This window comes from Rhodococcus sp. IEGM 1302, assembly GCF_030056935.1.
GTDB classification, from domain to species: domain Bacteria; phylum Actinomycetota; class Actinomycetes; order Mycobacteriales; family Mycobacteriaceae; genus Rhodococcus_F; species Rhodococcus_F qingshengii.
On the sequence record NZ_JASHKY010000030.1, the window covers coordinates 1 to 56,358 of the forward strand.

Below are 56,358 nucleotides of genomic sequence, written 5' to 3' on the forward strand. Positions count from 1 at the left end.
TGTTCGAGGAGCTCGAAGATACCGCCGCCGTCGTCGTTGGCGACGACGATGGTGAGGTCGCTCGGCCTCGGCTCACCGGTCCCGATCAGCAGCCCGGAAGCGTCGTGCAGGAATGTCAGGTCGCCCATGAGAGCGACGGTCCGGCCGCCCTCGTACGCCAACGCGGCGCCCACCGCCGCCGAGACGGTGCCGTCGATACCTGCGACGCCGCGATTCGACAGCACCCGTACGGCGGGCTTGGGGTAGCTCACGAGTGCCGCGTCGCGAACAGGGTTGGATGCGCCGAGCAGAAGCTGGTCGCCGTCCGCGAGAGCATCCATCACAGCAGCGGCCACGTGCAGGCCGGTGGCCTTGGGGTGGGCGTCGAGTTGCTTGCGGACGGCAGTTTCGGCGTGTTCGGTCAGCGCGGCGCATCGAGCGATCCAGGCGGGATCGGGAGTCCCGGTGACCACTGCCCTGGTTCCGGTGGCGAGTACGTTGCCGGATACGTCCGGCCAGCGCGGCCCGGTAGTCAGCGCGTAGACGTCGACGCCCGGGTCGGCCAGCACCTTCGAGACCTGACGATGCAACGTCGGGCGGCCGGTGATGATCGCCTGCTTGGGCTTGAGTTGCGAGAGCGCGAGTGGATGCAGTGCGATCCCGTGCATCGGAGCCGTCGGCTCGGCCACCGTCGGCAGGCCGGCCAGCTCAGGCCGAAGCGCACTACCGTGTCCGGAAATGACCACCGTATCTGCGGTGAGATCCAGATCGACGGGAACGTCGAGCGTCGCATTCTGGGTGGTGGTCCAGGCCGCACCGCCGGGACGGCCCTCCGGGACCGGTCCCTGCACGTGCACGTCCGGCACCAGCGGCTCACGAAGTGGAATGTCGAAGTGCACCGGACCCGCGTTTCCGGATCGGGTTCCGCGGGCAGCGGCGAGGACCCGGCAGACCGCCGAGCGCCACTGGCTGTTCTGCGTCGAATCGTCCTCCGCCAGGCCCAGGCTGATGGTTGCGCGGACTTGACTGCCGAAGAGCCCGAGTTGCTCGACGGTCTGGTTGGCGCCGGTGCCGAGCATCTCGTACGGCCGGTTGGCGCTCAGGACCACCAGCGGCACTCGCGCGTAGTTGGCCTCGAGGACAGCGGGTCCGAGATTCGCGACGGCGGTCCCGGAAGTCATCACGATGGGGACCGGTCGTTTCCCGGCGATTGCCAGTCCGAGTGCCAGAAAGCCTGCTGTCCGCTCGTCGATCCGCATGTGCAGACGCAACCGGCCGTCGAGATCGGCAGCCTGGAGGGCAAATGCGAGGGGCGCGTTGCGAGAGCCTGGACACAGCACGACTTCACGCACGCCACCACGAACCAGTTCGTCGACGACGGCTGTGGCTTGTGCAGTGGACGGATTCACGCCTTCAAGAGTGTCAGATGTTCGGGCGCAAGCATGCCCAGGGGCGGGGACAGCGGCATTATGTGTGGGTGCGCACACTCTTCGATCCAGCCGAGCTCGAACCCCGTCGGTTCTATCAGTTACTCACCGCTTCGGTGGTCCCCCGGCCGATTGCCTGGGTGTCCACCCTGTCGGCGGACGGCGTCGGCAATCTGGCTCCGTACAGCTTTTTCACCGTGGCAAGTTCGGCGCCGCCGATCGTGCAGTTCACGTCGGTCGGACGCAAGGACAGTCTGCGCAACATCGAAGCGACCGGCGAATTCGTGATCAACCTGGCGACTGCCAGGCTTGCCGACGTGGTGAACCAGAGTTCCGCCTTCTACGACGCCGAGGCCGACGAGTTTCTCGAGTTGAACATCCGTAGCGAGCCGAGCGAGCGGGTTCGCCCCGTCCGGGTCGCCGACTCCCCGATCGCCATCGAATGCACGCTCCACCAGGTCGTCGAGGTCGGTAATTCATTTGTCGTGATGGGAAATGTGGTCGCGGTCGCAGTACGTCCCGAGGCTGTCGCCGACGACGGCCTACCGGACTTCGCGGCAATCGCACCGATGAGCCGACTTGGCCGAGCGCAGTGGGGTCTTCCTCCCGAAGTCGTCGAAAAGGACAGACCCACCACTCCACAGCGACCGTAAATCAGGTTAGGGTTACCTGATTAGGTACGAGTAACAGATAATCAGGGAGCAACCAGTCATGGCCAAGCGCGCCAAGTTCGTGAAACCGGCCTCACGCAGCATCGTGTCGGCGCAGGTCGTGGCGAACAAACGAATCAGCCCCAGCTTCATCCGGGTGACCATTGCCGGCGAAGAGCTGTCCACCATCGCTCCGATGGGTGCCGATCAGTGGTTCCGCATGTTCATCCCGCAGGTCGGCCAGAGTGAACTCCGGTTGCCGAGCGCGGCCAGCAATCTCTGGTATGCGCAGTACCTGTTGATGTCCAAGGACACGCGGCCCGTCGTGCGCAACTACACGATTCGCGCCTACCGTGCCGCCGGATCCGGTCTCTTCGGCGAGACCACGGAGATCGACATCGACTTCGCTTATCACGGCGACATCGGCCCGGCATCCGCGTGGGCGGACACCGCGTCGGCCGGCGACGAGGTCGCCCTGTTGGACGAAGGCTGCATCTACAACCCCACACCCGAGGCCAAGTGGCAACTGCTCGTCGGCGACGAGAGTGCACTTCCCGCGATCATCGGCATTCTGGAATCCGCACCCGCAGACCTGCGTGCCGAGGTCTTCGTCGAGATTCCGAACATCGAAGACAAGCAAGACATTCCGGAGTTGGCGAACGTCAACGTGCATTGGCTCGTTCGCGAGGACGAACACGCGACGCCGGGTGTTCTGACCCTCGAGATCGTCCGCGCCGCCGAACTGCCCGAGGGGCCGTCGTACACCTTTGTCGCCGGCGAACAGGCACTCACCACCGGGCTGCGTCGGCACCTCGTGAACGACCGGAAGTTCGCCAAAACCGACATCACCTTCACCGGCTTCTGGCGCCACGGACATTCGGCTCACTGACAAACGCACCGAACACGACGAGTGGCCCGGGAGAAACTCCCGGGCCACTCGTCGTTTTACGTTCGCTTATGCAGCGTGCTTCTGGATCACATCGCCCAGACGCGGCAGAGCTGCAGTCACATGCTTCTTCGCCGAACCGCGCAGCTTCGAGTACATCGACTTGACGACGGCCTTGTCGCTACCTTCGATACGCTCGTCCGTCACCTCGAGGAGGGAATCGGCAACCGCGTCACCGCGGGCGCTGATGAAATCGGCGAAGCTGCCTTCACCGGAAGCCGAGAATTCCTGCCAGTACGGCTCGAGCTTTGCCACGAAAGCCGGCAGAAGCGCGGTGACGGCGTCCGGCACGATGGACGGGCTCACCTTCTTGACCGCGCCGTAGCCACCCTTGAGAGCCAGCCCTGAGGCCCCCGACTTATCCGAAACCTCTGCGTCGATCAAGGTCTGCACGTCCGCGACGACCGCGGGAACCCGTGATTCCTCGAGCAGGGTTTCGTTCAGAGCTGCAACCACTTTCGATCCCTTCATTCTTCACTGATGTTCATCAGGTCGCGCCCGAGACTATACGAAATTCGGCTGGTCCCTACTGCCGAGTATCCGATGGCAGCGCCTGGCCCTCTCCAACCACCAGTCGCGCCGGTCCGCGGGCGCGGCCAGCGTCTCGAGCAGAACCGGATCAGGCTCGACGGCACCCACCGACAAAGCACCGTCGACAGCTGCCCCGGTGACCGCGACATCCCGGACGAACAGGCCGCCGGTACCGAGTCCGCAGGCAAACGGAAGGGTGGGCAAGGCTGCCGCGGCCGCCAGTCCCGCGGACATCCCCACAGCCGTGTCCAGAGCGCTCGAGACCACCACCGGCACCCCGTAGTCCGCCAGCTGCGCCGACAGCGCCACCACAGCACGCATTCCGCCCAGCGGCGGCACCTTCACGACGGCGACGTCCGCTCCCCCCGCTCGTACGACGCGCAGCGGGTCCTCGGCACGGCGAATGCTCTCATCGGCAGCGATCCGCACACCGGTCCCCGCGGCGCGGACCCTGACCAGTTCCTCGACGCTTGCACACGGCTGCTCGGCGTATTCGAGTTCACCGTCATCGGTGATCGCTCGCAAGGCCGTGATCGCCTCGTCCACGCTCCACCCGCCGTTGGCGTCGACGCGCACGTTCGGGATGTGCCGACGCACCTCGTTCACCCGGGCGACGTCCTGCGCCAGCGACTGTCCCTTCTCGGCGACCTTGACCTTGGCTGTCCGGGCCCCGGGGAAGCGCTCCAGCAATTCCGGAACGGCAGACGCGTCGATCGCCGGCACGGTCGCGTTGACGGGAACTGCGTCACGAAGCGCAGGCGGCGGACCCAGCCACGCCGCTTCGATACCCGCGAGCAGCCACTGCGACGCCTCGTCGTCGTCGTACTCGACGAACGGGGCGAATTCTCCCCACCCGGCCGGGCCGCGAACGAGCAGGGCCTCACGAGTCGTGATGCCGCGAAAGCGAACTCGCATCGGCAGCGCGAGCACCACGGCGTCCGCGATCAGATCGTCGAACGAGGGGAACATGTCAGGGCTGTCCCGGAAGCAGTTCGATCATGAGCGCCTCACCGTCGGCGAGGAGCTTGCCGTCGAGATCGGTCAGGCGCGCGCTGACAAAAGTCTTGCGACCCTCGACCCGATCCACCTGCCCCTCGATCACCAGTTGTTGATTGAGCGGAGTGATCGCGCGGTAATTGATGTGGAGGTAGCCGGTGCGGGAGATCGGACGGCCACCCGCGTGGACCGTCATCCCGAAGACGTCGTCGAACAGCAAGGGCAGGACACCGCCGTGAGCGGCGCCGTTACCGCCCAGGTGGTAGCGGCGGAAGACGCCGGTACTGCGGACTCCTTCGGTGTCGAACTTCTCGACCATCCACGGGAGCATGAGGAGGCTGCCGCGTCCGGGCAGTTGGATGTTCGAGCCTGCGGGCGACTTGCCTTCCGGGACCTCGTACGGAGTCAACCGATCGGCAAGCTCTTCGGCTTGCGTAGCGATGTCTGCGAGTACGTCGTCGGGAACATTGGTCGAGACGGCAAGGTCCTGCAACCTGCGCATCGCTTCGACGAAGCGGCCGAAGTCCGGACCTGCGGGAGTGTGCCGGAACCGTGGAAATCCGCCCCGCTTCTCACCGTCTGTGACGATCTCCGTGCCGTCTGCGGTTTGTTCGCTCATGACCTGCACGTTAGCGCGCCCGGGAACGTGTTCTACCTCAGGTATCCGTTAGACGCGCGAGCCGTGCCTCTATCGTGGCTCAGGTGACCTTCAACCCGCAGCTCTGGCGCCCTGTCCCCGGATTCGAGAACCTCACCGACATCACCTACCACCGGCATGTCAGCCAAGGCACCGTTCGCGTCGCCTTCGACCGACCGGAAGTGCGTAATGCGTTCCGCCCGCACACCGTCGACGAGTTGTACCGCGCGCTCGATCACGCCCGGATGACCTCCGACGTGGGAGCGGTGCTCCTGACCGGCAACGGACCGAGCGAGAAGGACGGCGGTTGGGCGTTCTGCTCCGGCGGAGACCAGCGCATCCGTGGTCGCAGCGGCTACCAGTACGCCGAAGGTGAAACGGCGGACACCGTCGACAAAGCACGCGCCGGGCGCCTGCACATCCTCGAGGTCCAGCGCTTGATCCGCTTCATGCCGAAGGTCGTGATCTGCCTGGTCAACGGCTGGGCTGCGGGCGGCGGCCACAGCCTGCACGTGGTGTGCGACCTGACGCTCGCCAGCCGCGAGCACGCACGGTTCAAGCAGACCGACGCCGACGTCGGAAGCTTCGACGGCGGCTACGGCAGCGCCTATCTGGCAAAGATGGTGGGCCAGAAGTTCGCTCGCGAGATCTTCTTCCTGGGTGAGACGTACACCGCCGAGGAAATGCATCAGATGGGCGCGGTCAACAAAGTTGTCGACCACGCTGAACTCGAAAACGTCGCGATCGACTGGGCCGGCAAGATCAACGGCAAGTCGCCGCAGGCACAGCGGATGCTCAAGTACGCGTTCAACCTGCAGGACGACGGGTTGGTCGGCCAGCAGCTGTTCGCCGGTGAGGCAACACGTTTGGCGTACATGACCGACGAGGCCGTCGAGGGTCGTGACTCGTTCCTCGAAAAGCGTGATCCCGACTGGTCACCATATCCCTGGTATTTCTGACACAGTAGGTGCGAGAGGGAGGTCGGACGTGGAGATTCTGAGCAGTCGGACGATATTGCGCCCGAGCGAGTACGAACGAACGCTGAGCTTCTACCGAGACACCCTCGGTCTGGCGATCGCTCGTGAATATCCCGGCGGCACAGTCTTCTTCGCCGGCCAAGGTCTGATCGAAGTCGCTGCGCACGGCGGCACCGGCGAGGGCGGCTTTCGCGGCGCGATCTGGCTGCAGGTCCGGGACCTCACTGCCGTTCAGACCGAACTGGTTCTCGCCGGGGTCAAGATCGCGCGCGAGGCAAGACAGGAACCGTGGGGTCTACACGAGATGTGGATCGCCGACCCGGACGGGACACCGATCGTGATGGTGCAGATCCCGGAGGACCATCCCATCCGACGCGATTCCCGGCCACCGTCCGCGTAGTCGAGACACCGCTGTAGCCGAGACACCGCTGTAGCCGAGCAATGACAGATGCCCGCCACGACTTTCGTGGCGGGCATCGTTCGGTTCTTCACAAAGATCAGTTGCGCGTGCTCAACGCCTGCGAGATCTGATCTGTCTGGGCCTGGCCCTCGAGCAGTTGGCGAACCAGCCACAGCCGCAGCACCTTTGCCACCGATGCGGCCAGGAAGAGAGCGGCACCGACCACTGTCAGGGCGAGGAAAACCACGGTGAGGATCTGGTACGACACCAGATCCCGCAGGTCCGAGAGCGTCAGCGAAGAGATGTAGACGACGAAGGCGCCGACCACTCCGACGACCATGAGCACCAGGCCCGCGATGCGCGTCGCCGCGTCGCCGCCTGCCTGCTTCTTGTCCAGCTTCAACTCTGCGATGTTCTTCTTGAATTCCTCACGGCGATCTTCGGCGAGAGTAGTCATCGTCATCCTCCTAGATAACTGGTAGAAAGTTCGTTTTCGATGTCGTGTGGATCGCCGGTCTTGACGACGCGTCCCTGCAACATCAGTGCGGCCGAGGTCGCGATGGGCAGCACCGCTCGCGCGAACTGCTCGGCGACGAGAATGGAAATGCCTTCGGCTGCAAGCGAGCCGACGACGTCGTACATCTGCGAGACGATTCGAGGTGCGAGACCCATCGACAGCTCGTCGAGCAGGAGCACCGTCGGGTGAGTGCCGAGTGCCCGTGACAGCGCCAGCATCTGCTGCTCACCACCGGACATCGATCCGGCCAACTGTCCGCGCCGCTCCCCCAGGATCGGGAACCTGCCGTACGCAACCTCTTCGAGTTCGGCCAGCCCGACGCCCGTTCCGGTGGCGATCCACAGGTTTTCCCGCACAGTGAGGTTGGCGAAGATCCCGCGTCCTTCGGGGATGGAGCAGACCCCCAACCGAGCCAACTCCGAAGGCTCGACTCCGTTCACGACCTGGCCCGCGAGCCGGAACTCGCCGCGGGTGACCGGAAGGACGCCCGAGCAGATCTTGAGCGTCGACGTCTTGCCGCCGCCGTTGGGTCCGAGCAGCGCCACCACGGCGCCCGGTTCCAGAATCAGGTCCACCCCGTGCAGAACTTCGATGGATCCGTAACCGGCGCGGACACCGGACAGTTCGAGCAACGGTTCGGCGCGGTCGGGGCTGCGTATACCCTCGTCGATTTTCGCCTCGCCGATTTTCGCTGAAGTCATACCGCCTCCTCCTCGGTCCCGATGTAGGCCGCGATCACTTCCGGATCCGTCCGGATCTTCTCCGGATCACCCGAGGCGAGGACTGCGCCGTAGTCGAGCACGTGGATGGTCGAGCACACTTTCATCACCAGCGGAATGTCGTGCTCCACCAGACAGATTCCGAGTCCACCCGCAGCAAGTTCGGTGAGCATCTCGGCAAAGACCTCGGTTTCCTGCTCGGTCTGACCCGAGGCCGGTTCGTCGAGCAGAAGCACTCGCGGGTCGGTCATGAGGGCTCGTGCAACTTCGACGACGCGAGCCCGTCCGGTGGGGATGTCCGCGACGTCCTTGTCCGCGACATCCGTGAGCCCGGTCAGCTCCAGCAGGCGATCGGTCTCGCCGTCCACGTCGATCTTGTTGCGGCCGTTCGCCTTGTGGATGTCTCCCGCGACGCGCAGGTTGTCTCGCACCGACAGCGAGACGAACAGTTCGAGCCGCTGGAAGGTACGTGCCAGCCCGCGCCCCGCCCGCTTGTGCGGCGGCAGCTTCGTCACGTCGACGCCACCGAGGAACACCTGACCGGAGGTGGGTTTCTGCAGCCCGGTGATGGTGTTGAAGAGCGTCGTCTTGCCGGCACCGTTCGGTCCGATGAGTCCTGTCACCGTTCCGGGTTGCACGGTGAGCGAAACGTCCTTGACCGCGACGTGTCCACCGAAACGAACGCTCACACCGCGCGTTTCGAGAAGTGGTGTATCAGACATGGACGGTCAACTCCTTCGGCGAGCCACCCTGGTACTGAGGAATCCCCAGTTCGCGGTCGATCTCGTCACGGATCTCGGGGCTGTAAGGGACATCGATCCCGATGTCCTCGGGAACGACTGTCGCTTTGGCGGCCAGTTCCTCCGGAGTGAGAACCGCGCTGGGCATGACCATCTCACCGATCACCGGCAGCATGAACACCACCGCGATCGTGATGGACGCGAACCACCAGTTGCCGAGTACACCGGTCAGAGCGAGGACGTAGGTCAGCAGAACGACTGCGGCGCCGCCGATCAGAACAGGCTTGGCACCGGCGAGCCGTCGGTAGCCCTCGATCACGCTGTGGACCGTTCCGCTGGGGTTCGCGCCGACGCCGATGCCGATCAGTGCCGGGCTGACTGCCGCGATGTTGCCGAAGAGCAGCCACATTCCCTCCAACTCCGGTTGCGCCGAAGCCAGATTGGTGAACGAGACCATGATGACCGCAAACCCGATTCCAGCCATCAGTCCACCGAACAGGGCGCCGGTGACGTATCCGATACCCGCGACGACGGTCAGCATGAGCAGCGAGAGGCTGACCATGATGGCAAAGCTCTCGCCCGAGACGGACCCCATGGCGCTCGACATCAGAATGCCGCCGAGACCGGCGATCCCCGAAGAGATCATGAAGACGCTGAGCTTGAGCCGAACCAGGCTCTGTCCGAGCATGGCCGAACCGGCCGGGCTGTCCTTCATCGCTGCGAGTCGGCGCCCGTAGCCGCTGTTACGCAACGCGATGACGCCGACGCCGAGTATCGAGAACAGCGCGGTCACGGTCATCAGGAACACCGTCTCGTTGCTCAGATCGAGCGGACCGATCTTCAGCGGAGGGAGGGCGATGTTCCCGTCCTTGAACAGCGAGTACTTCATGCCGAACATCTCGTGTTCGGTGGTGTCGCGAAGGACCATGTTGGAGAGGAACACTCCGAAGGCCATGGTTGCCAGCGCGAGATACAGCCCTCTGAGCCGCAGCGCCGGCAGGGCGACGAGGCCACCGATCACGGCGGTGACGAGGACTCCGACGACGATGCCCCACAGGTTGAGGTGCGCAGCCAACCCGGAACCGGAGATCCCGAAGTGGAAGGCCACGATGGTAGCGATAGCGCCGAAAGACACCGGCGCCAAGTTCAATTCACCCGCGTAACCGGTGAGGAGTGTGAGCGAGAGCGCGATGATCGCGAACGTCATTCCGATGGTCAGTGTGGTGACGGCGGAGGTCACCATCAGCAGACGGATCAGGTAGACGATGACGATCAGGGCCACGCCCCAGACGACGGCCTTGCGCACGCTCGGCACGTGGTAACGCTCGCGAGTACGGGTGACCGCTCCACGCAACCGGTCCTGTGGGAGCACGATCAGCACCACGAACAGCGCGATCATCGGCAGGGAGACACGGAAATTCGACGTCCAACTCCAACTCGTCGGGAAGTACGCCAATACGTACGTACCGGCAAGCCCGAGAACCACGGCGCCGACGAACGTGCGCGGAATGCTGCGCAACCGGCCGAACATGGCCGCGGCAAACGCGTCGATCACCAAGAGTGTCAACATGTTCGCCTCGAGTGTGCCGCCACTGATCGGGGTGATCAGGATGCCGGCCAGGACTGCGAGCGTCGAACCCATCGCCCAGGACAGGGCCGCAAGACGCTCCGGATTGTGGCCGTTGAGGCGCAACAGTTCCGGATCGTCGACGACGCCGCGCATCGCGACACCGGCGCGGGTGCGCGTGAACAGGATGCGCAGGCCGACGGCGATGGCGATCGCAACGAGGATGCAGATCAACTCGTGGTAGCGGATGCTCGCGCCGAACACCGTGATCTTGGACTGGTCGCCGAAGAACATCTGCATCGTCCGAGCGGTCTCGGGGTGCCAGAACCAGTGCGAGATCGAGAGCATTCCGAGCAGGATCGAGACCGTCACAACGATTTTGGTGACCTCGGCGGTATCGCGCAGACCCTTCATGATCAGGACGTAGAGGCCGAGGCCCATCAGTGGCCCGACCAGGACGAGTGAAATCAGCAAGGCGACGAAAGTGGGAAGTTCCCAGCCGTAGCGCAACTGCCAGTAGATGAACGCACCGAGCATTGCCTGTGCACCGTGCGCGAAGTTGAAGATGCCTGACGTGTTGTACGTGAGTACCAGCCCGGAGGCGGCGATCGCGTACACCGACCCCAGGACCAGGCCCAGGATCGTGAAAGTGACAAAAGTGTTCATGGCTGAACCCTCGTTAGGGACTCGGGCGGCGGTTGGCGCTCGCCGCCCGAGTCGGAAGAATCAGGACTGCGGCTTGATGACGTTGGCGTTCTGGTACTTCGTCGACACGCGGTCAGCGCCGAGTTCGGTTCCCCAGGTGCTCTTGTCGGTCGCGACGAGGTACTTGGGGTCACACTTGAATTCGCCCGCGGTGGACGGGAACGCCTGCGCGTAGGTACTGCCCTTCAGCGAGGTCATGAGTCCGCAGGTGGCCGGCATGTTCTTGCCGGGATCGGTGACGGCGTGCAATCCGCCGCCGTCCCACTCGTGAATGTTCGAGAGTTCGTTCACCATGCACTGACGCGTCAGATCGCTACCGCACTCGTCCGCGGCGGCCGCCCACAGCAGGAACGACGACGCCGCCTGCATACCGAGGAGCGCGGTCTTGCCACCCTGCTCGGAGACCAGATCCACGTACTTCTTCACTGCGGGCACCTTGTCCGCGTTCTCGAGCATCTGGAAGGTCATGCCCGCGTTGAGGTTGTCGAGCAGTCCGGTGTCCTTGTTCCAATCGGAGACGGTCGCGCCGTACCAGGTGGCTTCACCGAAGAAGATGGGATCGATCCCGACCTGGTCGAGGGCCTTCACGAAGTTCAGCTCCGACGGGCTTGCCGATCGTGACGTCCAGATCCCCTTCGCGCCGCACTCCTTGTACTTCTCGGCGAACGGCACATAGCTCGATTCCCCCTCGTAGTTGAGGGTGACGCCGCAATCCTTGAGCTTGAAACCCGCAGCCTCGGCGATCGAGCGAATCTTCGTGGTGGAGCTGATGATCGTGGGCATCGTGCTGTTGACGACGTCGAAGTCGTTCACCAGATCGGGGTGCATCTCGGCCATCTGGAACCACTGCGAACCGTTCGCGTAGTCGACCGGGAACGGGACACCCTGGAATGTCATCGGTCCGTTGGCTGCGTCGGGTGACACGGTGAAGCCTGGCACGGACACCAGGTTGCACGCGACACGCGTCTGCTCGGCGGTCTGATCCATCGCGAAGCCGTAGCCGACCATCATGAACTGGCTCGCGCACGCTTCCTGCATGACCGAGTTGGCCTGCGTCATCGCGGCGTCGTAGTCGGTTCCGACGACCTTGCGGCCGTTGATGCCGCCCTGATCGTTGCACCAAGAGATGAGCGCGTTCACCGCATCGCTCATTTCCTTGTTCAGCCCAGGAGACTTCACATAACCGCGGTCGTCACCGAACCCGATCTTGATCTCGGTGTCGCTGACGCCTTGATCGGTTGCGCCGGTGGCATCGCCTTCACCGCAGGGCGAATCGAGGGTGCCGAACTTCGCGTCGGATGTGCTCGACGCAAGGTCGGCGCTGACGCCGGGTCCGCCGACAGCGACGGCGTAGGGATCGTCACCACGATTCGATGCGCAGGCTGACGCCAGAACGGCGGTCGCGGCGAGTGCCACGATCAGCTTCGTGGACTTGTTGGGCTTCACGGTCGGAGCTCTCCTTCTCACTGACAGACACCGAGAAACAGGGGTGAAACCCCTGTTCCGGTGCGCTCGGTGCCCGTAGGTAATCAGCGTTTAAAACGGTCCGAATGTGCCTTCCCGGTGAGTGAGACCAAAAAGTGAGGTCCCACACAGGGTTCCGATTTCGTGGCGCTGAACACATCGCGAACGGCAGCGCCGCAGCCCACGCGCGGGGACGTACTCCGCGGAGCCCCTGTTCGCATCCCGTTCGCTGTACTTTTACGCGTTCGATACGCACAATTCACGTTGTGACCGCAGAGCTCGTAATCCTCCTGGTGGTAGTTGTCACCGCCCTCGCGTTCGATTTCACGAATGGTTTTCACGACACCGGTAACGCAATGGCCACCTCCATCGCGACCGGAGCACTCAAGCCCAAAGTTGCGGTCACACTTTCCGCGATCCTGAACCTGGTCGGTGCGTTCCTGTCCGTCGAGGTCGCTGCGACCGTGGCCAAAGGCGTCGTCAACCTCGGCGCGGTCAGTGGGCAGGATCTGCTGCTGATCGTCTTCGCCGGTCTCGTCGGCGGAATCATCTGGAATCTGGCGACCTGGCTGCTCGGATTGCCGTCGAGCTCCTCACACGCACTGTTCGGCGGATTGATCGGCGCCGCAATCGCCTCCATCGGTATGGGCGGCGTCGAGTGGGGTGGAGTTCTGACCAAGGTCGTCGTCCCCGCGATCCTCGCGCCGGTCGTCGCGGCCCTGGTCGCAGGCGTCGGTACCAAGCTCGTGTACCGAATCACCGCATCCGTCAAGGAAGACGAGCGTGAGCGCGGTTTCCGTTTCGGCCAGATCGGCACCGCCTCGCTGATCTCACTTGCGCACGGCACCAATGACGCCCAGAAGACTATGGGCGTCATCTTTTTGGCCCTGGTCGCTCACGGCACCATCACCGCCGAGACCGAGATGCCGTTCTGGGTGAAGTTCACCTGTGCCGTCGCGATCGCTCTCGGCACCTACCTGGGCGGTTGGCGCATCATCCGCACCCTGGGCAAGGGCCTTGTCGAGATCGCCGCGCCGCAGGGTCTGGCAGCCGAAGCGTCGTCCGCCGCCATCATTCTCACGTCGAGCCACCTCGGACTCCCCCTCTCGACCACCCACGTCGCCACCGGATCGATCCTCGGTACCGGCATCGGGCGCAAGGGCGCCGAGGTCCGCTGGGGCGTCGCAGGCCGGATGGCCGCCGCCTGGTTGATCACCTTGCCGTCGGCTGCAGTGGTCGGCGCCATCTGCTGGGCACTCGCGCATCTGATCGGCGGCCTGGCCGGCGTGCTCGTCGTCTTCGCTGCCCTCATCGCGTTCGCGATCTTCATGTACCTGCGTTCGCGTAAGGAACCCGTAGACGCCGCCAACGTGACCGCCGAATGGGACGAGAATCCGGATGCGACGGCTCGCGAGATTCCGACTGCTGATCCCACTCCGTCCACCGAACCCACTCGCAACTCCTGAAAGGGGCGCAAGAGAATGCATCTACTCACCGATACCCTCGATTCGCTCTGGCAGGTAGTGGCAGTCGGACTGCTCTTCGGAGCCGGACTGCCGGCGATCTTCGCCTTCGGCCTCAAGTCGCTGAGTCTGCCGAACGCCGACGGCACCGAAGGACCGTCCACCCTGGGTAAAATGGGTGCGTACCTCTGTTTTGCGGTCGTGCTCGTCACGATCTTCGCCGGAATTCTGTTGTTGATGAAGAACTTCTTGGCCAGCACGTTCGGAATCCACGTCTTCTGAGTGGTCGTCGCGGCGCACCACTGAAACCACCGAAACGAAAATGAGGCCGAGGATTTGAGCAAGTATTCATTGCGCAGCGTGCTCGACTGGCTGCGTGCCGGGTATCCCGAGGGCATCCCGGACAAGGATCATTTTGCGCTGCTCGCCGTTCTCCGTCGTCGTCTGACCGACGAGGAGATCGAGCAGGTCGTTTCGATGTCCATCGAGTCGGCACACGAAGTGCCGGACCGCCACGTCGACTACGACACCATCCGCGCCATCATCGAGGGAATCCTCAACGAGGAGCCGTCCGAGGACGACGTCGATCGTGTCACCGAAAGGCTGCGCGCAGGTGGGTGGCCGGTCATCGAAGACGTGGACACCGACAACGAAGTTCGAGACGTGAGCTGACGTCATGGCCCTTCCGCCCTTCCTCACGTCGATAGTCGGCTGGTTGCGGGCCGGCTATCCCAATGGCGTCCCCGAGCAGGACTACATCCCACTTTTCGCGCTCCTCACTCGCAGACTCTCCGAAACCGAGGTCGACGCCGTCGCCGACGCGTTGATCGAGGACGGCGATCTGCCCATCGAGAAGACCGACATCCAGGTCCTCATCACGAAGATCACCAACGAGATGCCACTCGAAACCGACGTCGACCGCGTACGAAGCCATCTGGCTGCCGGTGGTTGGCCGCTGGCTGGACCGGACGTCCGGTGAACGTTCTTCGCACACTGGCCGTTCCACCGGGTGAGGCGGTCTTCGAGGTACTGCCTGCCATCGCGCAGATCCTGGACGGCGTGCACGACGCCGTGCTTCCCGTCCCGGCGGCCGACGCACGCGAGACGGCCCGACTGAGCGACGCTCTGTACCCCGATCAGCCCATCGACGACGGAATCTCGCTGGTGGTCGCCACGTCGGGGACCACCGGAACCCCGAAGGGCGCGATGCTCACCGCGAGCGCACTGCGAGCCAGCGGCGACGCGACCCATGAACGCCTCGGCGGCACCGGATCCTGGTTGCTGGTTCTCCCCCCGCACCACATCGCCGGGATGCAAGTTCTGTTGCGCAGTGTCCTCGCCGGAACACAACCGGTGATCGTCGACGTCAGTGCGGGTTTCGACCCTGCCGCATTGCCGGGCGCTGTCGCCGCGATGAGCGGACCGCGCCGCTACACCTCGTTGGTGCCGACGCAGTTGGTCAAGGCACTCGGTGATCGCTCCGCGGTCGAGGCTCTGGCTTCGCTCGACGCGGTTCTGCTCGGCGGCGCTGCTACTCCCGCACCGGTACTCGCGCAGGCGACCGAAGCGGGCATCACCGTCGTCCGCACCTACGGGATGAGCGAAACGTCCGGCGGTTGCGTCTACGACGGAATCCCGTTGTCCGGAGCACAGATTCGTATCGACGACGGGCGAGTACTGCTGGGCGGACCGATGCTCGCGTCCGGGTACCGCGGGCTTCCCGACCACCCCGCTTTCGCCGAACCCGGATGGTTCCGGACCGACGACGCCGGAGCTGTGGTCGACGGGGTCCTGCGCATCAGCGGCCGGTTGGACGAGGCAATCTCCACCGGTGGGCTGACCGTCGTACCGCAGGTGGTCGAGGCCGCGCTGGCCGATCACCCCGCCGTTCGCGAGTGCGCGGTGATCGGCATCGAGGACCCGCGGCTGGGGCAGCGGGTGGTGGCCGTCGTCGTACCCGAGGGCGAAGCTCCGACGCTCGACGAACTACGCGCACATGCTCAGCGGACACTCGACGTCACCGCAGCGCCGCGGGAACTCTTCGTCCTGGACGCACTCCCCCTGCGCGGACCGGGCAAGCTCGACCGCGCCGCCCTGGTGGCTCGGTTCAGCTAGCAGCCGCAGCACCGACCTCGCGCGCTGTGCAAGTAACCGCAAGTTCCACGCAAGGTCCATGCAAGATCGGTCTGCCAAGCTTCATCCCATGAACCACACAGCTTCGCCTCTTGCCATCGAGGCCGACGGACTCGTCAAGAAGTTCGGCGAGCACCGCGCGGTCGACGGCGTCAGCCTCACCGTCCCCACCGGCTCGGTGTTCGGCGTCCTCGGGCCGAACGGCGCCGGCAAGACCACCACCGTCCGCATGCTCGCCACTCTCCTTCGCCCCGACGGCGGTGAGGCGCGCATCTTCGGCCACGACGTCAGCCGTGAACCCACCGCGGTCCGATCCCTGATCGGCGTCACCGGTCAGTACGCCTCCGTCGACGAGGATCTGACCGCGACCGAGAACCTCGTGATCTTCTCCCGGTTGCTCGGCCTGAGCCGCCGCGATGCGCGCACCAAGTCCCTGGAACTCCTCGAGGAGTTCGATCTGGTCGAGGCCGCGACCAAACCGCTGAAGAACTTCTCCGGTGGCATGCGTCGACGCCTGGATCTGGCGGCAAGCCTGATCGCGCGCCCGCCGCTGCTGTTTCTCGACGAGCCCACCACCGGCCTCGATCCGCGCACCCGCGCCCAGATGTGGGTGACCATCCGGCGACTCGTCGCCGAGGGTTCGACGGTGTTGCTCACCACGCAGTACCTCGACGAAGCCGATCAACTGGCCGATCGCATCGCGGTGATCGACCGCGGCCGCGTGATCGCCAACGGCACCGCCGACGAACTCAAGGCTTCGGTCGGGATCTCCTCGCTCCAACTCAAGCTCGTCGATCGTGATCGCACCGAGGAGGCTCGCTCGCTCATCGCCGCTGCGCTGAGCGTCGAGGTGGGAGTCACTCCCGAGGTCGGGCGGATCACCGCCCCGCTGAGCGACCCGTCGATCACGGCGGACCTGTTGATCCGTCTGCGTGAGCAAGGTATCGCCGTCGACGAGATCAACGTACAGAAACCCAGCCTGGACGAAGTGTTCCTGACCATCACCGGGCACCAGCCCGAAGACGGTGGACGCAACGACGCCCAGTCCGACAACGACTCCGATCGGAGCGTCGCATGACAACCACCCTCACCAAACCCCGGTCGCCGATAGCCCAGCCGGATGCCGCACCCCGCCGCATCAGCCTGCAGCAGAGCTTCGCGAACACGTTCACGATGGCGTACCGCGGAATTCTCAAGATCAAGCACAACCCCGAGCAACTGTTCGACGTCGTCATCCAGCCGATCATCTTCACGTTGATGTTCACCTACATCTTCGGTGGCGCGATCGCCGGTGACGTGACGGCATATCTGCCGACGATCATCCCCGGCATCCTCGTCCAGACCGTCATCACCGGTTCCATCGTCACGGGCACGCAGCTTCGTGAGGACATGGACAAGGGCGTGTTCGACCGCTTCAAGTCCCTTCCCATCGCTCGTATCGCCCCGCTGTCCGGTGCATTGCTCGCCGACGTCGTGCGCTACGGCATCGCCACGACCATCACGTTCATCGTCGGTTTCGCGATGGGTTACCGCCCCGCAGGCGGCGTGGTCGGCATTCTGTCTGCCGCGATCCTGGTCATGGTGTGCGCCTTCTCCATCAGCTGGATCTTCGCTCTCATGGGCGTGCTGATGAACAAAGCGTCCACGGTGCAGGGTGTTTCGATGCTCGTGCTGTTCCCGCTGACGTTCCTGTCGAATGCGTTCGTCGATCCTGCCACCATGCCGAGTTGGCTTCAGAAGTTCGTGAACGTCAATCCGGTCTCACACCTGGTGACCGCGGTTCGCGAGTTGGCCAACGACGGCCACTTCGGTATCCACGTCGTGTGGTCGCTGGTGGGCGCCGCGGTGATCGTCGCCGTCATGGCACCTTTGACCGTGCGGATGTACATGCGCAAGACATAAGTCCCGCACCATCGTCCAGACCTAATCCAGCACCGGTCCGCGAAGCGCAGCCAACACTGCTTCGCGGACCGCTCTGCGTGAGTAACCCGATACCTTCTCGGTTTCCACAGACCACCTGTCGGCTCCGACCAGACCAACCGCGAAGTCGGAGAGGCGCGCATGATGGAGCGAGACGAAGTCTTGTCTCCCCGGCATTTTCAACGACAAAGCCATCAGTTCGACTCCGCGTTCGATGTTGCCCGTGACAAGATCGAACGACCCGATCGCCGACGCCAACGAACCCGCGAGCGGCAGGTCCGCGTAACCGTTGGGATCGAGCTTGAGAGCACTCGACTCCTTCATCTGCAGAACGCGGCCCGCCACCAGTTCGTGCCGGCCGTGAACTGCGTGAGCGCACACAGCCGCGGCACCGAGCAGAACGACGAAGGGATCACCGAAGATGTTCTCGATCGCAGAACCCAACAGCTCCAGCGCTTCTCGATACCGAGCCAAGCCCTCGTCGATACGGCCGTCCGCGAGATCCGCCTCGGCGATACTCGCTGTGAGCGCCGCGCGCCGTTGATCGGTTTCGATGGCCCCGGTCCCACCCGAATGCGCCAATGCCGGACGTGCACGATCGAGAAGCACCCGACCACCAGCGGTGTCACCGGCCGCGATCATTGCTCCGGCTTGAAAGCAGATGAGCTGCATCGCCTCGTCACGCGCACCGAGGCGTTCCATCGACGCCGCCGCGATCGCGTAGAACTCGATGGCCTCGCCATAGCGGGCGGATTGGCTGTGAACCGACCCGACATGTTGGGCCGCCATCGCCAGACCCCACTCGTCACCGATGCTGGTGGCGTAGTCGAACAGAGTCTCCCCGTCCAGCAACGCACCGCGCAGATCTCCGATGTTCTCCCGCATGTTCGAACGCGCGGACAGCGCCGCCATTCGGGTCTCGGGATCGGAACTGCGAACGCCTTCGGCCACCAACCGCGCAAGTTTGTGGTTGGCGATCCCACTCGTGGTCAGCTTGATCAGAAATGCGAACAACGGACCGAGATCATCGCGCTCACGCAACAGCTTTCGAAGTCGGATCCGCGCACGGGCATGGTTTCGATCGGCCTCTCCGAAGAAGAGATGCATCGCCACCAGGATGAACGTAGCGCCCACCAGTTCTGCATTCACGTCGCGCAGATCGTTGTCCGCGGTCGCCCCGACGATCTTCGACGCCCAGTTCGAGATTTCCGAGTTCGATCCTCGTACGGCCCACAGAATCGCAAGGACGGGGAAGACGTTGGCTACGGTCACCGCGTCGCCGCGTTCCACGGCCCAGCGAAGTACAGCCAGAAGGTTGTCGTGCTCGGCGTCGAGGTCGGCAATCAGACGGAGCTGATCCGTCCGTGCACGCACGACGGCATCCTCGGCGATCGCAATCGCCCAGTCGTCGAGGCGCCGAATCACTTCCGGTCCCTCCCCGGACGCGGCGAGTTGCTCCTCGCCGTATTCACGGACAGTCTCGAGCATGTAGTACCGAAGATCTCCCTGCCCGTCGCTGACGGAAAGAAGTGACTGATTCACCAGCGCTTCGACGGCACTTGCCACATCGGTCAACTCGCCCCACCCGGCAACGGCCTGCGCCGAAGAAAGGGTGAAGCCGGCCGGGAATCGGCACAATCGACGCAACGCAATCTGATCCCCGCTGCCCAACAGATTCCAGCTCCAGTCGATCACCGCGTGCAGGGTGCGATGCCGATCCGGAGACGTCGGATCATCGGAGCGCAACAACGCGAACCTGTCTCGCAGTCTCGAACCGATTTCGTCGACGCTCATGGTGCGGACCCGCGCGGCAGCGAGCTCGATCGCCAGCGGGAGTCCGTCGAGCGTCGTACACAGCTTGACTACCGCGTCGACGTCCAGATGAACAGACGGCCGCACCGCACGGGCTCTCGCCGAGAAGAGTTCGACTGCCGAGCCGGTTCCGTCTTCGATCGCCAACGGCGGCAACGGGTACACCGCCTCGGCACTGATCATGAGCGGAGAACGACTGGTGGTCAGAACCGTCAGCTGACGACCGGCCGCGATCATCTCGGCCGCGATCTCCGAACACGCGCCGATCACGTGCTCACAATTGTCGAGGATGAGCAACATCGGACCGGCGGACAGCGCCTCTTTGAGTCGCTCTCTCGCCGAATGCGTTCGGCCGACGGTCAATTTGCCTGGCGCCAGATCGGATTCGCTGATTCCGAGGGTGCCTCCGATGGCCGCGATGACATCTTCGCTGCTGCGCAACGACGCCAACTCCACGAGGACCACCGAGACGCCCGGCTGGTTCACGGATCCGCGCAGGCCCAATTCGTGTGCGAGACGGGTCTTTCCGGCGCCACCAGGTCCGAGAATGGTGACGACGCGCGAGCGGGCGAGCAAGGATTCGATCTGGTCGATGTCGTTGTCGCGACCGAGCAAGGTGTTGGGGGCAGCGCGCAGACCGATCGCACGGGCGGACCGCGGTGTAGCCGCAGGTGCCCCGAGAAGTTCCGCGTTGAGAGTCACCAGTGCGGGTGACGGATCAGCGCCCAGGCGATTGGCGAGGTGGTTGCGGAACTCCGCGAACACTTCGAGTGCCTCGTTGACTCGGCCTGCTCCGGCGAGCGCACGCATCAACGCCTCGGCCGCTGTGTCGTCGAATGGGCTCGCCAGATGGCGTCCGCGCACCAGGGGAATGGCTGCCGCGTACTCCCCCAATGTGAGCAACGCGTCGATCTGCGCCGTCTCCAGTTCGTCGTACACCCGGCCTGCGTCGAGCGCCAGACGATCTGCAACGTCGCCGACGACGTCACTCCCGGGGGTACCGCGCCACAGGCGCAATGACGCGGTCGTGACGGCGAGCGCTTCGGACGCGTCGGCGCCGACGGTGCGCAGACCACGGGCGGCGTCCGCTGCCCTGGCCAGGTCGACACGCTCCCGAGCGAGAGTGAGCCGGTATCCGGCCGCCGTGACTTCGAGGGCCCCGTCCGGGAGTGCAGATCGCAGGCGCGAGACCTGAGTGTGGAGGGCGTTCATCGGTGAGCGCGGCGGCTCCAGCCCCCAGACGTCGTCGATCAGGCTCTGCGCGGTACGTGGCTCACCCGGATTGCGAGCCAGCGCAACCAGCAGAGTTCGAGCTCGCGGACCCGGCAACGGAACCAGACGACCGCCCACTTTGGTCGAAACGGGTCCGAGCAAGGCAATGTCTGCCAGGTCTTCGCCCGACTGCGCGTACCTGGCGCGCTCACTCACGTCTCGAGTCATGTGCTGATCCACCGCGTTCGATCGTATTGCACAGTGCAAAGATCGTTGTATGGCAACAGCTGCTCAATGGATCGAAGGCGCGAGGCCGCGCACACTCCCGAACGCGATTGCGCCCGTGCTGGTCGGCACCGGAGCCGCGGCGTCCCTGGACCTCGCAGTGTGGTGGAAGGCGCTCCTGGCACTGATCGTCTCCTTGGCCTTGATCGTCGGGGTGAATTTCGCGAACGACTACTCCGACGGAATCCGCGGAACGGACGACGACCGCGTCGGGCCACTGCGCTTGGTCGGATCGAAGTTGGTCAGTCCCGGAGCCGTGAAGGCCGCGGCGATCAGCTGCTTCACCGTTGCCGCGGTAGCCGGGTTCGTTCTGGCGGCGACCACAGCCTGGTGGCTGGTTGCGGTCGGCGTGTTCTGCATCATCGGTGCCTGGTTCTACACCGGCGGCAAGAAGCCGTACGGATACAGCGGGTTCGGCGAGATCGCCGTGTTCATCTTCTTCGGACTGATTGCAGTGCTGGGAACTCAGTTCGTACAGGCCGAACGGGTGGATCTGGCCGGGCTGGCCGGCGCGATCGCCATCGGCTCGTTCTCGAGCGCGGTGCTCGTTGCCAACAATCTTCGAGACATCCCGACCGACACCGAGTCCGGAAAGATCACTCTCGCAGTCCGGCTCGGCGACGCCAAGACCCGCACACTGCACGTGATCCTGCTGGCCGTCCCGTTCGTCGCGACCCTGCTGCTGATCCTGCGCACTCCGTGGGCATTGCTCGGATTGCTGGCGTTGCCACTGGCAATCCGAGCCAACGCCCCACTGCGTTCGGGCGGGCAGGGTATGGCCCTGATCCCCGCGTTGCGCGACACCGGACTCGCCATGCTCGTCTGGGGTGCCGCGACCGCAGTTGCGCTCAGTCTCGCCTGAAAGTCGACGGACTCAACGGTTGTCCGGGACGAACGCGCTGAGCAGGAAGTTCACGATCGAGATGATCAGCGCGCCCCAGACTGCCGTCCAGAAGCCGTCGACCGTCAAGCCGTAGGACGTTCCAGACGAGATCCACGCCGTCAGCATCAGCATGAGGGCGTTGATCACGAGCGTGAACAATCCGAGAGTCAGGATGAGCAGCGGTAGCGAGAGAAGCTGCACTACCGGCTTGATGAACGCGTTGACCACCGTGAAGATCAAAGCGATCACCGCGATCACGAGAACCGTGCCCCAGGTGCCGTTGTCGTGGTTGGCGATCGTGATGCCGGTGACCCACGCCGACGCCAGCCAGATGGCTATGCCGTTGATGATGAGACGTGCCAGAAATGTCATGTCTGAATGCTGGCACATCCCGCCCCGTGCATGCGGAGCCGTGCCGAATCTAGGCGGCGCGATTCATCTTCGCTTCCAAGCGCTCACGGATCACCGACATCGTGACCTGCGTTTCGAGGGCCTGACGGGTAGGCCCGTCGGCGACACGCAGGATGCCGAGCAGGATGTGTTCGGCGCCGATGCGATTGTCCTTGTGCGCGAGCGCTTCACGGAGCGAGAGTTCCAACACCTTCTTGGAGTCCTTCTCGAATCGTGAACGAGGGAACCCGAATCGGCTCTTGCGAGAAGTGTCGACGCCGTCCGGCACAGGAGTCTCGTCCAGCACACCTTCGCCGAAGGACTGCTCGAGACTCTCCCGAACCGCATCGAGATCGATGCCGATCGACTTGAGTATCTCGGCGTCGTCGTCGAAATTGTTGGAGCTACCTTCGTTCGATCCGGCGCCGGCGTGGCGGATCACGTCGAGCGTGACACCAGACTCGGTGAGCACCTCGGTGGCGATGCCCCGATCAGAGGTGATCAGCGCGGTCAGAAGTTCCATCGGCGTGACAGGACCGGAGCCGGCGACAGCATCGACAACGACGCCTCGAGCCTGTGCGGAGAACCTTTCGAACATGGCAATTACCTGCCCTTCTCGCGCAGTGAACGCAGCATCGATTCCGACTGCGCGGACGCGTATTTCTTGTGGACGGCTTGACGGCTGACCTCGAGAGCTTCCGCGATCGCCTGCCAGGACCATCCGTGACGGCGCGCATTGGCGACCTGAATGGCCTCGAGTTTTTCGAGAAGACGACGCAGCGCTCGAACAGCACGCAATCCCTCGGTGGGATCCGGGCTACCGGCGGCAGCAGCGAGAGAGGTTGCTTCGGTCATGATGTCAATTTAGGTTGACAACCGGAATCTGTCAACCAAAATTGACAGGCGCGCCTAGTATCCGGCGACGGCCCCGTTCACTGCCACCTGCAAGTCAGCCTGCACAGTTCGGGCGATATCCATCGGCTTGTCCGGAAGTTCGGTCACCGGCATTCCGACAAAGACACTCGCAGCCTTGACGTCGCCGGCCACCGGACCGTAATTGATGCCGATCGACACCAGGGCCGGTGAGCATCCCAACTTCTCGGCGCGCGCGACGATGTGGCCGATTCCGCTGTTGACGTGCTGCAACCGCGTCGGATCTTCGGTGTTGCACGTCCCTTCCGGGAAAATCGCCAGACAGTCCCCGTTGCCCAGCCGCTCGGCCGCGACGTCCATCATCACTCGGCCGGCATCCGAAACAGCCCGGAGGCCGTAGTTCTTGCTGCGAAAAACCGGGATGCTGCCCATCATGTCGACCTTCTTGCGCTGTGAAGGATCAACGAAGAGTTCGTCTTTGGCGAGGACCCGGGTCCGTCCGATCACTCGACGCAACGGAGTACGCCACGCGGTCGCGGCGAGCGTGAACTGGTCGCTCTCGGTCAGATGATTGACTGCCACGACCAACTGCGTCTTACGTTCCAGGAGAGTCTTCAGCGCAGCTTCCGCACCCGGCGCGTACCTCACTCGCGGGCGGTACTTCAGCGCCAATGCGGCATAAGCGAACTTCGCCACGAATCGGTTCTGCTGATGACTGCGGTAGTACTCGTACACAGCCTCGTAATTGTCGAGTGAAACTTCAGGATTGCCCATGATCCGCCCTCGCTGGAGAAGTGCCCCTTGACCAAACGATACACAACCTACGGTTGCGTAGGTTTGCGTTACAGAAGGCGTAGCGCTGGGAGAAACTCCACTCTCGAGGTAAAACGGTTTCTGTGATCCGCTCGGCCATATCCACCGACCTACCCGCACTGCAACAGATCGAGATCGCCGCGGGCGAACCGTTCCGAGACATCGGGATGGACGCCATCGCAGACGATCCACCGCCGACGCTCGACGAGTTGAACGATTTTCTCGCAGCCGAGCACATCTGGGTTCAGACCGACGCGAACGACGTACCCGTTGCGTACGCGCTCGTCGAGATCGTGGACGGCGGTGCGCATATCGAACAGGTCTCCGTTCACCCCGATCATGCCCGCAAAGGCCTCGGAGCTCAGCTGATCGACGCCGTCACCGAATGGGCGGCGGACCATCACCACGATCTCGTGACTCTGACGACGTTCGTCGACGTTCCGTGGAACGCGCCGTACTACGAGCGACTCGGGTTCGTGCGTCTGGCCGAGAACACGCTCTCTCCCGGCCTGATACGCATCAGAACGGACGAGCAGTCGTCCGGGCTGGACGCCTGGCCGCGGGTGACGATGAGCCGCCCGTCACACGGTCCGGCGCCGGCGATTCAGGAACTGGCCGTCCACGCACCCGAACGGACGAACTCGTCCAGCACTGCCGTCGGACCGAGCAGGTCGATCCCTTCCGACGCCACCCATTCGTCGTTGTAGTACGTCCCCGAGTAACGCTCTCCGCCGTCGCACAGGAGGGTGACGACGCTGCCGCTGCGCCCGGCCGCCATCATTTCGGCAATCAACGCAAAAGCTCCCCACAGGTTCGTCCCCGTCGAGCCGCCCACTTTGCGCCCCAGGGCCGCGCTGGCGTGCCGGGCGGCCGCGATCGAGCCTGCGTCCGGCACCTTGATCATTCGGTCGACCACCTGACCGACAAAAGACGGTTCGACGCGCGGACGGCCGATGCCCTCGATCCGGGAACCTCGAGTACCGACGATCGACGGATCGCTCGCTCGCCACGCGTCGAAAAACACGGAGTGCTCCGGGTCCACCACGCACAGCCCCGTGTCGAATTTCCGGTAACGAAGAAAGCGGCCGATCGTGGCACCGGTTCCGCCCGTCCCGGCTCCGACGACCACCCAGTCGGGAATCGGATGTTCCTCGTGTTCGAGCTGAGTGAAGATCGATTCGGCGATGTTGTTGTTTCCGCGCCAATCCGTCGCGCGCTCGGCGTGGGTGAACTGATCCATGTAGTGACCGTTCAACTCACTCGCGAGCCGATGCGATTCCGAGTAGATCGACGACGGATCGCTCACGAAATGACAACGTCCCCCCTGCGCCTCGATCAACGCGATCTTGGCGGGACTCGTGCTCGCGGGCATCACCGCGACAAAATCCAGGCCCAGCAACTTCGCGAAATACGCCTCGCTGACAGCCGTCGATCCGGACGACGCTTCGATGACAGTGGTCTCTTCGGTAACCCAGCCGTTGCAGATCGCGTAGAGGAAAAGCGACCGTGCGAGTCGATGCTTGAGACTCCCCGTGATGTGGGTCGACTCGTCCTTCAGATAAAGCTGGACGGTCCAGTTACTCGGCAGCGGATAGCGCAGCAGGTGAGTGTCCGCGCTGCGTTGCGCGTCGGCTTCGATCAACCGCACCGCGTTGTCGACCCACTGGCGTGAGGTCCGACGGTCGACGTCGAGCGACCCCGTGGTCACCGCCCGTCTCCGCGCAGCTTGGAGCGAAGATCGTCACGATCGGACCGACGCTGGGCGTCGACCGCCGCAATGCCCGCATTGACACGCTTGCGCAGTTTCGCGAAGAGCAGCAACGACAGCGGCAGCGCGATCAGAACTGCGAACAGCGCCGCGACGATCAAGGGAACGTCCGTGCCGGCGAGCTTTCCGCCACCGATGATGACGGCACCGATCACGACGACAAGCAGCAGCCGAGCGACCGAGTACAGCACCACGTCGCGGGCTAGTTGACCCTTGGTCACCGGCCCGGAAGCCGACTTTGCTTGCCCAGAGTTTGCGGAAGGTTTACTGGCCTTGACCGGCTCAGAAGGAACATTTTCGGGGTTTTCAGACAACTGACTCACCCTCTCAGGTTACCCATTCCGAATACGGGTGGGACCGAGCCCGCTATATCCATTTTGTCCTTTACTTAAACATTACTTTTTCTTGAAAGATCGACTACCCGGCTATATCTGTGCAAACATTGCGCTACCACTCAGAAAACGGTCGAATGTGAGCGAAGGACTTCGAAACAAACTCGACGCAGGTTTTTGGCAACTGGTCGACACACCGGTTCGGAACCAAAGTTCGGAATCACTGCTCGGTTCGGAATCACTGTTCGTCAAACGTTCGACATCAACATGGAGGACCTCACAATGAGCGCACCAACCTTCAATACCGCCGCAGACGCACTCATGACGCCCGGACAGGTAGCGGCATTGTTTCATGTCGATCCCAAGACCGTGACCCGCTGGGCACACGCAGGACGACTGGGCTCGCTTCGCACGCCAGGAGGACATCGTCGATTCCGTGAGACCGAGGTCATGCAGCTTCTGCGCTCGCTGACCACCGAAGCAGACAACAACTGAGCAACTTCAGCTCACTTCGAAGCACTTTGCGGTACCCGACAGATCTTGCAGTACCCGACAGATACAGCACTAGCGCACTGAGCCGAAACGCTTGTCCGCACCACTTCTGGTGAAGCGGGGCGGAGACTGAGTAGGCTCGACTTCAGTTCCCTGAGGAGGTGCGCCGTGTTGTATCTGTTGGCGTTGGTGGGTTTGGTGACATTGATCGTTCTGATGTGGAAGGCATTCGGGCCCGATCCGTCGACGCGCACCCCGGTGAGCGGTGTACGCGGGCCGGATGACGATCCCGAATTCCTGTGGAATGTGAACCAGCAAACACGACGCAAGCGCACGGAAGGTCCGGACGTACCGCCGACTGACGCGTCGACGTAGCGTCCGGGCTCGCCCGGCTATCCGATTACCGCCCCGTCAACGCGAACGGGGAGGCCGGAAAGTCCTGCGCAACCACCGCAGCCAACTCCAGCACCGCTTCCCGAGTACCTGGACGCAGCCGGTCCAGATCGATTTCGGCGCCCTCTTCCAAATGCGGATCGAACGGAATCAGTTTCACCGCTCGACAGCGCTGCTCGAAGTGCTCGACGACCCGCGGCAGATCAACCTTGCCCGTGCGAGGCCGTACCGCGTTGATGACAGCTACGGACGTGGCGACCAGCCTGCTGTAACCGTGAGCGTCGAGCCAATCAAGGGTTGCGGAGGCGCTACGTGCACCGTCGACGGAACCGGAACTGACGACGATCAACGAATCTGCACCTTCGAGAATGGCCTGCATCGCCGAGTGCATCAATCCGGTGCCGCAATCGGTCAGAACTATGCTGTAGAACTTCTCGAGCATGTCGACCGTGCGCGTGTAGTCCCCACCGCTGAAGGCCTCTGAAACTGCTGGATCGCTGTCGGAGGCAAGCACTTCGAGCCGGTGTCGATTTTGCGATGTGTAGCCACGGACGTCGCTGTACTTCTCGATGCTGTTCTCGTCGCGCAGCAGGTTTCGCACTGTTGCCGGAGTTTCGAGCGGGATCTTCTGGCTCAGCGTTCCCCGGTCGGGGTTTGCATCGACAGCGACGACGCGATCGCCGCGGATCGAGCCGAACATCGACCCCAGTGTCGCTGTGGTCGTGGTCTTTCCGACGCCGCCTTTGAGACTGAGCACCGCAACCTTGTAGCAGCCCTGCAGCGGCTGGTTGATCTGGCGCGTCAACTCGACGAGGTGCTGCTCTTTTGCACCGTTTCCGAGGTTCACCGATCGGCCGGACAACGTGTACAGCGCCTTGCGCCAGCCACCCACCGGGGCAGGCCGGACAGGCCGCTTGACGAGGAGCGCAGCCGAGAGATCTTGCGCAGTCATCGGGAGAGCTGACTCGAAGCGACTGTCCGGAGCCGAGGTGAGTCCGGTCTGCGGCATCGGAGCGCGAGTAGGTGGCGCCGTCGGCGGGGCCATCGGCACGGCCTGACCATTTTGGAGGGCGTGGCCGTTCTGCACCGGCGCAGCGCCGGGATGACCGAACTGCCGAATCGCGGGATTGGGCGGATGGACGCCGGGCGAAAAAGGTGCCTGCGGTTGCTGGAGCGGTCTCGCGGATGAATGCGCCGTCGGGCCGGGCTGCAGGTTCTGAACAGGCTGCAGGTTCTGAACAGGCTGCGAATTCTGAACAGGCTGCGGAACGCCAGTTCGTGAATCCGGAAGCGACCCTCCACGATTCGTAGGTTCGTAGGTCTGCATCGGCATCGCAGGCGAGGTCGAGAACTGGCCGTTGATCGGGCCTGGCTGCGCTGCCGGATACTGGATGACCGGAGTCTTGGGACCTGGTACCGGAGCCGCTGGGGTCGTCGTCGGCGGCGGAGCGGCGGGTGCACTGGGCGCCTGGCCGGCGACTTGCTGGAGCGGCCCGGAGTCGACCGGGGCCACGAAGAGACTACGAACGTCGCTGGGAACCGAGTCCGATGACGGCTCGGGCGCGGATGCGCGCGGCTCGCGCCGCGTCGGCTCGGCAGGGCGCACCGGCTCCCACAATCCTGCTCCGGCGTCTTCAATCTTGTCGGCCATCTCGCCGCTCCCCCTCGTCGATCCCACAGCTACCAGACAGCTAGTAATTCGCCAAGCTGCATCGTAACTGTTGCCCGCCCCTGACGTACCTACCGGTAATACCTACAGACCGGTCGGCAGCCACCCACGGTACCTCGAGAGGGTCAGGTGAGGCCCGCGTAGGAGTGCAAGCCGGAGACGACCATGTTGATGATGAAGAGATTGAACAGCATCGCAACAAAACCGGCGATGTTGATCCAGGCGGCCTTCGTCTCGCGCCACCCGGACGTTGCCCTCGCATGCAGGTAGGCCGCGTAGATCACCCAGGCGATGAAGGACATCGTCTCCTTCGGATCCCAACCCCAGAAGCGTCCCCACGCAGCTTCCGCCCAGATGGCACCGAGGATGACGCCGGCGCCGAACAGCGGAAACGCGATGATCGTGCTCTTGTACGCCAAGCGGTCGAGAGTCTGGGCATCCGGCAGTCGCTCTGCGATCCGGCCACCGATGCTCGTGCCTTCGTCACCGGGCGGGAACTTCAGTCGCAGCAGGAACAGAAGGCTCGCGATACCGCCGATCATGAAGATTCCGGAACCGACGCTGACGATCGTCACGTGAATCGGAAGCCAGTACGAGCGCAGCGCCGGAACCACGGGAGCCGCGTCGGCGTAAAGGACCGTGCCGGCGAGGAACATCAAGATCAGAACCGGCACCAGCAAGAAGACCCACATAGGACGGTACGCCGGCTTGATCAACAGGACGTGCCCGACCAGCAACGACGCCGCACACGCCATCGCCACGAATTCGTACATGTTGCCGAGCGGGAATCGTTCCGTCGCAAATCCGCGGAGCACGATCGACGCGATGATCAGCACCGTTCCGACGACCAGGACAGCTCGGCCCATTCCGCCGAATCGTTCCGAGAGCGACTTGCTCGGAGTCTCCGCGACCCTGCCAGGCACGGATGCGTCGACACCGCCGGCGGAGACCAGTTCCTTGTCCTGAACCGCCTTTGCTCTGGCCGACGCGTACTGCACGATGAGCAGCACAAACGCCAGCACGAGCACGGTGAAGGCGGACTTGAAGGCCCAGTCGCTGTACTGCGCGAGTGTCTCGTTCGTTGTCATCGGGCGTTCTCCTGCGCGTGCGGTTGGTTCACCGCGGTGGTCGGATTGCTTTTCAGCAAGCGGTCGGCGAGGCGGTCGAACTCGTCGCCCCAGCCTGCGTGGTCGGTGCGGGCAAGCCCACCAAGTTCTACTACAGTACGTCGTTCGTCATCTGGATAGATACGTGCCCAGACGCGGCGACGCTTGATCACGAGCGAGACGAGTAGGCCCGCCATCATGGTCAACGCCGAAACCAACACCCACACCTGAGCGGGATCGTGGGAGACCTGCAGGTTCACGAAGTCGACGGCACCATCGAATCGCACCTGGGTTCCGTCGGCAAGCGTCGCGCTCTCCCCCGGAAACAGATTGACTCGATCCTGCTTGACCAGTCGGCCCTGATTGATCAGTTCGGTGTTGAGTTCGAACAGCGATTGCGGGTTACCGGTATCGAGTCCGGTGTCGCCCTTGTAGATGTCGATGGCGACTGCCGGATCGTTCATCGCCGGGTAACTCGACGACAGCAGGTTGCCGTGGAACAGCGCGGTGGGCGCGAACAATCCTTCGATGGCAATCTGATTCTTCCGACGCTCGTCCGCATCGGGATACATGCCGCCCGGCGGGTCGAAGCGCATCGCGCCACTGCTCAGGAACGTCGTGGCGTCGTCCGGACGCCACTGGAGCGTCTCGGTGCGGGTCTCACCGTTCGGGAACGTGACGGTAAATGTCGGCGCGTATCCGTGTCCCTGCAGGTACACACGATCGCCGGCGATCCGCAGTGGGTGGTTCACCTGGATGGTCGTGTCCCGCCAGGTATCGGACTCGAGGTCGTCGCCTGCCTGGTACGAGATGTCCGAGGTGAACATCTCGGCCTGACCGGTCTCGAGGTAGTCGGCCTGGAAATTCTTCACACGTACACACAGCGGGGTCATGCCGGTGCCGTCGAGGCTCAGACCGGCGACGAAGGAGTCGAACACTGCCGGCGAGGTCGTGCAGAACCCGGGGCCGTCGTTGGCGATGACGATGCGATTGCCCTCGTAGCCGAACAACTTGCCCGCGGCGATCGCGATCAACAATCCGACCAGCGAGAGGTGGAACACGAGGTTGCCGAACTCGCGGAGGTATCCCTTCTCCGCCGAGATGGTGATCTCGCCTTCGCGTCGTGATTTCGAATCGCCGCGACGCGTTTCGACGCGCCACCCGCGCAGTTCTTTCGACACCCGGGCAGCAAGTTCGTCGGGAGTCTCGCCGTCCACGACGCTCGTGGTGTGGTGCGGCAGGCGAGCAAGATTGCGCGGCGCATTCACCGGACGGGTGCGCAGCGCCTTCGCGTGCTCCACGCAACGCGGCAGGATGCAGCCGACCAGCGAGATGAAGAGCAATGCATAGATCGCGGTGAACCAGAAACTGCTGAACACGTCGAACAATTCGAGGCGGTCCATCCACGGACCGAGCGTCGGACGCGCGGCGATGTAGTCGGTGACCTTGCCCTCGTTGAGGGTTCGCTGTGGCAGCAGGGCGCCGGGGATCGCAGCGAGCGCGAGGAGGAACAGCAGTACCAGCGCGGTCCGCATCGAGGTGAGCCCGCGCCAGGTGTTGCGCCCGAGTGCAACGACTCGACCGATCACCGACTGCTTCGGCAGCACGGGTTTCGGGTGGTCGTTATTGTCGTCAGCTGTCATATCGGCAGCGTCACCTCCGAGATAAATGCGTCGCGAACCCAGCCGACGAACTGGTCCCACGCGCCGGTGACGAGGGCGATTCCCACTGCCACCAACATGATTCCGCCGAAAATTTGAATGGTGCGTGCATTACGACGCAACCAGCCGACGCCGGTCAGCGCGCGCGCCGATCCCAGCGCCAAGATGATGAACGGCAGGCCGAGTCCGATGCAGTACGCGACGATCAACGTGACACCACGCGCGGCGGTCATCCCGTCGGTTCCCGCCGCTACGGACATCACGCCTGCCAATGTCGGACCGAGGCACGGCGTCCAGCCCAGAGCGAACACTCCCCCGAGCAGCGGCGCACCCACCAGTGACGACACGCGACGCGGTTCGAAACGAACGTCCTTCTGCAGCGCCGGAATCAGCCCGATGAAGACGAGACCCATTGCGATGGTGACGACACCGCCCACTCGCATCAGGACCTCGCGGTTGACGAGCAGCGTGGAGATCACGCCGAATACCGACGCGGTCGCGAGGACGAACACAACGGTGAAGCCCGCGACGAACAGTCCGGCCGCACCGGCCACCCTCAGTCGACTGCTCCGGGTGATCGTCCGCGTCTTCGCCTCTTCGGCGGTGATCGCGGGAGCGTCGGCACCGACGACGCCGGCCAGGTAGGACAGGTAGCCGGGAACGAGCGGCACGACGCACGGTGAAGCGAACGACACCAGACCGGCGAGCACACAGGCGCCGAGGGCGAGCAGAAGCGGACCGGACGACGCCGCGTTCTGAAACGCTTCGCCCACACCGGCACTCAATGTGTCGCTGCCGGCCAGCAGCGTAGTGGTCGTGGTTGTCATCTTTACTGCGCGTCTTCCTGAGCTACTCGCTGGACGACGGGCAGTAAATCCTCGGCGAGAAGTTCTTGGAGGAACACCGCGGCGACGCGATGCTGGCGGTCCAGGACGATCGTCGTCGGAATGACCGACGTGGGGTAGCCGTCACCGAGGGCGATCAGCGAACGCATCGACGGGTCGTAGATCGACGGGTACGAGACCTTGTTGTCGACCACGAAGTCCTGCGCTTTGTTCTTGGTGTCGTCGCGGACGTTGATGCCGAGGAACTGCACGCCCGAATCCTTGGTCTGCTCGTAGACCTGTTCCAGGTCGTCGGCTTCGGCGCGGCACGGTCCGCACCACTGACCCCAGACGTTGAGAACGACGACCTTGCCCTCGAAGTCCTCGACACCGACCTTCTGACCTTCGTTCATCAGGTCGGGCCCGGAGAGCTTGCCGATGGTGCCTCGGTCGGACGGCGGATCGTAGAAGATCTTGGTTTGTCCGCCCGGTGAGACGAAGTCGAAAGTTCCGCCCTGTGCGACGGCGTCATCGCCGGTCGCGCAGGACGAGAGAAGAAGCATCGCCGACGCAGCGGCTGCGAATGCTGCGGCGATGCGGCGCGAAATCATGCTCCTGTCACTCTCGGGTCGGAGGCGCCGGCAGGTTCGGAGTAGACGATGTCGACCAGGGTGTCGCCTTCGTAGACCAGTGACGTCAACGACGCCAGTCCACACTGACGGTGACGGGGATCGTGCCACAGACGCTCACCCTGCAGGAATCGACGCAGAGTCCAGACCGGAAGCTGATGGCTGACGACGACGGCTTCGTGTCCGACTGCCGCGACGCGTGCGGCATTGACGGCTGCGAGCATGCGATGGGCGATCTGCAGGTAGGGCTCGCCCCAGGACGGGGTGAACGGGTCACGCAGTTTCCACCAGTGACGCGGACGCGAGAGCGCACCGTCCCCGACGGCAACCTTGAGACCCTCGAACTCGTTGCCTGCCTCGATCAGGTTTTCGTCCGTGACGATGTCGAGCTTGTGTGCCTCGGCGATCGGAGTCGCGGTCTCTTGTGCCCGCTGCAGCGGCGACGCGACCACGTGGGTGATGTCGTGATCGGCGAGCACCGACGCGACCGCACGAGCCTGAGCTTCGCCCGCCACCGACAACCGGAAACCCGGGAGCCGTCCGTAGAGGATCCCGCGCGGGTTGTGTACTTCGCCGTGGCGCAGGACGTGGACGATGGTGCGGGTGGACGTGTGGTCGGGGTGATCGGCGTCGGTCACAGTCGAGGGTCCTCGCTGAAGATGATGGATGTCGGAAGCGTGCGGGTGTTCTGGAACTGGAACTGCTCAGGGCTTGACGGCAGCAGCTGCGGCCTTGGCTGCGTGAGGCATGGCGTCGGCGATGATCGAGAAGGCTCGATCGTCGAGGGCTGCGGAGACGAACCACGCTTCGAACGCGCTCGGCGGCGGGTACACGCCGCGGGAGAGCAGTGCGTGGAAGAAGGCGGGGAATCGCCAGGTCTGCGCGGCTTTGGCTTCGTCGTAGTTGGTCACCGTGTTCTCGGTGAAGAACACGCTCACCAAGGTGCCTGCGTACTGCACTCGGTGTTCGACGCCTTCGGCGGTGAGTGCTTGGGTCATGAGGTCGCCGAGGGCGGTCGCGTTCCGGCCGAGCTTGGCGTACACCTCGGCGTCGGCGGCGCGCAGGCTCGCGAGTCCGGCGGCGACGGCTACGGGGTTACCCGAGAGGGTGCCTGCCTGGTAGACGGGACCGTCCGGTGCGAGGTGGCCCATGATGTCGGCGCGGCCGCCGAATGCTGCGGCGGGCAGGCCGCCGCTCATGACCTTGCCGAAGGTGTAGAGGTCGCCTGCGACGTTGTCGATGCCGTACCAACCCGAGGCACTGACGCGGAATCCGGTCATCACCTCGTCCATGATCAGGAGTGCGCCGTGCTCACGGGTGAGACGACGCAGTCCCTCGTTGAAACCGGGAAGCGGTGCGACGGCGCCCATGTTTCCGGCGGCAGCTTCGGTGATGACGCACGCGATGGCGCCGGGATTGGCCGCGAAGGCCGCGGCCACCGCGTCGAGATCGTTGTAGCGCACGACGATGGTGTCTTCGGCTTGAGCGCCGGTAACGCCGGGAGAGGTCGGCAGCCCGAACGTCGCGAGGCCGGATCCGGCGTCGGCGAGAAGGGCGTCGACGTGGCCGTGGTAGCAACCGGAGAACTTGACGATCTTGGTCCGCCCGGTGAATCCGCGGGCGAGGCGGACTGCGCTCATCGTGGCTTCGGTTCCGGAGTTGACCAGGCGAACCTTTTCCACGGGCGCGACGCGGGCGACGATTTCCTCGGCGAGGGCAACTTCGCCTTCGGTCGGCGCACCGAAGGAGAGACCTCCGAGGGCTGCTTCGCGAACGGCTTCGACGACTGCCGGGTGAGCGTGCCCGAGAATCATCGGACCCCAGGACGACACCAGGTCGACGTAATTGTTTCCGTCGACGTCGGTGAGGGTGTAGCCGGATGCTTCGCGAATGAATCGCGGTGTTCCGCCGACCGAACCGAACGCGCGGACGGGCGAGTTGACGCCACCCGGAATCACGTTGCCGGCACGTTCGAAGAGCCGAGCGGAGTTCGTTGCATGCACGTCGGGATCACCGGAAGACACAGTCACGGCTTCCAGTGTCCCAGTTCTGTCGAATCTGACAACGACAGGGTGTAGGACTTCGGTGCTCGAGGCGAGTTTTCCGGTCGAACCGGGCCCCGCGTGAGACGATTCCGGGCATGAAGCGACTGTTGACGACGCTGATGGTCTCGGCTGCGATTCTTCTCACATCGTGTGGTTCGGACGCTTCGAACGACGACAAGGCGACAGTTTCGTCGCCGCCGAGCGCCACCGACTCGGCTCGAACCACCGCAGCGACGAGCACCGACCCCGCGTTTCTCGGCGGGTGTTCGGCGGTGTCCGTCTACGTTCAGCAGCGTGTTCAGAGCGGCGACACGTCGACCCAGACGGCAGGCGCCGACTTCCTGAAGATCGTCGAGAACGACCCTTCGTACCAGGCTATGTCCGAGAGCGAGAAGGAACTCTTCCGCCAAGGAATCGAAGCGGGTGCCGCAGGCTCCTGCTGAATGTGAGGTTGGGATCGAACCGGGTTGCCCGCGGTGCGCTACGCGCTATCGTCGGTTCCATGGCCACCACAGCGGACCACCTCAGGACAACACTCGACGGACGCTGGCGGGAGGTGCGTGAGCGCGTTCGCGGCGAATTGAACGACGAACGTTTTGCTCCGCACTACACACCCAACACCGCCATTGCGCGCTCCAAGGCTCTCGAACAGATGCGGGTCCTCGCCGATCTCGGGTACGCCGCAAACGGTTTCGCCGTCTCTCACGGCGGAACGGGCGACGCGGGTGGCGCCGTCACCAGCATCGAGATGCTCGCGATGTCCGACCTCTCCCTGATGGTCAAGGCCGGCGTCCAGTGGGGTCTGTTCGGCGGCGCCATCGAAAACCTCGGCACCGAGCGTCACCACCAGGCGTACGTCAAGCCGCTGATCGATCTGGACCTGCTCGGTTGCTTTGCGATGACCGAGACCGGTCACGGCAGCGACGTCCAGGAACTCGAAACCACGGCGACCTACGACGTCGAGACGGGCGAGTTCGTCGTCAACTCCCCCACTCCGTCCTCTCGCAAGGACTACATCGGCGGCGCTGCCCAGCACGCCACCGTCGCAGCGGTGTTCGCGCAGCTGATCACCGGAGGCGAAAGTCAGGGCGTCCACTGCTTTGTCGTGCCGATTCGTGACGACGCCGGCAACGACCTCCCCGGCGTCACGACGTCCGACTGCGGGCTCAAGGGTGGACTGCCCGGAGTCGACAACGGCCGCATCGTCTTCGACCAGGTCCGCATCCCGCGTGAGAATCTACTCAACCGTTACGCCGACGTCGCCGAGGACGGCACGTACAGTTCGGCGATCGAGAACCCGAACCGTCGTTTCTTCACGATGGTCGGCACACTGGTTCGTGGACGTGTCACCGTCGGTGGTTCCGCGGCAGCGGCCGCCCGCGTCGGATTGGCCATCGCCGGTCGATACGCCCTGCAGCGCAGGCAGTTCAGTGCTCCGAAGAGTGACGACGAAGTCCTGATCATGGACTACCTCGTCCACCAGAAGCGTCTGCTGCCGTTGATCGCCCGCTCGTACGCTCTGCAGTTCGCACAGAACGAACTCGTCGCCGCGATGCACGACATCCAGAGCAGCGACGACCCGGATCCGCAGGAGCAGCGCGAACTCGAAGGTCGCGCCGCCGGACTCAAGGCCGCCAACACCTGGCATGCCACTCGGGCCATCCAGGAAGCACGCGAAGCCTGCGGCGGCGCAGGCTATCTCGCCGAGAACCGCCTCACCGCACTCAAGGCGGACACCGACGTCTTCACCACGTTCGAGGGTGACAACCACGTTCTGACGCAGTTGGTCGCAAAAGAACTCCTCACCTCCTACGCCGACGAAGTCCGCGGCATGAGCCCGGTCGACTGGATGCGCTTCGCCGCTACGACGGTCTCCGACGTGGTCAAGAAACGCACGGCAGCGCAGCAGATCCTGCAGACGATCGTCGACACTCGCCAGGACAACGAAGAGGACGGCAGCCTCTTCAATCGCGGCACCCAGATGAAGATGTTCGAAGACCGCGAAGAGTACCTACTCGCCACTGCGGCAAGGCGATTGCAGGCAGCGCAGAAGCGCGAGGAGAACCCGTTCGACGCGTTCAACTTCGTGCAGGACCACGTACTCAAAGCCGCTCAGGCGCACATCGAGCGCGTCATCCTGGAAGCATTCGTCGCCGGCATCGACTCGTGTGAGGACGAGACCGCGAAGGAACTCTTCGGCGAGGTGTGCGATCTCTACGCACTGTCCGTGATCGAAGAGGACAAGGCCTGGTTCATGGAGCACCGGCATCTGTCGGTGGAGCGTTCGAAGGCCGTGACGCGCGGAATCAACGAGCGTTGCCGCACCCTGCGCCCCCACGTCGAGACACTGATCGACGGGTTCGGCATTCCGGACATCCTGCTGGGGTCCGCGATGCTCGACGGACCGGGCACCGACGCGGTACGGCTGAAGTAAAGGGTTCGGGTGGGGTCGGCAATCGCCGGCCCCACCACACTCAGTGCGCTGCTGCCTTTTTCGACTGGCGAGAGGCGAGCAGTCCGGTCAGGCCGAGTGCCGCGACCAGCCAGATCCCCAGAACGAGCAGGTGCGGTCCGGCGCCGTTGCCACTGAAGTAGATGACGGAGCGGATGGGCTCCATGGCTGCCGATCCGAGCCAGAACGAATGGATGTGCTGCCAGAATCCGGGCAGGAACGACACCGGAATGGCACCACCCGAACTCGGGAAGTTGATGAAAACGAGCACCGTCAGCACCGCGAAGATCGCGGCTTGGCCGAGCAGTCGATTGAGCAGGATGCTCACCGTACCGACGGTGAACGTGTAAACCATCGAGATTCCCAGCAGTTGCAGGATCTGGCCGAACGACGCCCCGAAGGCGTGCATGAAGATGCTGGTGATGCCGAAGGCTATGAGCGGGGTGAGTATCGCCGCACCGGCCAGGATCGAATACTGCTCTCGCAACCGCATTCTCGGCGCAACCTGACTGAGCACCGTGATGGTCAGGTAGCCACCGAGGGTGCAGACGATCAGGAAGTAGAAGAGTCCGACGGTCGAGGAGTCTCGCGCCGTGACAGGCGCCGAGTCGATCACCGTGACCTGCTGCCCCGTCTGCTCCGCAACCGAATGCGCCAAGCTGCTCACCACGGAAACCGTCGAGGCGCCCGCGCCGGTGGCGATATGTGCGGTCACGGTGTCACCGATCTCGATGGCGCCGATCGCATCGCGGTTGTCGATCCGAGAGAGTGCGTCGGCGGCGTTGGCTGTGGCAACGATGTCGAACTTGTCACCCGACGAAGCCTGGATTCCGTCGATCAGCGGGGCCGTGACGGACGGCGACCCGACCACCACGATCGGTGCCTGATTCGGCGTCGGCGAATGGAAGGCGCTGACGTAGCACAGGCAGAACATGATGACGAAGAACAACGGAAATGCGAGTCCACTGCCCACCATCTTCCAATTGGTCGGCGGATCGACAACTTCTTCGCTGGGTACTCGGACGTCGGTATCTGTCATATTCCACGCTCTCTTCACTAACCGCATCTAGCTGTCAACACCGTTGACAGACTCAACAGTCAACACCGTTGACACGTTATAGTCAACGCCGTTGACAACGCGGTCGGCGAGCGAGCACAGAGGTCGATGTCGTGACACCCACGAGGCACACGCCAGAGCAGGAGCAACCCTCGACATCCGAGGCGATTCGCGCGGCGGCGTTCCAACTGTTCGGCGAGCACGGGTTCGGCGGCACGTCAGTTCGCGCCATCGCCAAAGTTGCCGGAATCGATCCGGCCCTGGTCATCCGGCATTTCGGGTCCAAAGAAGCACTGTTCCTGGAAACCACGCCGGTTGCGGACTACTTCGAAGGCCAGTTCGACGGCCCACTCGACACCCTCGGTGAGCGAATCGCCGCCTTCGTCCTGGGCAAGGCCGACGCCCGGATGCTGTCGGTGTACACAGCGCTCATGCGAGCGTCGGACAGTGCACGCATCCGGGAGCGACTCCGAGACATGACCGGAGTATTCGCCACCAATCTCGCCGCTCGTCTAGACGGCGAAGACGCGTACACCCGCGCACTCCTGGTCTCCGCCCAGGTGTCCGGGCTGTTGAGCGTCCTCAGCGACGAAAGTATCCCCCAGTCCGCAGATCGCGACGAGTTGGCAAAACTCTACGGCCGGGCGATGCAGACGCTGATCGATCAGTACTGAGCGATGACCTCCTCGGCAAACCGCCGAACGGAGTCGAGTCGTCCCTGACGATCACCGGCGTCAACTCCGTAGCGATACCAGGGCAACACTCTGATTTCCGTGACTCCGAGAGTCTCGAGTTCGCGATATCCGTCCAGATCACGAACATCCGTCGGCGAGACGTTGACGCCGAAAGGAACATCGGCACGACCGTACTCGACCCGCAATTCCGTGAGACGATCGATGGCGCAGGCTAATTCGGCTTTGGTCGTGTTCACCGACATCCAACCGTCAGCCAGCCTGGCTGCACGGCGCAACCCCGGTTCGCTGTGCCCACCGATGTAGATCGGAACCGGAATCTCCGGAACAGGACTGATCATCAGAGCGTCGAAATCGTAGTGCTTGCCGTGGTATTCGACCCATTCCGGCCCACGTCCCGCACACACCGCCTTGATGATCTCGATGGCTTCGTCGGTACGCGCGCCGCGGGTGCGCATCTCGGTACCGGTGAAGGTGAATTCCTCGGGAATCCAGGACAAACCGACGCCGAGAGCGACGCGGTTCCTCGACATCACGGCCATGGTCGCGACCTGCTTGGCAGTCAACAGCGGATCGCGCAGTGGAAGTTTGAACACGTTGGTGTAGAACTGAATTCGCGATGTGACGGCCGCCATCGCCGCCATGGCAATGAACGGATCAGGCATCGGCGTCTCGGGCGCCCACATCCGCTTCCCGTCTGCAGTGTACGGGTACGGCGCCGACACCTGCTCCGGATAGAACACGGAATCCGGCATCGCGATTCCGTCGAACCCCACCTCTTCGGCGACCTGCGCCAACTCGCACAGTTCCAGGGCGTCGATCATCGCACCCGCCAAGGACCACTTCATCGTTCCACCGTTTCGCCGTTGGGCGAGATCCAAGCGCCGCCCAAGAACATGATGTCGGTGATGTTGCGAACGACGCCGTGAACGTTGCCGTCCCATGCGGTCAACACCGACGCCGGCCCCCAGATCACGTAAGGCACAGTCGCGTTGGCGTACTCCTGCACCTTGCTGATCGCCTCACGGACAGCATCGTCCGTCGATGCCGTCTGCACAGCTGTGATCATCGCGTCCATCTCCGGGTCCGCGAAGCCGGACGGGTTGTTCTTCGAATCACTGGCCATACTGTTGTACAAATTGAGGTACGGCGCTTCTTCTCCGACCGGAGCGCCACCTCTGGTCATGTCGAAATCGTGGTCCTTGTATACCCGTCGAACCAGATCGGTCACATCGGTCGCGTAGTCGATGGTGACGTCGAAACCGATCGCGTTCAGCGACGCCTGAACCGTCAGTGCCGTCGCCTGTTGGCTCGGCTCCGAGGTGGTGAGGTAGCGGAGTTTCCCGTCGTACCCGTCGGACTTCGCTTGATCGAGCAGCGCCTTTGCCTTCACCTGATCGAACGGAATGCCTGCTGTGTTGTCGTACCAACGTGACGTCTGCGGGACCAGTTCGGAACTGGCGGTGCCCAATCCGTTGTTCGCCCGGGTATTGACCGCCGCCGGATCCACCCCGTAGGCGATCGCCTGACGGACGCGAACATCGGCCCCGGGCTTGCCCTCACGGTTGTTGATCGTGCCGATCCCGTTCTGTCCGGTCGGACTGAGGTAACCCGAGTATCCGTCGTCGAGAGCTTGTTCGATCACGGCCTCGTCGCGGAGAATGTACGTCATGTCGATCTGGCCGCTCTTCAACGATTCGTACTGAGACTGCGCACCCGACGTGGGAACAAACCGCACTGTGTCCAGTGGAGGTTTACCGCCCTGATAATCCGTGCGTGCGGCGAGTACCAGTTCTTCGTGCGGGGCGAACTTGGCCAAGGTGAACGGACCCGCCCCGATCGGTGTGAACGCTCCCTCCCCGGTTCCTGGAACCGACCCTGCCTCTCCCCCGGAACTTCGCGCAACGATCATTCCGGGCCCGAGCGACAACAGCGCCGGGAATTGACGCCAGGGCCGCTCGAGCACGAATTCGACTGTGGTGGCGTCGGGCGTCTCGATCCGATCCACGATGTTGAGCCAGGTCTGCGATACATCACCCTTGCCTGCCACGAATCGATCGATACTCCACTTCACCGCTTCCGCGTCGAGCGGACTTCCGTCGCTGAAGGTGAGGCCGTCAGCCAAAGTGACGGTGTACGAGGTGAAGTCGCTGTTGTTCGACAGTGTCTTCGCGAGTTGTGGCACGAAGCTCCCGTTTGTGGAGTCGCTGCGTACCAGCGTGTCGTAAATCGCGGCCATTTCGGTTCCGCCGGTCGAACCGGCGGCTTGCGTTCTCGTGGGGTCCAACGAGGAAGGGAACGAATAGGACCCGAAGGTGAGAACACCGCCGTCGATCCGCTCCCCCACATCTGGGGCGCCCACAAAACCAGCTGCGCCACTACTGCTCGGTGAAGCCGATCCCGAGTTGTCCCCACTGCTCGACGCGCAACCGGCCAACATCAATGCACCGGCAAGCCCGAGCGCGACAAAGCGAGGGCCGAACCTAATCTTCCTGGTGTACATACGTTCCCAATCTCCGTCAGCGTGTCAGATCTTGACTACCTTCGACGTCGGGATCGGGTGCGAGTCCGCCTTGATCCAGCGCAGCGCCCATGTCCCCTCGGCATGCGAATCGGTGTCGATCCAGTTGCCATAACCCGGATCCTTCGCCGCCACGACGATTGTCATGGTGCCGTCGTCGTTGAGCTTCGCGGTGTGATTGTTGATGTAGATGTTCGTGCGGTTGTAGTCGAGGGACTCGACCCAGAAGTTCTGCAGCACGAAGTTGAAGTACTCGCAGTTCGGAACCTCGGTCTCGATGACCCACGCCTCGTCCTCGGCGAGCTTCCAGTAACCGTGGAAGTAGAAGATCGTCGGATCGCCGCCGGCGTCCTGGAAGTAGTCCTGTCCCCAGTCGAAGATCTCGTTGGTGTGCGGCTGGAATTTGCGCGACCATTCCAGGAAGGTCTCCGCCATCCCCTTCACGATCCCGACGGACTTGGTGAGGCGCTCGCCGATCTCTTCCGGAGTCAACGGGACGAACTCCCCGTCCGGGTTCAGGCATTCGATGGTCAGATCACCGATGACCTCGTTGCGCCGATCCTGGTGAGTTTGCCGAACGGAGATGAGGTTGCTGTCGGGCGCCAAAGGCAGCCAAGCGCCCTCATCGGGCTTGTCGACGCTCGCGATGAACTCGAAACGGCCGTTCTCGTCGACCTCGAGGTCGTGGATATGCAGATCGCCGGTCTGCAGCATGGTGCCGTCGATGTGGTACCGATTTACGCGCGAGCCGAAGGTGATCAGCGGGACGGTGCCTCGGGTGCCGATGATCCGGTAGTTGTACTTCCCGGAAATGTTGGCGCGCATGTAGACGTTGTCCGGGTTGTCGGCACCGATCTTCGTCATCATGTTCGGGTTCGGAGCCGACGAGAACTGCGGCCACCGCGGATCGGTGTACTCGACACAGTTGATCGTGCCGTACCGAAGCAACCGACTCAGGTAGCGGACGCCCTCGGCTTGAGTCAGCGGATCCTGAGGGACGATCTCGTCTTCCAGGACCTTTCCGACCTCGAGCAGATCTGCGCAGAACTTTTCCCAAACAGCATTCATGTGAATCTCCTTGTTTCGGTTGGGGCTTCGCCCTGTGCGCCTTTTTGGTAGTCGGCACTACCAAAAAGGCGCACAGGGCCGGAGGGCTTCAGGGTGTGGTGGCGAACTTCGCTTCGACGTCGGCAGCGCTCACGCCGAAATCCTCGAGCGAATAGCGATGCGACGGACGACGGTGCTCGGCAAGGCTGGCCTGATGCGACGCCTCCACCGCGGCGCGGGCGTCGTCTGTGAAGGGCAGGGCGAACTGTGCATAGATCTTCTCGACGGTGCCGACCGCATCGGCGATGAAGTCCTTGTAGTCGACGTCGATGAACTGATCGGGGTTGTAACGGCTACGGGCATTGTTGAAGTTCGCATTCCCTCGCGCCCACAACTCCAGTTGCGTGCGCCCGATGGCCGGACGATCGAAGGCCCTCGACATGTCGTGTCCGCCCTGCTCTACGAGGCTGAAGGTGGACGCCATCGATGTCAACGGGTCTCGGAAGGTCCGAACGAACAGTGCATCCGGATAGACCGACATGATCTCGTCGATCGCGAAGACATGGCTCGGGCTTTTGAGCACCCACCGTCTGTCCTGGTCGTGCAGCCCGATCAACTGCAGGTTCTTCTTGTGCCGCGCATATGTTTCGGTCCAGTCCTGCTCCGCCAGCCACCGGGTGTAACTCGGCACGTACGCCACCGTCTCGAACGCGGTCGAGAGCATCGTCTGCTGCAGCAGCCGCCAGCATTCCTCGACCTCTTCCGCCCCCATGAAATGAACCTTCATCAGGTCTGCCTCGTTACGCTGGCGAGCACGGTAGAAGGCGTCGGAGCGAACGTAATCTTCGTTCTCCGACCACGTGTCGCGCTCGGGGCGCGGCTGCGGCGTCTCGGCGAGCCACATCTCGGCGCCCTGATGCGCCGGGTCGGCACCGAGCAAACGGTGCAGCGCGGTGCTGCCGGTGCGGGTCAACCCGACCACGAAGATCGGGCGTTCGATCGGAACATCTACGTGCTCTGGATATTTCGCGAATCCGGCCTCACTGGTCAGGCGACCCGCGAGCGCTCCGACGATCATCTTGCGAGCGATCACCTTGCCGTGAGGAGTGAGGTCGGCCTCGTTCTGGAACGACTCGAGGAGAACTCGAAGTCCTTCGAGATAGCTTTCGCTGCCGAAGTTTTCGTACCCGGCCGCCTCGCGCGCAGCCTGGTGCAGGTCATCGATGGAACCGATGCCGTCGTAATCCTGTGTCATGGCTAGTCCTTGTATGAGTTGATCAGTGGTGCGTGTGACCGCAGTTGACGTCGAGACATTGCCCTGTGATGGCCCTCGCTGAATCGGACAGGAGGAAGACGACAGCGTTTGCGATGTCATCTGGCTCCGGCAATCGGCGCAGATCGGCGCCCGCTGCGATCTCGTCGTAGATCATCTTGGGGTCGACTCCTGCCGCCGCCGCCTTCTTCTCGAACATGTTCTTGACCGAGTCCGCCCAGATATAGCCGGGAGCAACCGAATTGACTCGAACGCCCTTGGGACCGAGATCGATCGACAAACTGCGTGCCATTGCCAGGAGCCCGGATTTCATGATGCGGTAGGCCCCGAACCCGGGAAGCTGGTTGCGCAACACCATGGACGTGACCATCACGACGGACCCGTGCGACTCGATCAATGCCGGAGCAAATTCTCTGGTGACGTTCAACGCCGCGAGCAAGTTGATGTCGATGCCCGACTGGATGGACACCACGTCGGCGTCCAGGAGCGGGACCTGCGCGGGTTGAACAAATGCGTTGTTCACCAAGCAATGCACCGCACCGAACTCAGCGACAGTTGTCTCCGCCAACGAAGCGATCGAATCGACGTCGGTGAGGTTCGTCGGGACGGCCAACGCGATTCCGCCGCGGTCTCGAATCTCCCTTGCCACCGATTCCAAGCGCTCGGGTGTGCGGGCAGCCAGAACAACCTTCGCTCCGGCCGCCGCACTCTGCAGCGCAATCGAACGACCCAGCGCCGGGCCCACTCCCGAGACGACGACAACCTTGCCTGCCAGCAGGCCCTGATGGGTCAGCACAGCGCCTGCGGATCGAGAACAACACTCAGGGAGATGATCTTGCCGTTCTCGTCGAACTCGAACACATCGGTGGCAGCGAAGTCAGGGATACCGGCGCGCTGCACCCGAAGCTGCATGGCTGCGTACTTTCCCGTCACCGAAATCGGACCGAGCAGGCTGACTGTGAAATCGACCTGCGCGTTCGCGGTATCGAATTCGCGAATCTCGTCGATTCCGCGGTAGGTCTGGACCCCCAGCGGTTCGTGTTGAACTGCGTCGAGCGCAAACAGCGCAACCAGTCCGTCGACGTCGTGACGTCCGAGACACTTGACGTAATCTTCTACGGCAGAAACTATTTCAGCCCTGTCAGGCATGGATGCTCCTCGTGTTCAGGCGGATCAAGAAATGGTTCCGCGGGCGCGGAGATGGTCGACGATCGCGATCGCAGCGTCCTCGGTCGTCGTGACACTGGTGTCGATGTGAATGTCAGGGTTCTGCGGCGGTTCGTACGGCGAATCGATTCCGGTGAAGTTCACCAACTCGCCCCGTCGAGCCTTCTTGTACAGCCCCTTGGGATCTCGCTCCTCTGCGACGGCAAGAGCGGTGTCGACGAAGATTTCGACGAACTGTTCGTCGCCGATCAATTCGCGGGCGGCATGACGCTCGGCCTCGAACGGTGAAATGAAGGACGCGAGCACGATCAGACCGGCGTCCGCCATCAGTCGGGTGACCTCGGTGACGCGACGGATGTTCTCGACGCGGTCGGCTTCGGTGAATCCGAGGTCTCGATTCAGCCCGTGACGGACGTTGTCTCCGTCGAGGAGGTAGGTGTGCGCGCCGAGTGCGTGTAGTTGACGCTCGACATCGTTCGCGATGGTCGACTTTCCCGAACCGGAGAGACCGGTGAACCACAGAACTGCGGGTTGGTGTCCCTTGAGCCTGGTGTGCGCGGCCTCGTCGACGTCCACGGATTGCCAGTGAATGTTGTCCGATCGACGCAGCGAGTGCGTGATCATGCCCGCACCGACAGTGCCGTTGGTAAGGCGGTCGATGAGGATGAAGCTACCGGTGTCACGGTTGCCGACGTACGGGTCGAACGGGACCGGTCGATCGAAACTGAGGTTGCAGACACCGATTTCGTTGAGCGCGAGAGTAGTCGTTGCGGTCTTCTCGAGAGTGTTGACGTTGATCTTGTGTTTCGGTTTGGTGATGCGCGCAGTGACTGTGACGGTACCGATCTGGCACAGGAACGGCCGTTCGGGCAGCATGGGAGCCTCACCCATCCAGACGATGCAGGCCTCGAACTGATCGGCTACGGCCGGCGGATTGTCGCCGATGGACAGCACATCACCGCGACTGATGTCGATCTCGTGGGCGAGCGTGATGGTGACCGAGCGGCCCGCACCGGCAACGTCGAGGTCGCCACCCATGGTCACGATGCGCTCGACTGTGGACGTCTTTCCACTGGGGAGCACGCGGATGGGATCTCCGGGAGATACGGTGCCGGAAACGATCTGGCCGGAGAATCCGCGGAAGTCGAGGTCCGGCCGGTTGACCCACTGCACCGGCATCCGGAACGGAGCCGCGGCGGCAGCATCGTCGATGTCCACGCTTTCGAGATGCTCGATCAGGCTTGGTCCGGAGTACCACGGGGTATTCGCACTGCGCTCGGTGAGATTGTCACCCATGTATGCCGACATCGGGATGGCGACGAACCCGTCCAGACCGATCTCGTGAGCGAACTCTGCATAATCCGCGGTAATGGCATCGAAGACCTCTTGCGAGTAGTCGACGAGGTCGAGTTTGTTCACGGCAAGCACCACGTGCTTGATCCCCAGCAACGACACCAGATACGAGTGCCGGCGGGTCTGGGTCAGTATCCCCTTGCGGGAATCGACAAGGATCACAGCAAGATCGGCGGTCGACGCGCCCGTCACCATGTTTCGGGTGTACTGCTCGTGCCCCGGAGTATCGGCGACGACGAACTTGCGTCGCTCGGTCGTGAAGTAGCGATAGGCGACGTCGATCGTGATGCCCTGCTCACGTTCGGCGGCGAGACCGTCGACCAGGAGCGCGAAATCGAGCCCCTCCCCCTGGGTTCCGCTCTTGCGCGAATCGGCTTCGAGCGCCGTCAACTGGTCGTCGAAGACGAGTTTCGATTCGTAGAGCAGACGGCCGATCAAGGTGCTCTTGCCGTCGTCGACGCTGCCGCACGTGATGAATCGCAGCATGCTCTTGTTTGCATGACGTTCGAGGTACGCCTCGATGTCGTCAGCGATCAGATCCGAGGAAACAGTCATCAGAAGTACCCCTCTTGCTTCTTCTTTTCCATCGACGCGCTGGAGTCGTGGTCGATGACCCGTCCCTGGCGTTCGGAAGTGGTGGTGAGCAACATTTCCGAGATGATCTCGGTCAGGCTCGTTGCGGTCGATTCGACGGCTCCGGTCAGCGGGTAGCAGCCGAGGGTGCGGAAACGAACGCTCTTGAGTTCCGGGGTCTCTCCCGGCAGTAACGGCATCCGGTCGTCGTCGACCATGATCAGCGCACCGTCCCGCTCGACGACGGGCCGCTTGTCGGCAAAATACAGCGGAACGATCGGAATCTCCTCCTGGCGTATGTATTCCCACACATCCAGCTCGGTCCAGTTCGAGAGAGGGAAGACGCGCAGGCTCTCGCCCGGCGCTTTGCGGACGTTGTACATCCGCCACAGTTCCGGTCGCTGCTGCTTGGGATCCCAACGGTGCGCAGCTGATCGGATCGAGAAGATGCGTTCCTTGGCGCGGGATTTTTCTTCGTCACGTCGGGCGCCGCCGAATGCAGCGTCGAACTTGTAGTGATCGAGGGCTTGTTTGAGGCCTTCGGTCTTCCACATATCGGTATGGACAGCGCTGCCGTGAGTGAACGGGTTGATCCCCTGCTTCACGCAGTCCGGGTTGGTATGGACGATCAGATCGAGATCGCCTGCAGCAGCGGTACTGTCACGAAGTTTGTACATTTCACGGAACTTCCACGTGGTATCGACGTGCAGAAGCGGAAACGGCAGCTTCGACGGATAGAAGGCCTTGCGCGCCAGATGCAGCATCACGGCGGAGTCCTTGCCCACCGAGTACAACATCACCGGGTTCTCGCTCTGGGCAACAGCTTCACGCATGATGTGAATGCTCTCGGCTTCGAGTCGTTCGAGGTGCGTCAGTGTCGCGGTCATCGGCCCAGTTCCTCCAGTGCTTTCGGGGCGAGTTCGGGTCGGCAGATCAGCAGATCCGGCAACCACGGGTTTTCCTGGTTGTAGCGCAGTTCGCTGCCATCGATACGCGAAACATGCAGTCCCGCAGCATGTGCGACAGCAACGGGCGCCGCCGAATCCCACTCGTACTGTCCGCCCGCATGTGCATAGATGTCTGCCTCACCCGAGACGACAGCCATTGCTTTGGCTCCGGCGGATCCCATTTCGATCAACTCCGCGCCCATCGAGTCGGCCATGCGCATGACCGGTTCCGGACGACGCGTCCGCGATACGACGACTCGAACCGGCGTCGCGGCATCCCGTTCGGTCCGATCATCGCTGCTCGAATAGGTGACGCCAAGGGCAGGCATTGCGACCGCACCGGTTGTGAGGACACCGTTTTCGGTCAGCGCAACATGAACGGCCCAGTCCGATCGTCCGGCCTCGCCGTACTCACGGGTGCCGTCGAGAGGGTCGACGATCCACACCCGATCCGCAGCCAGCCTCGCGAGGTCGTCAGCCCCTTCCTCCGACAGCACTGCATCCGCAGGAAAGCGTCGGGCAAGTTCGGCGACGATGAATTCGTGACTTAGCCGATCGGCCGCGTTCTTGAAAGTCGCGACATCACCGTCGTTTTCGCCGAGGGATTTCCGATGGTCGAGCAGAAGTTCTCCAGCTGCAGCGGCGATGTCGATCGCCGCGCGTTCATCGTTAGTGCGTGTCATAGGTACTCCACAACTGTGTAGACCTCCCGATCGATACGGGAAGAAAGGTCAGGCCGACCGCAGAGTGTCCAGCACTTTGCACTGGCCTCGATGTGGTCTGCGCCATACCGTAACACCAGAATGAACGATGTTCATTCTATTTCGAACAATGTTCATTCTATGATCTGAGTCACATCCAATTCTGGGCGGCGTTCGACAACGAACAGTGTTCGATGTGAATTGAGGATGCCGACCACCGCGACTACGGTGATCAAATGAGCAGTACCAGCAGCAAGTCGATCTACGGCGACGCCGAAGTGCGTCGACGCCGAACTCTCGACGCGGCGATCTCGCTTCTGGACGAAGGAGGCTACTCCGCGCTCACGATCCGCGCTGTCGCCAAACGAGCCGGCACCAGCACTGGCCTGATCTACCAGTACTTCGTCGACAAGCAGGACATCTTCGCCGCCCTCCTCAGCGAAAGTCAGCTGGAAATGGCGGACTTCGTGAACTCGCTCCCCCGCGAGCAGGGACTGAGCGCCTTACTCGAGTCCATGATTTCCGAGTTTGCTCGGCACTGGGCACGGGTGGGTCGACTCACCACCACTTGGCGCGACATCGAAGGCATGGCCGGGTCCGACCGAGAAAGCATGCGGGAACTTCACGCATCCGTAGCGGTCTACAACTCGGCATTGATTCGAGCGCTCACCGAATCTGCTGCAGCCGAAGGGAGCAGGTTGATCGACGACCCCGCGTTGATCCATCTCGTGCTCTCCGGACTCAAAGGCCTGTCGGACACCATCGTCATCAACATCGCCAAAGAAGTCACACCCGAGTACTTCGTGAGCTTCTCCGCCCGGGCGCTCGCGCGGTCCATCACGGAGTGACGGACCGACACCTTACGAACGAACGAGGCGAGCGATGGCCGCCTGAGCTTCCTTGATCTTGACGTCCGCTTCCGGACCACCCTGCTTGGCAGCTTCGACGACGCAACCCGCAAGGTGGGCGTCGAGAAGCTTCAGGGACACGGACTGCAACGCGCTCGTCGCGGCGGATACCTGGGTGAGCACGTCGATGCAGTACCGGTCGTCTGCGACCATGCGTGAAATTCCGGCTACCTGACCTTCGATACGACGAAGGCGCTTGAGCAGATCGTCCTGCTCGGGGCTGTAACTACTCATACCGCAACTATACCCCCTACCCGTATGAGGGCTACTGCGATGCGACGAAGCCCACCCGGACGCGGCGCACGACATCGATGGCCATCAGCCCCGCAACCAGAATCGACAACCCGGCGCCCGAGATCCAGAGACCGTCGTAGTGCGTGCTCTCGAACGGTGGAGCGCCCTCCAGTATCGGTCCGAAGTCGGACGTCGTCGTACCCGCTCGCCAGCACACGACCGCCAGAATCGTTGCGGCGACGATACCGAGTACACCGATCCACGTCTTCACGTCGACACGCGGGGATGGCTGTGGCTCAGTCATCGGCAGACCCGTCCGGTTCGACACCAACCACAACGACCTGACTCAACGCCTCGCGCAGTGCCTGATCGTCCTTTGCCCACGCCCGCACCAATCCCCCGGTGGTCAAACGTAAGCCGATACCGTGCCGACGCCTGGGCACTCCGGACAGCTCACCGAGCGCGCGTGCCGTTTCCCACGGTTCCATTTCGTCCTCGTAGGCAGCGTCGTCGGACTCCGGGAACACCTCGGCGATCTCGGTGATCGGCACCTCTTCGGTTCCCTGACGCAACGTGGTCGCGGTCAGAAGTACGCTCGCGTGCCGCCGTGCTGCGATCACCTGCACGTAGACCAATCCGGTGAGGATCACGGCGAACATCGCCAGACCGAACCAATGCACCACCGGGCCCGTGAACAGTTCGATGACCAAGGCGATCAGGCAGAAGATCGGACCGAACGCGATGGCCCACCACCGAGAACCCGGTTCGTAGTACAGAACGTCCGGGCCGATTTCCGGCGCGCGATCAGCCACGGGCAAACCAACTTCGGGTGGTGTCGCGGTAGATCGCGACGCAGGCAAAGATCAGCATGACGGGAACAACCAGCGCGAGCACGGTACTGATCCCGGCGACGACCAGCGCGATCTGCAGCACCGCGAACACTCCGGACACGATCACCAGGATCCGTCGGCACAACGCCCTTCCGGCGCGAGTGGGACCGGCGAGGCCGCCGATCGCGAGGCCGGTCAACAGCAGAACCAGCCCTGACACCCGCACGAAGGTGACGTAGATGTCGATGTTTCCGGCAGAAACGCCTTGATCGGTGAACTGCTCACGCAACGAATACGAAGCGCTGGTGACATTGATCAGGCCGAAGAGTATGAGCAGGAACGCGCTGGCGATCCACAGCCAGAATGCTGCCTCGACAGCCGTCGGGCGCCTGACCTTCGTAGAGATACTCACGGGTTCAAGTGTGCGCTATCCGCTGACGATGCCCGGAATCATGAGCATCAGGAGTGTCACCAGAACAGAGGCTCCGAGGATCGCGAACAAGATCACTTCGGTGCGTGAACCACGTTGGCGCAGTGGCGCGTCGTGGGTGCTTTCCGTACGCAGGGCTTCCTGAGAACTCATCGCGTCCGACCTCTCCCCTACTACTTCAGTGACCCGTTTCACAGTACCCCGAGCTACCTACCGGTTCCCCGCCGGGGGGAAACGAAGAAAGTACGGATTGGACTCTTTTCGGTGCATCATCACGATCGCCCCGACAGCAGCAACTGCCTGCAGGATTTCCGCTCCGCCGAACAGCAGAGTGGCCGCGCCGCCGTCTCCGCCGAGCCCGAAGATCACCGGGATCGCGGAGACCAGCATGAAGACGCCACAGAACGTCAGCAACATTCGAGCCCAGTTCCTGCCGCGACTCATCGCGCGCACGAACAGAAGGAACACCGCGGTGACGATCACGACCAAAACCGCAGAGAACACGATGACCAGTGGGAACATGCCCTCCACGTCGGAACGCGTCAGACCGGCGTCGACAGCTGCCTGATTTCTGAGCATCTCGTCGACGAACATCGACTTCTGCCCGAGCAGCATCCAGATCATCGCGCCGCCCTGGACCAACCCCAGCGCCGTCACAGCCCACCACAACTGAATCGCAGTCACGACGTCCGTCGGCGGCTCGGGTTTCGGCGCAGGTCCCGGGTATCCGTTGTAACCGGGGCCGTATCCCGGGATCTGACCCGTCGGCATCGGTCCGAGTTCGCGGTACGGCTGATTCTCGAACGGCTGGTTCTCGTAGGGAGGTTCCCGGCGGGGCGGTTCCTGGCGCGACGGCGGCCACTGCTCGGTCATGACACCAGCGTATCGGTCGATACCGGCGCAGCCACCATGCGTGACTCCGTCACAGCCATCCGGCAACTTCCGACGCCCAGTACGTGAGGACCACGTCGGCACCGGCGCGGCGAATGCTGATGAGCGATTCGAGAATCGCCGCGTCCCGATCGATCCACCCGTTCTGCGCGGCCGCAGTGATCATCGAGTACTCCCCCGAGATCTGGTACGCAGCGACCGGAACCGGGGACCGGTCGGCGGTCTCACGCAGAATGTCCAGGTAGGACATTGCAGGCTTGACCATCACCATGTCGGCGCCCTCGGCGACGTCGAGGTCTACCTCGCGCATCGACTCGCGGCGATTGGCGCCGTCCTGCTGATACGTACGACGGTCGCCTTGCAGTGAGGATCCGACGGCTTCACGGAACGGCCCGTAGAACGCTGACGCATATTTCGCGGCATAGGCGAGCTGGCCGACATCGACATACCCCGAAGCATCGAGTGCACCACGGATCGCAGCCACCTGACCGTCCATCATGCCGCTGGGGCCGAGCAGGTGCGCACCCGATTCAGCTTGCGCGAGAGCCATTTCTACGTATCGGATCAAGGTCGCGTCGTTGTCGACAGCGCCGCCGGCAGTCAACACGCCGCAGTGGCCGTGATCGGTGAACTCGTCGAGGCAGGTATCGGCCATGATGACCGTCGAATCGCCGAGTTCGTCTGCCAGAGCGCGCAATCCGACGTTGAGGATGCCGTCGGGATCGGAGGCACCGGACCCCTGGGGATCCTTGTCCTCCGCCTTCGGGACACCGAACAGCATCAGGCCACCGACGCCGGCTTCCACCGCTTCCACCGCTGCGGACCGCAGCGAATCGAGGGTGTGCTGGAAAACGCCTGGCATGGAACTGATCTCACGCGGTGCGTCGATGCCGTCGGCGACGAACATCGGCAAAACGAGGTGCCGGGGTTCGAGCGAGGTCTCTGCCACGAGTCGCCGGAGCGCAGGAGTGCGCCGGAGCCGGCGAGGGCGATGAGTAGGAAACACGAGAAGTAGCCCTCCTTCGTCGGAACCTGTGAGCGGTTGAGGAGTCCACAGACTCCTCAACCCCTCACGGGTGCGCTAGCGCCTTCGAGACTTCTTGCGCGGGGGCGGCAAAGCACCTTCGGCGCGCAGACGAGCAGCATGCTCGGCGAGAGCCTCCACCAGCGGTCCCACCTGCGAGGTCTCGGGCTGCACGTCGACGCGCAGACCGAACTCGATAGCGGTTTCGGCCGTCTTCGGGCCGATGCACGCGACCAACGTGCGGGCGTGCGGCTTGCCGGCGATGCCGACGAGGTTGCGCACGGTCGAGGACGAGGTGAAGCAGACGGCGTCGAATCCACCGGTCTTGATCATCTCGCGGGTCTCGGCCGGCGGCGGCGCTGCCCGGACGGTGCGGTAGGCGGTGACGTCGTCGATCTCCCAACCGCGTTCGCGCAGGCCCTCTGCGAGGGTTTCGGTCGCAATGTCCGCCCGCGGCAACAGAACCCGGTTGACCGGATCGAAAACGTCGTCGTACGGGGCGAATTCGGCCAACAGGCCTTCGCTGGACTGCTCACCGGTCGGGATCAGCTCGGGGTTGATGCCGAACGAGCGCACCTTGGCTGCGGTTGCTTCACCGATGCAGGCGATCTTCACACCGGAGAAGGCGCGAGCGTCGAGGCCGAACTCTTCGAACTTCTCCCATACTGCGCGAACAGCATTGGTGGAAGTGAAGACGACCCACTGGTAGCGACCGTCGACGAGTCCCTTGACCGAACGCTCCATCTGAGCCGGGCTGCGAGGCGGCTCGACGGCGATGGTCGGAACCTCGATCGGGATCGCTCCGTGAGTGACCAGACGGTCGCTCATCTCGCCGGCCTGATCCTTGGTGCGCGGCACGAGGACGGTCCAGCCGTACAGAGCGCGCGATTCCCACCACGACATCTTGTTGCGCTGCGCGACAACCTTGCCGACGGTGACGATGAGCGAGCCCACCAGTTCGGATCCGGCTTCGTTGAGCGTCGCGAGAGTTGCCTCGACGGTTCGCTGCTGACGAGTGGTACCGCGGACGGTGATCGCAGCAGGCGTCTGCGGGGCCAAGCCGTTCTCGACCAGCGCGCTGGCGGTCTCGGCGAGATGTCCGGACGTCGCGTGCAGGACAAGCGGTCCCGGTGCAGCGGCCAGAGCAGCCCAGTCGACTTCACCGCGAACGTCGGCCTCGGTGTGACCCGAGCCGAGCGCCATGCCGGCGTAGCTCGGCACAGCCGAACCGGAAGGCAGACCCGGGAGAACCTCGAACTGAACCTGCGTACGGGCGACTGCGGTGACCTCTGCGATCACGGAATCCGTGGTCAGCGGGTCGCCGGAGACCAGACGCACGACGTCGTGGCCGTTCTTGGCCTCGTGCACCAATGTCTTTGCAACCTCGGCAGGCTCGCCGAGTGCCGGACGCACGTCCGCGATCAGCTCGCCGGTCTCCTCGTCGCGGCCCATGTCGATGCCGACGAGTGCGACGACGCCCTTGTCGACATCCGGATCGGTGAATGCCATTGCGGCGCCGGTGAGGACGTCACGTGCGCGAACGGTGAGCAGGGCGGGGTCGCCCGGTCCCGATCCCACGAACAGGATCCGTCCGGGAGTGTTCTTTCGGACTCGGGTCATCGGTGATTCTCCAGTGCGCTGTATCGAAATGGGAACTTGGTGCAAGTGCAAAGTGGGGCGTCAAACATCGGCTGCCTCGCCTGTAGTCACGTTCATCAACTCTCGGGCGCCGAGTTCGAGTAACTCGCGCGCTACCGCTCGGCCGAGTTCCTCGGCCTTGTCCGGCGCACCCACTGCGCCGGTACGGATGACGTCCGAACCGTCGATGGCGGCTGCGCAGCCGCGTACCGACAGTTCGTCGAAGATTCTGCCGTCGTCGTCGAGGGATTCGACGATCTCCGCGATCGCTCCCACCGGAGCGGTGCAGCCGGCTTCCAACTCGGCGAGCAGGGCGCGCTCGGCAGTAACTGCCGCCCGGGTACCCGCGTCGTCGTGCTCGGCTAGGATCGCCGCCAATTCCACATTGGCAGAAAGGCATTCGACGGCCAGAGCACCCTGCGCCGGAGCGGGGAGCATCTGCACGGGCTCGATGTTCTCGGTGATGAGATCGAGCAGACCGATACGAGACAGGCCGGCGCGAGCGAGGATCACGGCGTCGAGTTCACCGGATTCGACCTTGCCGAGACGGCGCTGCAGGTTGCCCCGCAACGGCACGATGTCGAGGCCGAGACCGAGTGCCTTCAGCTGCGAAACACGGCGCGGCGCCGAGGTTCCCACCTTGGAACCGGCCGGAAGCTCCCCGAGGACCAGACCGTCACGGGCGACCAGCGCGTCACGCGGATCTTCGCGTGGCGGAATCGCCGCGATGACGAAACGCGGGTCCTGCGCGGTCGGTAAGTCCTTGTAGGAATGCACCGCAACGTCGACGCGGTTGTCCAGCAAGGCTTCTCGAAGCTCTGCTGTGAACACTCCGACGCCGATCTTCTGGACGGGATCGGTGGACTGGTCGCCCTTGGTCTTGATGATGACCAACTCGGCGGGATGTCCGGCCGCAATGAGGGCATCGCGCACGGTACCGGCTTGCGTGGTCGCGAGAAGACTTCCGCGAGTGCCGATCCGCAGCGGGCTCCCCGATCGAGGGGTGGTGACGCTCATGCCTGCAGGTCCCTTCCAGTGCGGTCGCCGTCCACCAGATCGGTGGGTGTGGCCACGGCCGCGGGAGATCCGGGGCTGAGTTCGAAGAGTTCGCGCAGCGCTGCTGCGTAGGAGTCGCCGCCGGGGGCCGACGCCAGTTGCTTGACGCGCACGGTCGGGGCGTGGAGCAGCTTGTCCACGACGCGTCGCACGGTGCGTGCAACCTCGTCGCGCTGCGGATCGTCCAGGCCGGGCAGACGCGAATCGAGTCGCATCAGTTCGGCTTCGACGACGTCGGCGGCGCGCTGACGCAAAGCCGTCACGGTCGGAGTGACCTCCGCGAGGCGCTGTCCGGCAAGGTAGGTCGCAAGCTCGCCGGCGACGATGGTGCGTGCGGCATCTGCGTCAGAGGCGGCGGCGCCTGCCGCTGGATCACGCTGCAGCGTCTCCATGTCGAGAACGGTCACACCCGGCAGGCCGGCGACGGCGGGATCGATGTCGCGCGGCAGCCCGAGGTCGCAGATGACGAGGTGCTTGGTGTTGTCGCGATCGGGCTCGGCGAGTGCGCGGTGCACATCCGCCAGGGTGACCACTGCCCCGACCGCGCCGGTACAGGTGACCATGACATCTGCCTGCGCCATCGCGGCCGAAAGCTGATCGAAGGCA

General features: G+C 63.4%; 62 protein-coding genes. 19 read left to right on the forward strand and 43 right to left on the reverse strand.

Features of this window, described 5'->3' with window-relative positions; genetic code table 11:
- The coding region (gene menD / locus QM609_RS25460; protein WP_283337599.1) for a 2-succinyl-5-enolpyruvyl-6-hydroxy-3-cyclohexene-1-carboxylic-acid synthase at window positions 1-1,388 on the reverse strand (1,388 nt) is incomplete at its 3' end.
- A gap of 68 nt (window positions 1,389-1,456) precedes the next feature.
- Here menD and QM609_RS25465 point away from each other — a divergent pair.
- On the forward strand, window positions 1,457-2,059 hold the full coding sequence (locus QM609_RS25465; RefSeq protein WP_054187848.1) for a flavin reductase family protein: 603 nt from the start codon (window positions 1,457-1,459) through the stop codon (window positions 2,057-2,059).
- Window positions 2,060-2,117: 58 nt separating this feature from the next.
- Window positions 2,118-2,945, forward strand: coding sequence for a siderophore-interacting protein (locus QM609_RS25470; RefSeq protein ID WP_076948849.1), 828 nt, complete (start codon window positions 2,118-2,120; stop codon window positions 2,943-2,945).
- Between the two features lie 66 nt (window positions 2,946-3,011).
- On the opposite strand, the gene QM609_RS25475 is transcribed toward QM609_RS25470, so the two are convergent.
- Genes QM609_RS25475 through QM609_RS25485 form a run of 3 tightly spaced genes read right to left on the reverse strand, consistent with a single transcriptional unit; the run spans window position 3,012 to window position 5,148 of the window.
- Entirely contained in the window at window positions 3,012-3,458 is a 447-nt protein-coding gene (locus QM609_RS25475) for a DUF6918 family protein (RefSeq protein ID WP_003941973.1), read from the reverse strand.
- A gap of 48 nt (window positions 3,459-3,506) precedes the next feature.
- Window positions 3,507-4,502 carry an o-succinylbenzoate synthase gene (locus QM609_RS25480; protein WP_054187820.1) on the reverse strand — a complete coding sequence of 332 codons (996 nt, stop codon included), beginning with the start codon at window positions 4,500-4,502 and terminating at the stop codon, window positions 3,507-3,509.
- A gap of 1 nt (window position 4,503) precedes the next feature.
- The gene (locus tag QM609_RS25485) at window positions 4,504-5,148 is read right to left on the reverse strand and encodes a PaaI family thioesterase (RefSeq protein ID WP_037129937.1); all 645 of its coding nucleotides are present in this window, start codon (window positions 5,146-5,148) and stop codon (window positions 4,504-4,506) included.
- An 83-nt stretch (window positions 5,149-5,231) separates the two neighbouring features.
- Between QM609_RS25485 and QM609_RS25490 the strand changes: the two genes are divergently transcribed.
- Together QM609_RS25490 and QM609_RS25495 are read left to right on the forward strand one after the other, a co-directional pair.
- Window positions 5,232-6,125, forward strand: coding sequence for a 1,4-dihydroxy-2-naphthoyl-CoA synthase (locus QM609_RS25490; protein ID WP_024487301.1), 894 nt, complete (start codon window positions 5,232-5,234; stop codon window positions 6,123-6,125).
- Between the two features lie 28 nt (window positions 6,126-6,153).
- On the forward strand, window positions 6,154-6,543 hold the full coding sequence (locus QM609_RS25495) for a VOC family protein (RefSeq protein WP_003941917.1): 390 nt from the start codon (window positions 6,154-6,156) through the stop codon (window positions 6,541-6,543).
- A 97-nt stretch (window positions 6,544-6,640) separates the two neighbouring features.
- Here QM609_RS25495 and QM609_RS25500 read toward each other — a convergent pair whose 3' ends face one another.
- Genes QM609_RS25500 through QM609_RS25520 form a run of 5 tightly spaced genes read right to left on the reverse strand, consistent with a single transcriptional unit; the run spans window position 6,641 to window position 12,237 of the window.
- Window positions 6,641-7,000, reverse strand: a complete 360-nt coding sequence (locus QM609_RS25500) for a hypothetical protein (protein ID WP_003942018.1) — start codon at window positions 6,998-7,000, stop codon at window positions 6,641-6,643.
- A gap of 2 nt (window positions 7,001-7,002) precedes the next feature.
- A complete protein-coding gene (locus QM609_RS25505) occupies window positions 7,003-7,761 on the reverse strand; it encodes an ABC transporter ATP-binding protein (RefSeq protein ID WP_003941866.1) in 759 nt (252 codons plus the stop codon).
- On the reverse strand, window positions 7,758-8,501 hold the full coding sequence (locus QM609_RS25510; protein WP_003942056.1) for an ABC transporter ATP-binding protein: 744 nt from the start codon (window positions 8,499-8,501) through the stop codon (window positions 7,758-7,760). Before QM609_RS25510 ends, QM609_RS25505 begins: the two co-directional genes overlap by 4 nt.
- Entirely contained in the window at window positions 8,494-10,752 is a 2,259-nt protein-coding gene (locus tag QM609_RS25515; RefSeq protein WP_003941895.1) for an ABC transporter permease, read from the reverse strand. Before QM609_RS25515 ends, QM609_RS25510 begins: the two co-directional genes overlap by 8 nt.
- Window positions 10,753-10,812: 60 nt before the next feature.
- Complete coding sequence (locus tag QM609_RS25520; RefSeq protein ID WP_003942040.1) at window positions 10,813-12,237, reverse strand: ABC transporter substrate-binding protein; 1,425 nt, start codon at window positions 12,235-12,237, stop codon at window positions 10,813-10,815.
- Window positions 12,238-12,521: 284 nt separating this feature from the next.
- On the opposite strand from QM609_RS25520, the gene QM609_RS25525 reads away from it, so the two are divergent.
- The 7 genes from QM609_RS25525 to QM609_RS25555 all read left to right on the forward strand — a co-directional run bounded on the left by QM609_RS25525 (window position 12,522) and on the right by QM609_RS25555 (window position 17,753).
- Complete coding sequence (locus QM609_RS25525) at window positions 12,522-13,721, forward strand: inorganic phosphate transporter (RefSeq protein WP_007728486.1); 1,200 nt, start codon at window positions 12,522-12,524, stop codon at window positions 13,719-13,721.
- A gap of 15 nt (window positions 13,722-13,736) precedes the next feature.
- Window positions 13,737-14,000, forward strand: coding sequence for a hypothetical protein (locus QM609_RS25530; RefSeq protein WP_003942079.1), 264 nt, complete (start codon window positions 13,737-13,739; stop codon window positions 13,998-14,000).
- Window positions 14,001-14,054: 54 nt separating this feature from the next.
- Window positions 14,055-14,390 carry a DUF3349 domain-containing protein gene (locus QM609_RS25535; RefSeq protein ID WP_003941853.1) on the forward strand — a complete coding sequence of 112 codons (336 nt, stop codon included), beginning with the start codon at window positions 14,055-14,057 and terminating at the stop codon, window positions 14,388-14,390.
- A 4-nt stretch (window positions 14,391-14,394) separates the two neighbouring features.
- A complete protein-coding gene (locus tag QM609_RS25540; RefSeq protein ID WP_003941976.1) occupies window positions 14,395-14,697 on the forward strand; it encodes a DUF3349 domain-containing protein in 303 nt (100 codons plus the stop codon).
- A complete protein-coding gene (gene menE / locus QM609_RS25545; protein ID WP_076948856.1) occupies window positions 14,694-15,833 on the forward strand; it encodes an o-succinylbenzoate--CoA ligase in 1,140 nt (379 codons plus the stop codon). The genes QM609_RS25540 and menE overlap by 4 nt, the downstream gene beginning before the upstream one ends.
- 88 nt (window positions 15,834-15,921) lie before the next feature.
- Entirely contained in the window at window positions 15,922-16,929 is a 1,008-nt protein-coding gene (locus QM609_RS25550; protein ID WP_003941960.1) for a daunorubicin resistance protein DrrA family ABC transporter ATP-binding protein, read from the forward strand.
- Window positions 16,926-17,753: an ABC transporter permease gene (locus tag QM609_RS25555; RefSeq protein ID WP_003941848.1), complete on the forward strand. Its 828-nt coding sequence runs from the start codon at window positions 16,926-16,928 to the stop codon at window positions 17,751-17,753. The genes QM609_RS25550 and QM609_RS25555 overlap by 4 nt, the downstream gene beginning before the upstream one ends.
- Window positions 17,754-17,774: 21 nt before the next feature.
- Here QM609_RS25555 and QM609_RS25560 read toward each other — a convergent pair whose 3' ends face one another.
- On the reverse strand, window positions 17,775-21,023 hold the full coding sequence (locus QM609_RS25560; protein WP_228232518.1) for an AfsR/SARP family transcriptional regulator: 3,249 nt from the start codon (window positions 21,021-21,023) through the stop codon (window positions 17,775-17,777).
- Between the two features lie 49 nt (window positions 21,024-21,072).
- Here QM609_RS25560 and QM609_RS25565 point away from each other — a divergent pair, with 49 nt between their 5' ends.
- Window positions 21,073-21,942, forward strand: coding sequence for a 1,4-dihydroxy-2-naphthoate polyprenyltransferase (locus tag QM609_RS25565; RefSeq protein ID WP_019744341.1), 870 nt, complete (start codon window positions 21,073-21,075; stop codon window positions 21,940-21,942).
- A 12-nt stretch (window positions 21,943-21,954) separates the two neighbouring features.
- Here QM609_RS25565 and QM609_RS25570 read toward each other — a convergent pair whose 3' ends face one another.
- From QM609_RS25570 to QM609_RS25585, 4 genes are read right to left on the reverse strand one after another with little or no spacing between them, the layout of a single operon-like run.
- Window positions 21,955-22,335, reverse strand: coding sequence for a phage holin family protein (locus QM609_RS25570; RefSeq protein ID WP_003941998.1), 381 nt, complete (start codon window positions 22,333-22,335; stop codon window positions 21,955-21,957).
- Window positions 22,336-22,384: 49 nt separating this feature from the next.
- Window positions 22,385-22,951, reverse strand: coding sequence for a Clp protease N-terminal domain-containing protein (locus QM609_RS25575; protein ID WP_042453051.1), 567 nt, complete (start codon window positions 22,949-22,951; stop codon window positions 22,385-22,387).
- Between the two features lie 5 nt (window positions 22,952-22,956).
- Window positions 22,957-23,208, reverse strand: a complete 252-nt coding sequence (locus tag QM609_RS25580; RefSeq protein ID WP_003941869.1) for a helix-turn-helix domain-containing protein — start codon at window positions 23,206-23,208, stop codon at window positions 22,957-22,959.
- Window positions 23,209-23,262: 54 nt separating this feature from the next.
- Entirely contained in the window at window positions 23,263-24,000 is a 738-nt protein-coding gene (locus QM609_RS25585; RefSeq protein ID WP_064113981.1) for a lysophospholipid acyltransferase family protein, read from the reverse strand.
- A gap of 122 nt (window positions 24,001-24,122) precedes the next feature.
- On the opposite strand from QM609_RS25585, the gene QM609_RS25590 reads away from it, so the two are divergent.
- Window positions 24,123-24,746, forward strand: a complete 624-nt coding sequence (locus QM609_RS25590; protein WP_063314764.1) for a GNAT family N-acetyltransferase — start codon at window positions 24,123-24,125, stop codon at window positions 24,744-24,746.
- On the opposite strand, the gene cds1 is transcribed toward QM609_RS25590, so the two are convergent.
- Window positions 24,644-25,747: an L-cysteine desulfhydrase Cds1 gene (cds1, locus tag QM609_RS25595; RefSeq protein WP_063314765.1), complete on the reverse strand. Its 1,104-nt coding sequence runs from the start codon at window positions 25,745-25,747 to the stop codon at window positions 24,644-24,646. The two genes, QM609_RS25590 and cds1, sit on opposite strands and share 103 nt — an antisense overlap.
- Window positions 25,744-26,130 carry a DUF4229 domain-containing protein gene (locus tag QM609_RS25600; protein WP_030535490.1) on the reverse strand — a complete coding sequence of 129 codons (387 nt, stop codon included), beginning with the start codon at window positions 26,128-26,130 and terminating at the stop codon, window positions 25,744-25,746. The genes cds1 and QM609_RS25600 overlap by 4 nt, the downstream gene beginning before the upstream one ends.
- Window positions 26,131-26,421: 291 nt before the next feature.
- Between QM609_RS25600 and QM609_RS25605 the strand changes: the two genes are divergently transcribed.
- Window positions 26,422-26,634, forward strand: coding sequence for a BldC family transcriptional regulator (locus QM609_RS25605; protein WP_003942029.1), 213 nt, complete (start codon window positions 26,422-26,424; stop codon window positions 26,632-26,634).
- Between the two features lie 165 nt (window positions 26,635-26,799).
- A complete protein-coding gene (locus QM609_RS25610) occupies window positions 26,800-27,006 on the forward strand; it encodes a hypothetical protein (RefSeq protein ID WP_003941996.1) in 207 nt (68 codons plus the stop codon).
- Between the two features lie 25 nt (window positions 27,007-27,031).
- On the opposite strand, the gene QM609_RS25615 is transcribed toward QM609_RS25610, so the two are convergent.
- The 7 genes from QM609_RS25615 to hemL form a co-directional block, all read right to left on the reverse strand.
- Entirely contained in the window at window positions 27,032-28,675 is a 1,644-nt protein-coding gene (locus QM609_RS25615; RefSeq protein ID WP_083745032.1) for a MinD/ParA family ATP-binding protein, read from the reverse strand.
- Between the two features lie 143 nt (window positions 28,676-28,818).
- Window positions 28,819-29,781, reverse strand: coding sequence for a c-type cytochrome biogenesis protein CcsB (gene ccsB, locus QM609_RS25620; protein WP_003941951.1), 963 nt, complete (start codon window positions 29,779-29,781; stop codon window positions 28,819-28,821).
- Window positions 29,778-31,442 carry a cytochrome c biogenesis protein ResB gene (gene resB, locus QM609_RS25625; protein WP_042453041.1) on the reverse strand — a complete coding sequence of 555 codons (1,665 nt, stop codon included), beginning with the start codon at window positions 31,440-31,442 and terminating at the stop codon, window positions 29,778-29,780. Before resB ends, ccsB begins: the two co-directional genes overlap by 4 nt.
- Complete coding sequence (locus QM609_RS25630; protein WP_007735278.1) at window positions 31,439-32,287, reverse strand: cytochrome c biogenesis CcdA family protein; 849 nt, start codon at window positions 32,285-32,287, stop codon at window positions 31,439-31,441. Before QM609_RS25630 ends, resB begins: the two co-directional genes overlap by 4 nt.
- A 2-nt stretch (window positions 32,288-32,289) precedes the next feature.
- Window positions 32,290-32,895, reverse strand: coding sequence for a TlpA disulfide reductase family protein (locus QM609_RS25635; protein ID WP_007735280.1), 606 nt, complete (start codon window positions 32,893-32,895; stop codon window positions 32,290-32,292).
- Window positions 32,892-33,551: a histidine phosphatase family protein gene (locus tag QM609_RS25640; RefSeq protein ID WP_003941868.1), complete on the reverse strand. Its 660-nt coding sequence runs from the start codon at window positions 33,549-33,551 to the stop codon at window positions 32,892-32,894. The genes QM609_RS25635 and QM609_RS25640 overlap by 4 nt, the downstream gene beginning before the upstream one ends.
- A gap of 66 nt (window positions 33,552-33,617) precedes the next feature.
- On the reverse strand, window positions 33,618-34,943 hold the full coding sequence (gene hemL, locus QM609_RS25645) for a glutamate-1-semialdehyde 2,1-aminomutase (RefSeq protein ID WP_037129903.1): 1,326 nt from the start codon (window positions 34,941-34,943) through the stop codon (window positions 33,618-33,620).
- A 110-nt stretch (window positions 34,944-35,053) separates the two neighbouring features.
- On the opposite strand from hemL, the gene QM609_RS25650 reads away from it, so the two are divergent.
- Entirely contained in the window at window positions 35,054-35,401 is a 348-nt protein-coding gene (locus QM609_RS25650) for a hypothetical protein (protein WP_007735283.1), read from the forward strand.
- Between the two features lie 59 nt (window positions 35,402-35,460).
- The gene (locus QM609_RS25655; RefSeq protein ID WP_024487810.1) at window positions 35,461-37,392 is read left to right on the forward strand and encodes an acyl-CoA dehydrogenase family protein; all 1,932 of its coding nucleotides are present in this window, start codon (window positions 35,461-35,463) and stop codon (window positions 37,390-37,392) included.
- Between the two features lie 40 nt (window positions 37,393-37,432).
- On the opposite strand, the gene QM609_RS25660 is transcribed toward QM609_RS25655, so the two are convergent.
- Window positions 37,433-38,449: an ABC transporter permease gene (locus tag QM609_RS25660; protein WP_054187827.1), complete on the reverse strand. Its 1,017-nt coding sequence runs from the start codon at window positions 38,447-38,449 to the stop codon at window positions 37,433-37,435.
- 131 nt (window positions 38,450-38,580) lie between these two features.
- On the opposite strand from QM609_RS25660, the gene QM609_RS25665 reads away from it, so the two are divergent.
- Window positions 38,581-39,141: a TetR/AcrR family transcriptional regulator gene (locus QM609_RS25665; RefSeq protein WP_054187828.1), complete on the forward strand. Its 561-nt coding sequence runs from the start codon at window positions 38,581-38,583 to the stop codon at window positions 39,139-39,141.
- Here QM609_RS25665 and QM609_RS25670 read toward each other — a convergent pair.
- The 9 genes from QM609_RS25670 to QM609_RS25710 form a co-directional block, all read right to left on the reverse strand.
- Window positions 39,132-40,007 (reverse strand): TIGR03619 family F420-dependent LLM class oxidoreductase, encoded by an 876-nt coding sequence (locus tag QM609_RS25670; RefSeq protein WP_054187829.1) that lies wholly within the window; start codon window positions 40,005-40,007, stop codon window positions 39,132-39,134. The two genes, QM609_RS25665 and QM609_RS25670, sit on opposite strands and share 10 nt — an antisense overlap.
- Window positions 40,004-41,662: an ABC transporter substrate-binding protein gene (locus QM609_RS25675; RefSeq protein ID WP_054187830.1), complete on the reverse strand. Its 1,659-nt coding sequence runs from the start codon at window positions 41,660-41,662 to the stop codon at window positions 40,004-40,006. Before QM609_RS25675 ends, QM609_RS25670 begins: the two co-directional genes overlap by 4 nt.
- A 24-nt stretch (window positions 41,663-41,686) precedes the next feature.
- Window positions 41,687-42,748, reverse strand: a complete 1,062-nt coding sequence (locus tag QM609_RS25680; protein WP_003941882.1) for a DUF1214 domain-containing protein — start codon at window positions 42,746-42,748, stop codon at window positions 41,687-41,689.
- An 88-nt stretch (window positions 42,749-42,836) separates the two neighbouring features.
- Window positions 42,837-43,982 (reverse strand): sulfotransferase family protein, encoded by a 1,146-nt coding sequence (locus QM609_RS25685; protein ID WP_047268892.1) that lies wholly within the window; start codon window positions 43,980-43,982, stop codon window positions 42,837-42,839.
- A gap of 22 nt (window positions 43,983-44,004) precedes the next feature.
- Complete coding sequence (locus tag QM609_RS25690) at window positions 44,005-44,796, reverse strand: SDR family oxidoreductase (protein ID WP_054187831.1); 792 nt, start codon at window positions 44,794-44,796, stop codon at window positions 44,005-44,007.
- The gene (locus QM609_RS25695) at window positions 44,790-45,149 is read right to left on the reverse strand and encodes a nuclear transport factor 2 family protein (protein WP_042925649.1); all 360 of its coding nucleotides are present in this window, start codon (window positions 45,147-45,149) and stop codon (window positions 44,790-44,792) included. Before QM609_RS25695 ends, QM609_RS25690 begins: the two co-directional genes overlap by 7 nt.
- Window positions 45,150-45,173: 24 nt before the next feature.
- Entirely contained in the window at window positions 45,174-47,075 is a 1,902-nt protein-coding gene (cysN, locus tag QM609_RS25700; RefSeq protein ID WP_054187832.1) for a sulfate adenylyltransferase subunit CysN, read from the reverse strand.
- Window positions 47,075-47,980, reverse strand: coding sequence for a sulfate adenylyltransferase subunit CysD (gene cysD / locus QM609_RS25705; RefSeq protein ID WP_019744365.1), 906 nt, complete (start codon window positions 47,978-47,980; stop codon window positions 47,075-47,077). Before cysD ends, cysN begins: the two co-directional genes overlap by 1 nt.
- Window positions 47,977-48,723, reverse strand: a complete 747-nt coding sequence (locus tag QM609_RS25710) for a 3'(2'),5'-bisphosphate nucleotidase CysQ (RefSeq protein ID WP_042453014.1) — start codon at window positions 48,721-48,723, stop codon at window positions 47,977-47,979. Before QM609_RS25710 ends, cysD begins: the two co-directional genes overlap by 4 nt.
- A gap of 254 nt (window positions 48,724-48,977) precedes the next feature.
- Between QM609_RS25710 and QM609_RS25715 the strand changes: the two genes are divergently transcribed.
- Complete coding sequence (locus QM609_RS25715; RefSeq protein WP_003942004.1) at window positions 48,978-49,589, forward strand: TetR/AcrR family transcriptional regulator; 612 nt, start codon at window positions 48,978-48,980, stop codon at window positions 49,587-49,589.
- Window positions 49,590-49,601: 12 nt separating this feature from the next.
- Here QM609_RS25715 and QM609_RS25720 read toward each other — a convergent pair whose 3' ends face one another.
- The 10 genes from QM609_RS25720 to QM609_RS25765 form a co-directional block, all read right to left on the reverse strand.
- A complete protein-coding gene (locus tag QM609_RS25720; protein ID WP_003942012.1) occupies window positions 49,602-49,883 on the reverse strand; it encodes a metal-sensitive transcriptional regulator in 282 nt (93 codons plus the stop codon).
- Window positions 49,884-49,914: 31 nt separating this feature from the next.
- Window positions 49,915-50,187, reverse strand: coding sequence for a hypothetical protein (locus tag QM609_RS25725; RefSeq protein WP_007735305.1), 273 nt, complete (start codon window positions 50,185-50,187; stop codon window positions 49,915-49,917).
- Window positions 50,180-50,695 carry a transport-regulating membrane protein Mce1N gene (gene mce1N, locus QM609_RS25730; protein WP_003941872.1) on the reverse strand — a complete coding sequence of 172 codons (516 nt, stop codon included), beginning with the start codon at window positions 50,693-50,695 and terminating at the stop codon, window positions 50,180-50,182. Before mce1N ends, QM609_RS25725 begins: the two co-directional genes overlap by 8 nt.
- Window positions 50,688-51,125: a hypothetical protein gene (locus QM609_RS25735; RefSeq protein WP_054187833.1), complete on the reverse strand. Its 438-nt coding sequence runs from the start codon at window positions 51,123-51,125 to the stop codon at window positions 50,688-50,690. Before QM609_RS25735 ends, mce1N begins: the two co-directional genes overlap by 8 nt.
- A 15-nt stretch (window positions 51,126-51,140) precedes the next feature.
- Window positions 51,141-51,296, reverse strand: a complete 156-nt coding sequence (locus QM609_RS25740) for a hypothetical protein (protein ID WP_003941930.1) — start codon at window positions 51,294-51,296, stop codon at window positions 51,141-51,143.
- Between the two features lie 57 nt (window positions 51,297-51,353).
- Entirely contained in the window at window positions 51,354-52,016 is a 663-nt protein-coding gene (locus tag QM609_RS25745) for a hypothetical protein (protein ID WP_007735307.1), read from the reverse strand.
- 49 nt (window positions 52,017-52,065) lie between these two features.
- Complete coding sequence (hemB, locus tag QM609_RS25750) at window positions 52,066-53,040, reverse strand: porphobilinogen synthase (protein WP_007735309.1); 975 nt, start codon at window positions 53,038-53,040, stop codon at window positions 52,066-52,068.
- Window positions 53,041-53,115: 75 nt separating this feature from the next.
- Window positions 53,116-54,678 carry a bifunctional uroporphyrinogen-III C-methyltransferase/uroporphyrinogen-III synthase gene (locus QM609_RS25755; protein WP_003941969.1) on the reverse strand — a complete coding sequence of 521 codons (1,563 nt, stop codon included), beginning with the start codon at window positions 54,676-54,678 and terminating at the stop codon, window positions 53,116-53,118.
- A gap of 60 nt (window positions 54,679-54,738) precedes the next feature.
- Window positions 54,739-55,713: a hydroxymethylbilane synthase gene (gene hemC, locus QM609_RS25760; RefSeq protein WP_007735311.1), complete on the reverse strand. Its 975-nt coding sequence runs from the start codon at window positions 55,711-55,713 to the stop codon at window positions 54,739-54,741.
- Window positions 55,710-56,358: glutamyl-tRNA reductase (locus QM609_RS25765; protein ID WP_502942724.1), on the reverse strand; the 649-nt coding region annotated here is incomplete at its 5' end. The genes QM609_RS25765 and hemC, both read right to left, overlap by 4 nt.

Excerpts from the sequence above, each read along its gene's own strand:
- QM609_RS25470 (WP_076948849.1), top strand. The coding sequence starts at position 2,118 with ATGGCCAAGCGCGCCAAGTTCGTGAAACCGGCCTCACGCAGCATCGTG.
- QM609_RS25480 (WP_054187820.1), bottom strand. The coding sequence starts at position 4,502 with ATGTTCCCCTCGTTCGACGATCTGATCGCGGACGCCGTGGTGCTCGCG.
- QM609_RS25485 (WP_037129937.1), bottom strand. The coding sequence starts at position 5,148 with ATGAGCGAACAAACCGCAGACGGCACGGAGATCGTCACAGACGGTGAG.
- QM609_RS25500 (WP_003942018.1), bottom strand. The coding sequence starts at position 7,000 with ATGACTACTCTCGCCGAAGATCGCCGTGAGGAATTCAAGAAGAACATC.
- QM609_RS25505 (WP_003941866.1), bottom strand. The coding sequence starts at position 7,761 with ATGACTTCAGCGAAAATCGGCGAGGCGAAAATCGACGAGGGTATACGC.
- QM609_RS25510 (WP_003942056.1), bottom strand. The coding sequence starts at position 8,501 with ATGTCTGATACACCACTTCTCGAAACGCGCGGTGTGAGCGTTCGTTTC.
- QM609_RS25515 (WP_003941895.1), bottom strand. The coding sequence starts at position 10,752 with ATGAACACTTTTGTCACTTTCACGATCCTGGGCCTGGTCCTGGGGTCG.
- QM609_RS25530 (WP_003942079.1), top strand. The coding sequence starts at position 13,737 with ATGCATCTACTCACCGATACCCTCGATTCGCTCTGGCAGGTAGTGGCA.
- QM609_RS25540 (WP_003941976.1), top strand. The coding sequence starts at position 14,395 with ATGGCCCTTCCGCCCTTCCTCACGTCGATAGTCGGCTGGTTGCGGGCC.
- QM609_RS25550 (WP_003941960.1), top strand. The coding sequence starts at position 15,922 with ATGAACCACACAGCTTCGCCTCTTGCCATCGAGGCCGACGGACTCGTC.
- QM609_RS25555 (WP_003941848.1), top strand. The coding sequence starts at position 16,926 with ATGACAACCACCCTCACCAAACCCCGGTCGCCGATAGCCCAGCCGGAT.
- QM609_RS25560 (WP_228232518.1), bottom strand. The coding sequence starts at position 21,023 with ATGACTCGAGACGTGAGTGAGCGCGCCAGGTACGCGCAGTCGGGCGAA.
- QM609_RS25565 (WP_019744341.1), top strand. The coding sequence starts at position 21,073 with ATGGCAACAGCTGCTCAATGGATCGAAGGCGCGAGGCCGCGCACACTC.
- QM609_RS25570 (WP_003941998.1), bottom strand. The coding sequence starts at position 22,335 with ATGACATTTCTGGCACGTCTCATCATCAACGGCATAGCCATCTGGCTG.
- QM609_RS25575 (WP_042453051.1), bottom strand. The coding sequence starts at position 22,951 with ATGTTCGAAAGGTTCTCCGCACAGGCTCGAGGCGTCGTTGTCGATGCT.
- QM609_RS25580 (WP_003941869.1), bottom strand. The coding sequence starts at position 23,208 with ATGACCGAAGCAACCTCTCTCGCTGCTGCCGCCGGTAGCCCGGATCCC.
- QM609_RS25585 (WP_064113981.1), bottom strand. The coding sequence starts at position 24,000 with ATGGGCAATCCTGAAGTTTCACTCGACAATTACGAGGCTGTGTACGAG.
- QM609_RS25605 (WP_003942029.1), top strand. The coding sequence starts at position 26,422 with ATGAGCGCACCAACCTTCAATACCGCCGCAGACGCACTCATGACGCCC.
- QM609_RS25615 (WP_083745032.1), bottom strand. The coding sequence starts at position 28,675 with ATGGCCGACAAGATTGAAGACGCCGGAGCAGGATTGTGGGAGCCGGTG.
- ccsB (WP_003941951.1), bottom strand. The coding sequence starts at position 29,781 with ATGACAACGAACGAGACACTCGCGCAGTACAGCGACTGGGCCTTCAAG.
- resB (WP_042453041.1), bottom strand. The coding sequence starts at position 31,442 with ATGACAGCTGACGACAATAACGACCACCCGAAACCCGTGCTGCCGAAG.
- QM609_RS25630 (WP_007735278.1), bottom strand. The coding sequence starts at position 32,287 with ATGACAACCACGACCACTACGCTGCTGGCCGGCAGCGACACATTGAGT.
- QM609_RS25635 (WP_007735280.1), bottom strand. The coding sequence starts at position 32,895 with ATGATTTCGCGCCGCATCGCCGCAGCATTCGCAGCCGCTGCGTCGGCG.
- QM609_RS25650 (WP_007735283.1), top strand. The coding sequence starts at position 35,054 with ATGAAGCGACTGTTGACGACGCTGATGGTCTCGGCTGCGATTCTTCTC.
- QM609_RS25655 (WP_024487810.1), top strand. The coding sequence starts at position 35,461 with ATGGCCACCACAGCGGACCACCTCAGGACAACACTCGACGGACGCTGG.
- QM609_RS25660 (WP_054187827.1), bottom strand. The coding sequence starts at position 38,449 with ATGACAGATACCGACGTCCGAGTACCCAGCGAAGAAGTTGTCGATCCG.
- QM609_RS25670 (WP_054187829.1), bottom strand. The coding sequence starts at position 40,007 with ATGAAGTGGTCCTTGGCGGGTGCGATGATCGACGCCCTGGAACTGTGC.
- QM609_RS25675 (WP_054187830.1), bottom strand. The coding sequence starts at position 41,662 with ATGTACACCAGGAAGATTAGGTTCGGCCCTCGCTTTGTCGCGCTCGGG.
- QM609_RS25680 (WP_003941882.1), bottom strand. The coding sequence starts at position 42,748 with ATGAATGCTGTTTGGGAAAAGTTCTGCGCAGATCTGCTCGAGGTCGGA.
- QM609_RS25685 (WP_047268892.1), bottom strand. The coding sequence starts at position 43,982 with ATGACACAGGATTACGACGGCATCGGTTCCATCGATGACCTGCACCAG.
- QM609_RS25695 (WP_042925649.1), bottom strand. The coding sequence starts at position 45,149 with ATGCCTGACAGGGCTGAAATAGTTTCTGCCGTAGAAGATTACGTCAAG.
- cysN (WP_054187832.1), bottom strand. The coding sequence starts at position 47,075 with ATGACTGTTTCCTCGGATCTGATCGCTGACGACATCGAGGCGTACCTC.
- cysD (WP_019744365.1), bottom strand. The coding sequence starts at position 47,980 with ATGACCGCGACACTGACGCACCTCGAACGACTCGAAGCCGAGAGCATT.
- QM609_RS25710 (WP_042453014.1), bottom strand. The coding sequence starts at position 48,723 with ATGACACGCACTAACGATGAACGCGCGGCGATCGACATCGCCGCTGCA.
- QM609_RS25715 (WP_003942004.1), top strand. The coding sequence starts at position 48,978 with ATGAGCAGTACCAGCAGCAAGTCGATCTACGGCGACGCCGAAGTGCGT.
- QM609_RS25720 (WP_003942012.1), bottom strand. The coding sequence starts at position 49,883 with ATGAGTAGTTACAGCCCCGAGCAGGACGATCTGCTCAAGCGCCTTCGT.
- QM609_RS25725 (WP_007735305.1), bottom strand. The coding sequence starts at position 50,187 with ATGACTGAGCCACAGCCATCCCCGCGTGTCGACGTGAAGACGTGGATC.
- QM609_RS25740 (WP_003941930.1), bottom strand. The coding sequence starts at position 51,296 with ATGAGTTCTCAGGAAGCCCTGCGTACGGAAAGCACCCACGACGCGCCA.
- QM609_RS25745 (WP_007735307.1), bottom strand. The coding sequence starts at position 52,016 with ATGACCGAGCAGTGGCCGCCGTCGCGCCAGGAACCGCCCCGCCGGGAA.
- QM609_RS25755 (WP_003941969.1), bottom strand. The coding sequence starts at position 54,678 with ATGACCCGAGTCCGAAAGAACACTCCCGGACGGATCCTGTTCGTGGGA.
- hemC (WP_007735311.1), bottom strand. The coding sequence starts at position 55,713 with ATGAGCGTCACCACCCCTCGATCGGGGAGCCCGCTGCGGATCGGCACT.